Genomic DNA, 57,671 nt, shown 5'->3' with positions numbered 1-57,671 from the left:
GTGAATCTGGCGGAAGAAAAAGGACTGTTTCTGAGTGTTTACCAAAACAGAAGATTTGACCGCGATTTTCTGCAGGTTCATAAAATATTGAATGAGGGGAAATTAGGAAGTATCAAAGAAGCGGAAATACGTTTCGACAGGTTTCGTACAGCACCCAGCGGAAAACAGCATAAAGAGGATCCGCAGCAAACGGGTTCAGGTTCCCTGCATGATCTCGGTTCCCATCTTGTAGATCAGGCTGTCCAGTATTTTGGATACCCTGAAAAGCTTTTTGCCGATGTATTTGTTATGAAAGGAGACGAATATGCCAATGATTATTTTGAAATTCTGCTCTACTATAAAAACAATCTTAGAGTAAGGCTGAAATCATCCGTATTTACTAAAGAAGCTCATTATGCCTACGCTATCCATGGCGAAAAAGGAAGTTTCCTGCAGGAAAGAAGCGATAATCAGGAAAATGAACTGGTTGCAGGAGCCATACCGGTTTATGGCAAAGAATGGACAGAACCTTTAAAAGGAACAGATGGGATTTTGAATTTCATAAATGAAAACTTAGAAACCGAGAGGACGCTGACGGCCAGCGAAGCCGGTAACTATATGGACTATTACCAGCAGATTTATGAATATATTGTTTTCGGATATGCTCTGCCTTCTCAAGGAAGAGAAGTCGTGCAGAATATGAAGATTATAAATGCATCCCTGGAAAGTTCAAAAGAAGGGAAAATAGTACACCTGTAGGGTGAAGGAGTTTGAGAGTAGGAGTGTTTGAGTGTAAAAGTATTTGATATTAGAATTACCTTAACACTCAAACACTCCCACTCTCACACACTCTCACTTATTATATTTCCTGAAGCTCCAGCCATCTCATCTCATACTCTTCAAGCTTTTCAGAAATAGCTTCTAATTCGGCAGAAAGTTTGGCTACCTTTTCATAATCCGTTTCGTTATTTAACTGATCCATGATCTTGGTACGCTGCTGTTCAAGCTCAGGCATTTCTTTTTCTATTGTTTCCAGTTCCCGTTGCTCCTTAAAAGACATTTTTCTTTTTTGAGAAGCAGGTTGCTGAATTTCCGGTACTGCAACAATTTCTTTTACAGGCTCCGGTTTGGATGCTGTATTTTTTTCCAGTGCATCCTCGCGGCTTTTGGCTTCCCTGTATTCTGAAAAGTTTCCGATAAAATCTCTGATTTTTCCGTCACCTTCAAAAGCTAAAATATGATCAACAATTCTGTCCATAAAATATCTGTCGTGAGAGACAATGATCAGGCTTCCTTGAAAATTCAACAGGAAATTTTCCAGTACAGTTAAAGTGGGAAGATCTAAATCGTTGGTAGGCTCATCAAATATCAGAAAGTTAGGATTCTGATACAGAATATACATCAGATGCAGTCTTCTTTTTTCACCACCGGAAAGTTTCGAAATTGGTGAATATTGTGTCTGGTCATCAAATAAGAATAATCTCAAAAACTGTGATGCAGAGATTGTTCTTCCATTGGCTAAAGGAAAGTTTTCAGAAATTTCTTTGATAAAATCAATAACTCTTTCATCTTCTTTATAGGTAAGCCCTTTTTGCGAAAAATATCCGAATTTGATTGTTTCACCCGTTTCAATTTCCCCGGAGTCTTTAGGTTCAAGTCCCTGGATAATATTCAGTAGCGTAGATTTTCCGGCACCGTTTTTTCCTACAATTCCTACTTTTTCACCCCTTTGAAACTGATAACTGAAATCTTTTAATAATAATTTTTCACCATAACTTTTAGAAATATTTCTGAGCTCCAGAATCTTGTTTCCGAGCCTTTTCATTTCAAAATCAAGTTCCAGAGATTCTTTTCTGGTGTCGGTTTTAGCTATTTTTTCAGTTTCGTAAAAATCATCCTGTCTGGATTTTGATTTTGTAGTTCTGGCTTTGGGTTGTCTTCGCATCCATTCCAGTTCTTTTCTGTAAAGATTGTTGGCCTTGTCGATGGTTGCGTTCATATTATCCTCACGAATCATTCTGTTTTCAAGATAAGTTGCATAAGATCCATTGTGGAAATACAGGTTTTTATCTTCCATTTCCCAGATGATTCCGCAAACGGCGTCTAAGAAATATCTGTCGTGGGTTACCAGTATTAAGGTAATTTTCGCTTTACTTAAATAACTTTCGAGCCATTCTACCATTTCCACATCAAGGTGGTTGGTAGGCTCATCCATGATCAGAAGGGTATGACGGTGTTCCGCTCTTGTTTCAGTCAATAATTTTGCCAGAGCAACACGCTTGATCTGTCCTCCGGAAAGGGTTCCCATTTTGGCTTCCAGATCAGTGATTTTCAGTTGGGACAGAATTTGTTTCATATCATTCTCCAGATCCCATGCTTTATGAATTTCCATTTCAGCTAAAGCCTTTTCAATGAAATCATAATCTGTAGACAGCAGAGATTGGTGGTAGTTTTTCAGGGCCTGAATGGGCGCAGAATCAAGAGTCATCATAAACTCGTCAATCGTAAGATCAGAATCAAATTCAATCTCCTGGTCAAATAAAACCACCTGGATATCTTTATTAATATTTACAGTTCCGCTGTCTGCAATTTCTTTCCCCATTAATATTTTAAGAAGGGTAGATTTTCCGCTTCCGTTTTTGGCGACAATGGCTATTTTGTCCCCTTCATTCACATGGAAAGAGATATTTTCGAACAAAACTTTGACGCCATAAGATTTAGTAAGATTTTCTACAGAAACGTAATTCATTGGAATTTAATGGTTTGATTTAAAAATTCAATTGAGCCGCAAAAATACGAAAATGTAAACACTTAAAACTTACTAATACCATTATATAAAAATCTTTAAAACATAAATCATTTTTCATAATTAGAAATAAATTGCAGGGTGATATTAGGTTTTTAGTTGAGTTTATTCTATTTATTTTTTAATTTATAGTTAAAACGAATTATAATTTATGTAAAGTGTATTTTATATTGTATTTTGGTGTAGATTTGATATACATATTAAAATACAACATTATGATGGAAATTAACTTATTTGCTATTGCTGTAGCTGCATTGGTTCCACTTATTACGGGATTTATCTGGTATCATCCAAAAATGTTCGGAACTGTCTGGATGCAGGAATCGGGACTCACAGAAGAGAAAATGAAAGGATCAAACATGGGATTTGTCTTTGTCTTTTCATTTATCCTGTCTTTTCTGATCGCTTTTTTCCTGCAGATGATTACAATACATCAATTTGGAGCCTTAGGCATGGTTGGTGGAGACGAAATGAATGCCAAACCTTCATTTTTTGCTTTCATGAAAGATTACGGAATGGCCTACCGTTCTTTTGGTCACGGAGCTTTGCATTGTTGTATAGCCGGAGTATTTTTGATATTTCCCATCACTGCAATTAATGCAATGTTTGAAAGGAAATCATGGAAGTATACTTTCATTAATACTGCATACTGGACCCTAACGATCGCCATTATGGGTGGAATTGTCTGTGGCTGGTATTCGCCGGACGGCTTTAATTGGGTTACACAAAAATAAAATTCTAACGTTCCAAATGATAAGGCTACATTTGTGGCCTTTTTTATGTCATATACTCTAAAAATATACAACTGCGTTTCGGATTTACCTTTACAGTGGAATGCTGTGATCGGAGACCGGAATATTATGCTTTCCAAAGAATATTTTCATGTTTTGGAATCCTCTAGACCTGATAATATGGAATGCTATTATGCCGGATTCTTTTACAATGATGATTTGATTGGAGGTGTTGTATTTCAATATTTAAATTTTCAAAACCATGCGGCCTTTCAGAAAAATGAAGTTTGGTGCAATATCAGGAATTTCTTTGCCCGAAAATTCAGTAAAGATGTAATGATCCTGGGAAACAATATGCTGACAGGCCAGAACGGATTTTATTTTGATGCTGCCAAAATTACTTTTGAAAAGGTAGTTTCACTGTTGGACGAAGCGGTTCAGAAAATGCAGAAAGATATCAGAAAAACATCTTTGATTATTTATAAAGATTATCAGTTCAATTTTGTTAACTATTTCCAGGTCAAAAGCCATCAGTCTTATTTCAGATTTTCAGTTCAGCCCAATATGATATTGAAGGTGAAAGAAAGCTGGACTGTTTTTGAGGATTATTTAAACGATTTTTCTAAGAAATACAGGACAAGAGCCCGGTCTGCCCGAAAGAAATTGGAGAATGTAGAAAAGCATGAATTGGATTTGGATGAAATACAAAAATATCAGGATGAAATGAATATTCTCTATCAGAATGTAGCAGAAAATGCCCCGTTCAATACCTTTTTTCTTACTGAAAATCATTTTGAATGCATGAAGAAAAATATAAATGGAAATTTTAAAATATTTGGATATTTTTTAGATCAAAAACTGATAGGATTTTATACTTTAATTCTCAATAATAAAGATGTTGATACCTATTTTTTAGGCTATGATAAAGAGATTCAAAAAGAAAAGCAGCTGTATCTCAATATGCTTTTAGATATGGCAGAGTTTGCAATTAGCCATAGATTTAAAAGAATAATTTTCGGGAGAACAGCTCTGGAAATAAAGTCAACTATTGGTGCGGAGCCTGTTGAAATTTTCGGATTGATTAAACATAATAATAGTCTTTTAAACCAATTCATGGGGAAAATATTTTCATCACTTAATCCAAAAACCGAATGGGTACAGAGAAAACCTTTTAAGTAATTTTTACATTTTCTATCACAGGCTGGTGATATTTTAAAATAAGTTTAACTAAATACAGATCAAATTTAATAAGTCATTGTGAGTATTCAAGGGAGAAAATAAAGAATTTTGCATCAAACTTATACTATGAAAAAACTCAATGCTTTATTCTTCCTTTTAGCAGTCAATTTTTTTTACGCACAGGTAATTTCCGGAACTGTAATTTCCATAAATGAAAATCAGCCGGTTCCTTATGTGAAGATAGGAATAGAAAAGGAGAACGCCGGTACCGTTTCTGATGAGAAAGGAAATTTTGCTATTGATCTTTCGGGGTTTGATCCATCAAGAAAACTAAAAATAGAGGTTCCCGGCTATGAACCTTATGCTGAAACTGTACAGAATTTCAGAAAAAACGATAGGCAGCAGGTGTTTTTAAAAGAAAAAGTTAAAAACATAAAAGAAGTCAACATTAAAGTTAAAAAGCTGGTTGATAAAAACTGGGGCGTCAATACGAAAACAAAAAGTGTTTTGTATTCCGTGAATCCCCGGTTCAAAAAAGAAGATTTTCTTGGTGAAACAGCGTTAGAATTTAATGCCAGCAAAAGATCCAAGATCAAAAATATCAACCTGAATATCGCCAGCTATACTTCAGATAAGCCTGTGCTGATGAGATACAGCCTTTATACAGAGAAAAACGGTTTTCCCGACCAAAATATTCTGGATGAAGAAATCACAGTGGAGCTTACGGAAGATATGATTAAAGACGGAACCTATACACTGGATGTAAATGATCATAATATCTGGGTGCAGGGAAAATTCTTTATCGGAATTCAGTTTTTAAAAGAATTTGACGGCAAGGTAAATATTAGCGCGGCACTGTTCCGAACAGGATTTATAAGAAAATTTTATGGGGACTGGCAGAAAATGACCCTCGCCGCACCAGCTATTAACATCGATGTAAAAGTGGATAAAAGTGCAAAAAATATCAAAGATGAAACAGCTGCTTCCGGAGATGACCTTGAAGGGCTGATTTCAGATGTTTCCCGATATAATATGGAATCTAAGAACTCTGTGTACGGAAAAAATGGAACTTCGGGAAACTATCTTCAATTAAAAGATACTAAGCTTTATTACGAGGTTTACGGTGAAGGTGAGCCGCTTTTTCTTCTTCATGGAAATTCAGGAAGCATTCAGGATTTTTACCAGCAGATTCCGGTTCTTTCCAAACAATTTAAATTGATTGTTGCAGATACCAGAGGCCAGGGTAAGAGTATCGATACTTCTGAAAGAGATTTTACTTATACTCAATTCGCAGAAGATATAAAAGTGGTTGCAGACAAGCTGGGATTCCACAAAATTAATATTGCAGGATGGAGCGACGGTGGAATCACAGGATTGGAATTTGCTTTAAAATATCCGGAAACTCTTAACAAATTAATTGCGATCGGGGCCAATACTTTTCCTGAAGGTGTCGATGAAAGACTTATTTCCCATATGAAAAATCAGCTTCTGGTGCTGAATATAGAGAATAAGCCTGGAAAATTCAACGAACGCAGACTGGTAGAGATCATGTTGAATGAGCCTCATATCAGCAAAAAAGATCTGGCAAAAATACAAAGTCCGGTTCTGGTGATTGCAGGTGACAGAGATGTAATCAGGCAGGATCATACCGAAATGATAGCCAGTCAAATTCCCAATGCCCAGCTTAAGATCTATAAAAATGCGACCCACATGATTCCTTTCGAAAATGCAGATGAGCTGAATGCAGATATTTTAAAGTTTCTGGAAAAATAATCTTAGGATGGAAGAGGGAAGCTGAAAGATATTGCAGACGGTTGATTTCTCTCAATTATTTTAAGAAAAGCGACTCTTTCGGGATTAAGGAATTCCGGGCTCCTTCTTCCATTTCAATTAATCCAGTGTGAGTCTTTTTAACGACCAGGTGCTTCCATTGTAAATATCGAGATCTACTTTGGTGTTAATCCCGTGAACGATGCCATTTTCCGTAAACTGCCAGAAATCCCAATGATCATTAGGAGTAGGAGAGGGCACATCATTATAGTTCGCCAGCCAGAGCGGATAATCATCAAATTCTCCTTTCAGGAAATCTTTATAGTAATGATAATAGGTATAGATGATTGGTTTTTCACCATAAGTTTCCTCTATGATCTTGCACCATACTTTCAGGTCTTCTATCAGCTTTTTGTTCGTTTTTCTTTTCGGAATCTTTTCAATATCTAAAATAGGGGGAAGATCACCACTTTCCAGCTTTACATTGGCTAAAAAATTATTGGCCTGGATCACGGGATCCTCATCGGCTCTGTAAAAATGATAGGCTCCACGAATCAGATTATGCTTCTGGGCTTTCACCCAGAATTCATCAAAATGTTTGTCGGCATTTCGGTTTCCCATCGTAGCACGCATAACTACAAATTCCAGTGGAATTGTTTTGTTGCCAATGCTCAGGCTGTCCCATTTGATATCTTCCCTGTTCTGATAATGAGAAACATCAAAACCATAGGTTTTGTCGAGGTTAGCGGTAAGGATCTTCTGAATTCTTGCTGCTTCCACTTCATTGTTGCGCAGTTTTTTATGTCTGAATTTATTGAAGTACAGCGCATAGTAATAACTGACAGACTGTTTCAGGTAGAATCCTGTTCCTATTAAAGCAAGAATTAAAACAGCCAATATCACTTTTCTCCGGAAAAAATAATTCTTCCGACGGTTCTCATGCACTTTTTTGGCCGTCTTTTTGGTGTACTTTTTAGGTGTCATAAAGTTTTGCAAAACTAACTTATTTCACTACTAAATGCTAAATAAAATCAGTAAATTTGTGTATTATGGAAACACGCGAAAAGATCATCATCATAGGAGGGGGCTTTGCGGGACTGCAGCTTGCTAAAACACTGAACAACAGAAACAAAAAAGTAATTGTTCTGGACCGGGTGAATCATCATATGTTTCAGCCGCTTTTTTATCAGGTTGCATGCGGAAGGATAGAACCATCCAATATTTCTTTCCCTTTCCGGAAGATTTTTCAGCAATCCAGAAACACACAGTTTCGCCTTACCGAAGTTAAGGAGATTGATCCTGCCAACAATAAAGTGATCACGGATGAGGCTGAATTTACCTATGATAAGCTGGTGATCGCTACAGGATGCAAAACCAATTTCTTTGGAAACAAGGATATGGAATCGAGGGCTTTCGGGATGAAAAATACCCAGGAAGCGATAAGCATCAGGAATCATGTGCTGATGACCTTTGAAAAACTCATCCTTGAAAAAAGCAGAAGTGATGACGGTAACTGGAATATCGTTATTGTAGGAAGCGGACCTACCGGTGTAGAGTTAGCGGGAGCTTTTGCCGAGATGAAAAAAGAAATTCTTCCCAGAGATTATCCATACATGAATTTTGATCAGCTTAAGATTATCCTGGTAAGCTCTACAGAAAAGCCGCTTGCTGTAATGAGCAGTGAGGCACAGGAAAAATCTGAAAAATATCTTAAGGATCTCGGCGTTACATTTCTAAGCGGTGAAGTTGTTACAGATTATGATGGTAATAAGGTATACACAAAAAGCGGAAAAGATATCCCGTCCAATAATGTGATCTGGGCAGCGGGTGTTACAGGAAATGTGGTAGGCGGTTTTCCGGAAGAAAAATTAGTGAAAAACAGGTATATAGTAGATCGGTTTAATAAAATAAAAGGTTACGACAATATTTATGCAGTCGGGGATATTTCCTATATGGAAACACCAAAATATCCGAAGGGACATCCTCAGGTCGCAAACGTAGCCATTAATCAAGCAAAAAATTTAGGTAGAAACTTACTGAAGAAGAACCAAAATGATTGGGTGGAGTATGAATATAAGGATAAAGGCTCGCTTGCAACCATTGGAAAACACAGGGCTGTAGTAGATCTTCCGTTTATGAAGTTTCAGGGATTCCTGGCCTGGTATTTCTGGATGTTCCTTCACCTCATGCTCATCCTGAGCGTAAGAAATAAGATTGCAATCTTTTTCAACTGGATGTGGAGCTACTTCAATAAAGATTCTTCTTTAAGATTAATTATTTCACCTAATAAGAAAAACGATACATTACAATGAGAATTGATATAATAAGCGTGCTTCCCGAATTAATGGAAAGTCCGTTTCAGACTTCTATTTTAAGGAGGGCAATGGATAAAGGTTTGGTAGAAGTTCATTTCCATCATCTGAGGGATTGGGCCATCAATAAGCACAGACAGATTGACGATGAACCCTATGGAGGCGGAGCAGGAATGGTAATGATGATAGAACCGCTGGATAAATGTATTTCTGAACTTAAATCCCAGAGAGAATATGATGAAGTAATTTATCTTACGCCGGACGGTATCACTTTAAACCAGAAAATTGCAAACACCCTTTCTATAAAAAATAATCTGATCTTTCTTTGTGGCCACTACAAAGGCATTGATCAGAGGGTTCGTGACCTTCATATCACCAAAGAAATTTCAATTGGCGATTATGTACTTACTGGAGGTGAGCTGGCAGCATGTGTTCTTGCGGATTCCATTATAAGACTGGTTCCCGGAGTATTGAATGATGAGCAGAGTGCTCTTACAGACAGTTTTCAGGATGACCTTCTTTCGCCGCCTATTTATACAAGACCAGAGGTTTATAAAGGATTAGAGGTGCCGAAGGTGTTACTAAGCGGGAATTTTGCCCAGATAGAAGAATGGCGCCATGAGGAAGCTGTAAGGATCACACAGGAAAAACGTCCTGACCTGCTCTAAAAAAAATAACACAAAAACTGTTAAAAAAAAACATTTTTTTTTCATGCTTCTGAAATTTTACTTGTAAAATTAAATAAAAATTACCACAATATTGAAATTTGTTAAAATTATTCATCAAATTTCACAAATATTATATTTTTTTTCCTGTTAATTAGATAATTGTATGCTATTTTGATTTTATTTTTTGTGTTAATAGTTTTAAATGCTTGATAATTTGACTTTATAATAGTGTTTTTATTGATGATTTTCATTAAATATTTTATATTGCTTGCATAATATTAAGATGAAAATAGTATAAATAAATTAATGAAATTTGAAAAAAAATAATAAATTTACAACGGAAAAGAAATTGATAATTTTAAGATAGCAAATTTTGCAGATGGAGATGTTCTCTTTTTATAATGTTGAAAATTTATTTTTACCCGACCCGAAACCTCTTCACAGGTTAGACCCTACAAAATCGGGCTTGAGAGGTTGGGATGAAAAAAGATATAGAAATAAGCTTTTTAAAATTTCACACGTTTTTCAGTTAATGAAGGAGGAAAATGGTGCTCTCCCATTTTTAATTGGACTTTCTGAAGTTTCCGGAAGGAAAGTTTTAGAAGATCTGGTGGAAATGGAACCTTTTAATTCAGAATATGGAATTGTACATTACAATTCTATGGATGAGAGAAAGGTAGATGTAGCCATGTTATACCATAAAGACAAAGTAGAGATCATAGACTCAGAAACTATTACCTTCTTCTTTGAAATTATAAATAGAAAAAACACAGAGAATTACGACACAACCAGAGACGTACTGTTTTCTAAAATTAAGTATAAAGAAACTGTTATTAATGTTTTTATCGCCCACCTTCCCTCTAAGCGAGAAAAAGATATTAATAAGCCCAAAAGAGACTTTATTCTTAATGAGATCCATAACCGGATTCTGAAAATTGTAGGTAACGAAAAAGAACATGTAATATTGTGTGGTGATTTTAACGAAAACCCTGATGATGAAAATTTAGTAAAAATTCTCTACGACAACAAGCATGAGAAGGTCCTGGTAAACCCTTTTCAAGAATTGTTTAATACAAGAAATTATTCTACTTTTCATTATAAGTCTGGACTGTTGTATGATCAGATCATCATGTCAAAATCACTTTTTGATAATGATGTTTTGAACTTTCAGAGTGCCCATATTTTTAATTCTGAAAAAATAAGCAGCCAGGTGAAAAATTTTGAAGGACGTCCCTTCCGAACCTATGCCGGTACCCGGTATTTGGGCGGATACAGCGACCACTTCCCGGTTTTTGTAAAGTTTGGAGAAACAAAAACATAAATAATAAGTAGAAAATGAAAAATTCAAGTAACACAAGTTATCATTTAGACTCGATTGACAAGGAAATCATTTACATGCTGATGGATAATGCTAAAACATCCTTAGCCCACATTTCAAAAAATGTTGGAATTTCCACAACAGCTGTACATCAGAGAATTAAAAAACTCGAGCATGCGGGAGTTATTGAAAACTCCATTTCGTTTCTTAATCCTAAAAAAATTGGATATAAAGTAATTTCGTATATCGGAATGTTTCTGGACCAGCCCAGCCACTATCCTGAGGTTGTAAAATCTCTGAAAGAAGTGAATGAGGTAGTGGAAGCGCATTATACAACAGGAAATTACACCATATTCCTAAAAGTTCTTTGTAAAGACAATGACCATCTTATGCAGATTCTGAACAAACTTCAGAAGCTGAAAGGGGTGACAAGAACAGAAACTTTCATATCTTTGGAACAAGGTATTTACAGACAACTGAAAGTATAAAGATTATGAAGATTGCCCAATATTTGGATTCAACCTATTTGAAAACACCTGAACAGTCAGGCATTTCAAACGAAGAAACATTACAGATAGATAAAGAGCTTGCTCAGGAAGCCATAGACCATGGTATTTTTGCAGTAATGATCCGTCCGGATTATGTAGCCGATATCAAAAAGTATATTCAGGAGAGACATTCGGATGTTGTGGTAGGAACCGTAATAGGTTTTCATGAAGGAACCTATACTGTGGATGAGAAACTTGCTGAAGCGTCAAAAGCAATTGAAGACGGAGCAGATGAACTCGATTTTGTTATTAATTATAATGTTTATCTCAAAGGAGATCTTGCCCTGGTAAAAGACGAGTTCGTAAAATGTACAACACTTGCTCTGCAGAATCAGAAGATCGCAAAATGGATCATTGAAATTGCGGCATTAACGGATGCACAGATTGCGGATATCACTAAAAATATCTCAGACTGGTCGGTAGAAAACTTCTCTGAAAATGATCTGCCGAACATTTTTGTGAAATCTTCTACGGGCTTTTACCAGACAGAAGACGGAAAACCCAACGGAGCAACGTTTGAAGGCATAAAAATCATGCTGGATAACGCTGGGAAGCTTCCTGTAAAAGCAGCCGGAGGAGTGAGAACTCCCGAAGATGCCGAGAAAATGATCAGCATGGGAGTGAAAAGAATAGGAACCTCTTCAGCTTTGAATTTAATAAAAAACGAATCTTCATCAGGAGGATATTAAGACATAAAAAAAAACCATCAATCTGATGGTTTTTTTATTTTATACCTGTGCCTGATATTCTTCGTAGAACTGCTGCGTTTCTTTAATCAAAGCATCCATTTCCTCCAAAGTAAATACCTCAAGGAATTTTTTCCTGAATTCTTTGAAATGAGGAACACCACGGAAATAATTGCTGTAATGCTGTCTCATTTCAATAAGACCCAATTTTTCACCTTTCCATTCCGCACTCCATTCCGCGTGCTGGCGGACAGCAAGTAAACGATCTGCAATAACAGGTTCCGGAAGATGCTCTCCGGTTTTGAAAAAATGTTTGATCTCATTAAAAATCCATGGATATCCAATCGCTGCACGACCGATCATAATCCCGTCGCATGCATATTTTTGTTTGTATTCCAGAGCTTTTTCCGGAGAATCAATATCGCCGTTTCCGAAAATAGGAATCTCAATATTAGGATTTTGTTTTATTCTGGAAATATGTTCCCAGTCCGCTTCGCCCTTGTACATCTGTGCACGGGTTCTGGCATGTATCGTTAAAGCTTTGATGCCGGTTTCCTGTAAACGTTCGGCTACTTCATCTATATTGATGCTGGTGCTGTCCCATCCCAGACGGGTTTTAACCGTTACCGGCAGATGAGTAGAGCTTACAACAGCTTTGGTAAGACGTACCATAAGATCAATATCCTTAAGAACACCTGCTCCCGCTCCTTTACAGACTACTTTTTTTACAGGGCATCCGAAATTAATATCCACGAGATCAGGGTTTACCGTCTCTACAATCCTTGCAGACATTGCCATTGCCTCTTCATCGCCGCCGAAGATCTGAATACCAACCGGTCTTTCATAATCGAAAATATCCAGCTTCTTGCGGCTCTTCATCGCATCACGAATTAAGCCTTCAGAAGAAATGAATTCAGAATACATCAGATCTGCCCCGTGCATCTTGCACAGGCGTCTGAATGGAGGATCACTTACATCTTCCATCGGAGCCAGCAAAAGCGGAAATTCCGGCAGTTCTATATTGCCTATTTTTACCATGCGGCAAATTTACGAAATTATAAACATTTGGAAATATGATAATATCTATGACTGTAAATGTTGAGTATCTATTTGAAAAAAATTGAGCTGAATAGTGAATTTTGCGTGGCAAGTGAGTGGTGGATGGTAGAATCGAGAATCGAGAATCAAGAGTCAAGAGCCAAGGCCAAGATTTTAGACACTAGATATGAGACACCAGATCTCAGATGTTAGACGTCAGACTATGATTTTTTGGATTTAAAATATTATTAAGGTTGTGAATTGTGAATTTTTTTAGGCAAATGAGTGGGTGAATAGTGGCATATAGATGACAGATATCAGACGAATGGTTTTAGTAAATTTGATAAATGGCAACAAAAAACAGCCAACTGTAATCGGTAATTAACTTCATTCAATCTCTCATACCCCAAACTTTCCAACTCAATTAAAAACTTGCCTTCACCTGCATACTTCCGATGTGAATGGTTCTGTCTCCCGAATTTCTTCCCTCATAATTTAAATTGAGCTGAAGGAAAGAGTTGATCGCCTGCTGAATGAAGACACTCCATACCTGGTTTTTGCCGGGTTTAAGGCCGTCCAGCATCTGGTTTCCGACAATACTGAAATTGTTTCCGGTAAAATCATTATTAATAAAAGAGAAATTTCCCCTTATTGAAGTTTTTCTGCGTTCCCACTGAATGGTTCCTGTAACGTCAAAAGCTTTAAGGAGCTCTTCACCGTCTATTCTTTTTTTCTGACGGTAAGCAGAAGAAAGTTCCGCCTGGATAGCATCTGTAAATTTATAGGTAGCCTTCGGTTTTGTTTCAATATTATTCAAACGGTAATCCCTTGTGGCAAATAACTGAGATGAGTTTTTAAGATCATGGATTGAATTTTCCCAATCGACTCTGAATTCCTTATTAAACCAATATCCTATATTGATAAAATGAGAAACCTGCTCACGCTCTTCATTACTGAAATTGGCATTGATGAGGTTATCATTGGTAATAAAACGGTAGTTCCCGTTCCAGCCGGATTTCTCAGTTGGATTAAACTGGACAGAGGCCAGAATATTCTGATTTTTTAAGATCTGATCACTGTTCTTTTCAAAAGGATTCAGTACCAGAACCTTATCTTTTTTGTAGAAAGAGTTTTGTGAGTTCAGTGAAACATTAAAATTCCAGCGTTTTAAAAATGCATTTTCAGAATTGAAGACAATCGACGGATTAACGAATAATGCCAACTGGATCTTGTTTTTATTGGAAGGAATATAGCGCACGGAATTGGTATAAATCCTGATATACTGTGCTAAGTCAGAATATTCAGCAATTTCAAATTCATCGAGCTGCTGGATGCCGTCTCCGTTATAATCGGTCCATTTGTAAACACCCTGGCCATCTGTTACCTTAAGATACTGGAATTCTCTCTGTGCTTCCTGTCCGTTTCCAAGTTCATAAAATGCCTGCAGACGCATCCCGTTTCTGAACAATTGCTGATTATACAGAATGTTTCCGACCACGAAATCATTATTTCGGGTCATGTCTGCATCATCATTCTGATAAAAGAATTTTCTATAATGTATCAAAGCATTTAAAGTGGTTCTTTCGGTTTTGATAAGCTGGCTTTCCGCCATGATTCCCAGGATATTATTCATACTCTCCAGCCTGTTGTTTCGTACAGAGTCATTATCTCTCATGTATACTTTGGCAAGGAGCTTTGTGCGTGTACTGTCACCGATCTTTTTCTGAACAAAGATCTCTTTCCAGCTGAAACTGGTAACATCCATGAGCTGCGTATCATTATACTTCTTTTCATTATGTTCCATGCTTCCTCCAACAGCCCAGCTTCCTTTTTTGCCGGTAAATTCTGTAGAAACTCCACCCCGGATGAATTTAGTATCCTGTAGGGTAGCATTTGTATTAAGGTATGACAGATTTCCTTTTGTAAAGAACTTTCCGCTGATCCAGCTCAGATCAAGATCATTTTTTATCCCTTTGTAGGTATCCTGTTCATCCAGGTAGTTTACACGGTAATTCAGAGTAGATTTATTGTTCCATTTATTTAAAAAGCTGAATATAAATCTGTTTTGAGTCCTCTGGCTGAATTCCTGTACTAAGTTAAAATCTCTTGAGAATTCCACATCATTGATACGGTCTAAAATATGGAATTGCTTATCAATATATTGATATTCAAAGCTCGGAGTTCCTTTCCAGTTGTTTTTTGTAAAACTTTTATTTCCGAAAATACGCCATGCATATCCAATGTTTTGAGCAGCATCTTTTGAAGAAAATAAATTCAGGTCATAGTTGCTCAGTGAAAAATCAGCGCCAATTTTTCCCTCTTTTAAAAGATATTCGGAATTTACTGAATAAACCTGAGATTTCTGAGGAGAAGGAAGCTTTCTTACCGCTTTATAATCCCCCATATTATTCCCGACATACTCAAAAACACGGCCGTTATTCGTGGTCTGCGTAATTTTGTAATCACCCTGATTAATACCAAAGTAAGTAAAGGAAACCTGGTAAAGTGTTTCATTCTGATCTGTCGAAAATTCGTAGAAATTTCCGGCCGGATTTAAACGATACAGGATTTTATTAACATCATATGGAGTAACTACGCCTGATGGGGCATACATCATATTGGGATCATTACCGGCATCGGCAAGGATTTGTTCATCTTCCTTGGAAAGATTTAAAGAAAGGGGAGCATTTTTGTTGTCATTTTCCATGAACCAGTTGAGTCCTACTTTGAACTTTTCTCTCTGATGTTCTACTTTTCCGGTAAATAAATATCGGGAATAATTCCTGTTCGTATAGTTATAGGAAATAGTGATAAAGTTCTGCTGGAAAATCGGACGGAAACTGGTAAAGGTAACCTCTCCGGTATTATAATTAATGACGTAATCCTGGTTTTCTCCACGCTTCATTAAAATACCATCAATAAATACCTGCTCAGAGCCGGAAATAAGGGTAATAAACTGCTCGCCATTCTTCCCGGTTAAACGGTAAGGACCCTGGTTGCCTTCCACACCCTGGAAACGAACCCTGTGAAATTCACTTCGGGCAACGCCCATAGAAACATCAACAAAAGTTTTGTTATCCTTTCCGAATTCAGTCTGAAACTCAAGCCCCATACTTCGTCTCTGGAATTTTGCAAAATAATTTTTGGATTCCACAAGATCAAGATGTCCTGCTCTGAGGATGGATTTATCCTTAATGTTCAGCTGCATATAAATCTTGTCAAACTCTTCCAGAGTTTGTGTATAACCATCAGCCTGAATAGGAAGGTTATGGTCCGAAATACTCGCTAAAATAGTTACATCCTTGGAAAGTCTTCCGGAAATCTGAAGGTCCATAGAACTCTGTACAGACTGTCCCTGGTTATTACCGAATGTGATTCCACGGATGATAGAACCTTTAGAGTTCAGCTCTCCTAAAAATCTTTTTTTGTCGTTTTTAACAAGTACCGCTTCATCTACGATTATTTTGTTGTTGGTTTTAACAAAATCTAAAGTGTCTTTTGCAAAAATATCCTGTTCAAAACGGGCTGCAAGGATGCTGTCTTTTTTAATGCTGTCTTCCGGAATATTCGGATTTTTCCACGAAAATATTTGTGCATGGGCCGAAAATATGCCCATGAAAAACAAACCGATCAGAAGAAAAAGATTACGCAAGCCTTTCAAAATAGTTCGTAAAAATAACTAAAAAATGTTAATGGAAATGGGTTAATCATTATTAACAGAAATTTAATCTAATTTATTGTAAATCCCTGAAAATTACAGGTGATTTTATTATGTAGATTATTAATAATCAAATTCTGCAATCATTAATTTTTTATTCATTTGTTCAATCTATATTAATTACCGAAAATGTAACTTCAAATGTAATAGATCTTTGACAAGAGATTTATTTATAACAGGAAATGTAATGTTAGTAAGGTTTCCCGAAAGATTGTTAAAAAAGTAACTTTAATTAATTGTTAATTATATGATGTCACTTTTATATAGTGATGGTTTTTTGTACTTTTATCTCATAAAATTTAAAAACTTTTTATAATGAAAAAAATCTTTACTATTTTGGGATTAATCTCAGCAGCAGCATCTATGAACGCTCAAATTGTGATTAATGAAATTTATGGAGCTGGTGGAGGCAGCAACGCAGCTATATTGTATAAATATGATTTTGTAGAATTAAAAAATATAGGTTCTGCTCCAGTTACCTTAACAGGTGCTTATTTACAGTACGCTTCCGCTACAGGGACCTTCAATGGAGGAAACAGTAACCATGCTTTGCCAAATATAACTTTAGCTCCGGGACAAACTTATCTATTACAGGAAGGAAGTGTAGGAAGTGCAGGAGGAGATTTGCCAACACCTGATGCTACGGGAACAATTAATTTATCTGGAAGCGCGGGGAAAATTGCTTTAACTACTAATAGTACAGCGCCAACATCTCCAACAGCCTCAAATGTAATTGATTACCTAGGGTATGGCAGTACTGCAAATGCTTTTGAAGGAACAGCTGCTGCTCCGGCACCATCAAATACAACTTCAATTGCAAGAGTAGCAGGAGATACTAACAATAATGCTACGGATTTTGTAGCAGTAGCTCCAACTCCTCAGAATTCAACTTCAGGAACACTGGCTGTTTCTGATATCAAAAACGCAAAAGCTGGAAACTTTGTAAAAAACACTTTCGTGAAAAGTGATGAGATTACTTTCGGAGCTGATGTGAAAAATGTAAAAGTTTACAATATGTTCGGACAGGTTGTTAAATCTGCTTCTGTAAAAGAAAATAGTAGTGTAAACGTTGCTGAACTGGCAAAAGGAAACTATATCGTTACAGGAACAATCAATAATGAGCCGGTATCTCAGAAGATTTTAAAAGACTAATTTTTAGTTTCTTTATTAATATAAGCTCCGGCCATTTCGTAGAAATGGCCGGAGTTTTTTATCATCATATTCGATCTGGAATTTTATTTACTCTTTAAAGATAAATATTGTATATTTTTTTGAATATTTTAATTTTTGTGGTACTGTATTTGATGTATACGAATAGAGAAAAGAAAAAATTCATTTAAGGAACACTTTAGATGAAATTTAATCCGAAAAGCAAAAGTTAGTTTTCAATATAACATGTTAAAAGAAGCAGCTGTTTTTACAGTTGCTTTTTTCTTTTAATACCATCCCCTTCTCGCTGCATTGATAACGGCACCGAGATTTAGTACTAAAGTATATCTGATGCGTTTTGCGTAATCCTTGAAAGAAGGTTCAAAGCCTAAAGACGACTGTATCGGAAAATATATTTCAAGGAAATCCGGGATAAGCTTTACTTTAATACCACTGTCCCAGATAAACTCTGCTGGGCGGTTTTTATTTTTATAGATTCCTGCATCCGCATACACATGAAATATCTTCCAAACACTGGAATCTACATTAAACGAAGTAATCCACTGATTAACAGATCCCGGGATAAAGGATTTAAAACCTCCGTCAGCCAGGATAAACTGTTGTGACAGAAGGCCGCTGTTAGCACTTTCTCCCAACAGATTGTAAGAGAAAGAATAGTTTGAAACCCTTGATATTCCATAGTTGAATGTATTATTTCGGGTCTCATTTCTTATAAAATAACCGGCAAACAACCTGACACTCAACTTTTGCTTCGGAGCAAATTCCCATCTGTAAAATCCTTCCGCAGTTATTTTATTGAAGTCCTCCATACCCTGAGTGCTTAAGCTTAAGCTTTTTTCATGGATCATCTGGCTGTCGCTATACCCATAGCCTGCACTCCAGAGATTATACTTGTCATAATCCTTATTAGCGATCATTTTAGGACTGAGGTCTCTCTCCAAATAATTGTAAGAAAATCCTAAGCTTCTGCTTACTGTACTTCGTGGATTTTTCCTGAAGTTGAAATTGGAAAAGATCGAACCTTTCCTGTAAGCCAGTCCGTAGTCATAATGGAAATAAGAACCTGATACTCCAAAAGTAATACTTCTGAAAATACTTTCAGCCGGAAGGAAAGAGTAGGAGATAGCGCCTGATCCGGTCAGTTTTCCGGTTCCCGTACTGTAAGTAGGTGTAAATGAATACAGGAACTTCTGATCGAAGAAAGACTGGTTTTTTAAGTTGACCCCCAGAAGAAATTTATCATACGTATTATTAAAACGCACTCTTGGGCTGACGTATATTTCGTTATATTCAGGATTTGGAATATCCTTAATAAGTTTAAATTTTATTTTTTTTGTATTCGAAAACAGACCTTTTGCATATAAAAAATTGTCCCGGTATTTGGATTCCGGAAAAATATAATCTGAGTTTAGAGTTACTTTGTGGATATCTTCAGAAACAGGCAACGCAAAATTGGTGACTCTTTCGTTTTCTTTTGTTTCTATCCAATAGGATTTCACCTCACCTTCGCTGGTCTGTGTCTCAAGCCGTACAGGAATAGAAGAGTCCGTATTTTTACCAATTTTAATATTTAAAGAATCATCTTCCTTCTTAATATTCTTCAGTTTGAAGTTAACTCTGTTCTTTTGCTTTAAAAAATTGGTGAGATATCCTGATGTTTTGTCTTTTTCAGTGAGTTCTTTAAGAAATTCCTCCGGCGCAATTTTCTTGTCTGTATTTTTGGAAATATACTCTTTCAGAATACTATTGAACTGATCATACCCCATTTTTTCGGCAGTATAATTAAAAAGGCTTCCCGTTTCAAAACTGCTGACCGCCATATCATTAAAATTACTCAAAACCGTGAAGTTCTCGCTGATTTTCTGGTCGAGATTCTGGGACATGATGTATTGATAAGCCAGTCCGTAACGGTCGATCAATTTTACTTTAGAAGCATGGAATAGCTTTAATGGTTTTACTCCAAAAATACGGGTCTCCGGCAAATTACCCAATAACCTGGTGTCTTTATAGAACTTTTGAAGATACTGGATTTCAAGATAAGATTTCAAACCGTTTTTGAACCAGTGATCCTTCTGTTTATCTGCAATAATGCTTTCGTCAAGTATTTTTTTTGCAATAATCCCGAAATAATCAAGATCTGTTTTTTCAGATTCGGTGAACAGCTGAAATCTGAATTTCCAGAAAGAGATATCATTATTCCCGAAAAAATCCTCCAAAGCTCTGAACTTATCCGAAATAAAAATATTTTTTGGAAGAAAACCTATTTTCTCTTTAATGAATTTCAAATGCAAAGGCAGATAAAATTCAAGATTCTGTTTTTCTTCCGGTTTCAGATTATAGCCGAACTTGATCTCAGTATCAGCGCCATCCACATTTACTTTTATAGAAGGAAGCCCGCTCTGCGAGATTACAAATTCAGGATCAGAATCAAGGTAACCCTTGAATGCATTCATCTGGATCTGTGGCAGGTTACTTTCTATAAAACTGTTAGGAGGGAGGTCAAAATTGACGGTCCAGAAAGTATTGAAGCTTACCGATTCCTCAATATCGTGATAGTTTCTTTTGGAAATATTGTCCGGATCAAAATGATCCGGAACAATAAAGAAATATTTTAATGCAGTGACTTTATCTGAAGTACCGTAACCTGTAAATTTCTTGTCAGGTAGGTGCATGCTGTACTGAAGCTGTAATTTGATGCTTTCTCCGGGCTTCAAAGCCTCTTTCAGAGGAAGAAAAAGATTCTCATCCGATGTGGAATTTACTGAAACAGGCTGTGCTGAATTTTTAATTTGCAGATCCAGAAGTGTACCCAGTTGATCATTTTTTGCAAAATGAAGATCACTGTTCCTGTCTTCCAGTTTCCTGTATACCAGCGATGTTCCTTTTTTGTTATAAGCAGAAACCCAATTGAGAAGCTTTACCGACTGCAGGTCTTTATCAGTATGATTGTAATACACAATTTCCTGGTTGACGTCCAGTGTTTTTCTGTCGGCAGATAATTTAGCTTCAATATATATGCTGTCTTTTTGCCCGGAAACCTGTACAATTCCCCAAAACAAAACAAGGCAAGTCGTAATCTTTTTCAAAATCCTGTGATAAAGCCCAAATATAAACTTATTTTGAATATATCCAGCAGGATTTTAGTCCTGAAACGCGTTTTTTTGCAAAGAATTAATATAAGCATTCCAACCCTCATTCTTATAGGTAATGGCAGCAGTTTCAGGATCTTCAGATTTATAAATTCCCCTTCCTACAATGATGAAATCCGAGTGAAGCATTTTGAAAACATGTTCAGGAGTATTGTACTGCTGTCCTTTTCCGTCGCCTGAGTCTGCAAGATTAACACCCGGAGTGAAAAGCAAAAGCTCTTCAGGAATCGGATTCTGTGATACTCCTCCGATGACATTGGGATGTGATAATGCTACTTTCAGAGCTTCTTCACGATAGCTTGCCGTAGTCAGCGCTCCCTTGGAAGACATTCCTACAATCGCAACTACGCCTACATTTTTAAAGCAGTCCAGAGATTCAAATCCCCCGATCACCTGTGAAGTAACGAAATCTGCCCAGTCTGTAATTTTAAATACACCGCTGGTGAACTGCAGTTCCTGTGTGTTGCCGATATCTGCAAACTTTCTGTCCTCCATCAGTAAGAACTGATGTTTTTCAGCTAATGCTTTTAAAGGAAGAATTGTTTTTTCATAGTCAAAGTCTGAAATGATATCAATATGTGTTTTTAACGCAATCACGTGAGGTCCTACTTTTTCAGCAAGATCAAGCAGTTCCCGGGTTGTAGTAACATCAGCAGAGGCAATAAGGTTTGATTTTTTTGCCAAAGCTGTTTCCAGCAGTTTTTTAGAAACTGAATGCTGTGCATGTTCTAATTTCTGCTCGTAAGAATTTCTCGTCTTTTCTTCAAACTGAATATGGTTTCCCTGAAGGAAATCCTGGATTCTTTTTACTTCTTCGTTAGACAATTCTCCGTTTTCCTGAAGAATAGCGCAAACTTCTGAAATATTGAAAAGGGTGTGAACTCTGTAGCCTTTACTTTCCAGCAACTGTTTTCCGCCCTGTTCTCTGTCAAGGACCACAACGATATCGGCTACTTTAAGATCTTCCTGTTCTACCTCTGCAATGGTTTCTACAAGAGATTTTCCGGAAGTAATCACGTCCTCTACCAAAAGACAGTTCTGGCCTTTCTGGTAAATTCCTTCGATCAGTTTCTTAGTTCCGTAGCTTTTGGCTTCCTTTCTTTTAATAATTAATGGAATATAACTTTCCAAAGACATCGCAGTAGCCATCGGAAGTGCTGCATAAGGCACTCCGCAGATTAAATCAAAATTATCAAGTGGAAGCATTTCCAATAAATAATTAGCCAGATTTTTTAAGATTTTCGGGTCCGAGGCCAAAGGTCTCAGGTCTACATAGAACGGACTTTCAATGCCGCTTTTTAAGGTAAACCTTCCGAATTTGATGATGCCCAGCTTGTAACACTCTAAGAAAAATTCTTTTTTACTTTCCATTATTTTTTATTAGATACTGCAAATTTAATGATTTGAAACAAGGCTTAAAAATTTATCAACCATTTGTCAATAAAAAACCATCCTGAAACGTTTCAGGATGGTTTAAAAATATTTCTGTAATTATTATTTTATAATTTCTGCATCGATAACTTTGGTGCCGTTCAGCCTTTGTTCTGCTTCCCACAGCAAAAATTTGTCCACTTCCTTAATCAATTTTGGAATCGTCAGTGACAATACTGCCAAGTCATCCATAACTCCTAAAACAGGTACGGCAAATTCAGGAAGTATGTCAATAGGAGAAATTACATATAAAAGCCCCAGGAGTGGTAAGATGATATCGATGGATCTCATCGGGTATTCTCCTTTTCTCCATAATTTGACCATCCTGAAAATGTCAGGAATTTTTTTGACAAAGCCTTTATGGCTGATCGCTTCTTTTGCAAGATTCAATTTTGAATATTTCATTTTGTGTTTAGTTTTAATAAATTTTTCAACGTAATAAATTTCGCAAATACTATACCAATAAAATATAAAATTTAGTTAAAATAATTACTTGATGATATTGTCAATGAACTGATGCACAGTTTCTGTGTTCCAATCTCTGGAGGCATCTTCTTTAATGATGATTCTTCCGTGCTTATCAATAAGAAAAGTGGTAGGGAATACTTTGGGAAGAATTTTTTCAGAAATAGGGCTTTGTGCAATATAGACAGGAACGGAATAATTATTTTCTTTTAAAAACTTTTTTACATCCTCTTCCTTATCGTTCATGGCAATAAGAATAAAATCTACATTTCCTTTTCTGGAATCATATAATTTTTGAATGCTTGGCCATTCTTTTCTGCACGGCGGACACCAGGTTCCCCAGAAATTAAGGAAAACAGGTTTATTCTTAAACGTTTTAAGATTGGTACTTGGTACATTGATCCCTTTCAGCTCAATGTCATAATCTTCTTCACTTACATGTACGGCATTTTCAATGGTAGCAATCGGGAAGAACTGGTCTCTCAGGTATTCTTTTACTCCCGGAACAAAAGCTATGACACCGATAATGATGATAAGGACAAGGTATATGATATTCTTTTTCATGCGATGATCTTTACTGTTAATTTTTGCCTTATGGGATTCAGTTTTATATTATAGCAATTCTAAAATCTCCTGAACGGCATCTTTGCCTCTGTTTTTTGCATAATACAGCTGCAGGTCGTTATAGAAGTTATCTTTCGGGTAAGCTTCAGGATCTGCTTTGTGCTTCATTAATAATTCATATCCGTATTTCGGACGTGGTCCCCAGGAATTCTTTACATTAAAATCTTTATCCAGAATAAGTACTTTTGGGATAGATTCTGTACCATTGGTCAGATATTGACTGATCAGGCTTTTGTCACCATCTCTCAGGAAAATTTTGACGTCATTGTGTCCTTTGAAAAAGGTAACAAGAGCAGGAACCGTAGCGCTGGCATCGCCGCACCATGCTTCTGAAATAATCAGGATTTTCCCATCAAAATTTTTAGAAGCCAACTCTTTTAACTGTTCTTCATCCGGAATATATTTTTTAAGTGTTCTGTCCATTCTCTGAAGCCCTAATTCGTAGTATTGCCTGTACTCGATTTCCTGTTGGCTGGAAGGATTTTCCAATCTTTCTTTTCCGATACGGACATACTCTTCAAAAGAAATTCCCTGATCCCAGTATTTTTTCATGACCAAAAATATTTATATTAAAAATTATTGATGTTTCTTGTTTTGTTAATTAAAAACAGGTCCGCCAGTACAAATGCAGCTAAGCTTTCCACAACAGGAACTGCTCTTGGCACTACACATGGATCGTGGCGTCCTTTTCCTTCCACTACTACTGGATTTCCATATTTATCTACGCTGTCCTGAGGTCTCAGAATAGTCGCTACAGGTTTGAATGCAGCACGAAAATAAATATCCATTCCATTGGAAATTCCTCCCTGGATTCCTCCTGAAAGATTAGATTTTGTACTGAAATCTGTATTGAACGCATCATTGTGCTCTTTCCCTGTCATTTTAGCTCCGCAGAAACCGCTTCCGTATTCAAATCCTTTGCAGGCATTGATATTCAGCATGGCTTTGCCCAATTCAGCCTGAAGTTTGGAAAATATAGGCTCTCCAATTCCTACAGGAACGTTTTTGATCACGCATGTAACCGTACCGCCGATGGTATTGCCTTCTTTTTTGATCTCTTTAATTCGTTCGATCATTTTTTCAGCAGTTTCAGCATCCGGGCAACGTACATCATTACTTTCCGTTTTTGAAAAGTCTAAAGCCTGATAAGGTTTTTCACAGAAAATATCGCCTACCGAAGAAACATAAGCATTGATCTCAATGCCGGATAAAAGCTGCTTGGCCAAAGCTCCTGCAACGACCCAGTTGATGGTTTCCCTTGCTGAAGATTTTCCTCCGCCGCGATAGTCTCTGATACCAAATTTCTGGTCATACGTGAAATCCGCATGACTCGGACGGTATGAATCTGCAATATGATCATAGTCCTTAGACTTCTGATTTTCATTTTCTATAATAAAACCAATTGGGGTACCTGTCGTTTTTCCTTCAAAGATCCCTGAAAGAAACTTTACCGTATCACTTTCTTTTCTTTGAGTGACAATCGCAGACTGGCCGGGTTTTCTACGATCCAATTCATATTGAATTTTATCGAAATCGACCGTTAAACCTGCCGGGAAATTATTGATTATACCGCCGTAAGCCACGCCGTGACTTTCTCCAAATGTTGTAAGACTAAGAAGATTACCTAATGTATTGAACATGTTACAAAATTACCTATTTTTCTTCAGATAATAAAGTTTCTGGATTTGTTCTATTTATCAGTGTTTTTGATAGTATGGATAATGTCCTGTATTTCCTTTTTTTTGTCCGGTGTGAGTTTTTTCCAGATAAATCCTTTTTTGATGTTTTTTTCATCAATGTACTGAGGGAAGATTCCTGCTTTTGCATCATCAAAAATATAACTTTCAGATATTGCAGGAATAGGAGTGTCAAAATTAAAAGGATAATCCTTTGATACATTAAATTTTAAATTTCCCGTTTTGAAAGTTTCAGATTTGTTGTAATGATAAGTTGAGGGCTGATACAGCTGTTCTTTTTTCAATCCGGCCATAAAGTTCCCCAGTCTGAAACTCGGAATATACTGACGGATGAAATTGGGAAAACTTAAGATCCCAATCACCAATACACTTGAGGTGAAGAAAAAAGCAAGTGATTTTTTTTTACTGAAATGAATAAACAGGATAAAAGCGATCACGAAAAACACATCAAGAAAAAAACGGTATTGTGCCGAGAAAGCTAATACCAGTATACTTTTTATCAATAAGGAAATGCAGACAAGGCTAATGATTTTTTTCTTTTTAATGAAGGCAAAAACAGAAAAGATAACCAGGCTTAAAATGAAGAACAGGTTGATTTTCGATTTAATTCCTTCCAAGGTAAACCAATTTCTGACCGCATCATAAAAAGAGAATTTTTGAATTTCTTCGTAGCTGTACTGCATATCATATGTCTTCTGAATAGCATATTGCGATGAAATTTTTAAGACTTCCGGATTGGGTTTCCAGGTAAATCCAAAATCACCTATGGCAACAGGAAATACAGGATGTCCGAATGTCCATATATTCTTGATAAAGAACAGAATAAGGATTCCGGTTCCTAAAACCCAGCTTTTATAATTGGGTTTAAAAATAAATACAGAACAGAAAAACACCAGTAATGGGAGCCACATCATGGTAGGCTTTATAGAAAAAACAAAAACGGCATAAGCAAAAAGAATACTGATATTTTTGTTTCCTGTCATGATTTCATTTAAAACAATCAATGATAAAGTAATAACAGGAAGGTCAGGGCTTGGTGACTGTGAGAAAAGTAAGAGTACCGGAATGAAGCAAAGCTGTACCCAACTCCTCTTCTCAAAAATATAAAAAGTATAAGCGATCAGAAGAATGGCATTGATTCTTAAAAAAGGATCTGAAAACCCGGAGAATCCTGCCTGAAAAATATGCCATACCGACATTTGCCCTAATGTTAAATCCAAATTGGAAATCCCTTTTACAAGGCCGTATTCCGTGATCCATTTGATGGTAGGAACATAATATCCGAAATGATCCAGTATATAAGGATAAAACGAGCTACTGTAAACAATGAGCAATGAAATACCGCCAATTAAAAGAATGTCTTTCTTTGAAAACGAATTAATTTTCTGATATAATTGCTTTTTGAAGAAGAAAAAAACTCCGGATAATATAAAAGGAATTTCTACATATATATTGATAGGGATAAAAAACGCAAAAACTGTCCAAATAAGGCTGAGTCCTAATATTCCGGTTAAAATATTACCTGAAACACCTCCGGTTAAAGTGCCAAAGAAGCTTTCCATGACTTTCCCCCAGCCTGCGAGGACTGAAAGAATAAGAAACGAAGAAAGTAAAAGTAAAATCATAAAAAAAGATTGCCTAAAAATAAGCAATCTTTAAATGTTATCGTAAAAATATTAATTAACGTGGTTGAACCCTTCCGTCTTTTCTGTCTCCAGCCCTACCGATTGTATAACCGGTTGCACCACCAACTACACCACCAATCACGGCTCCAAGACCTCTGTTTTTCTTAGCAACAATGGCTCCTACTGCGGCACCACCTACGGCACCAATAGCAGTTCCTTTGGCCGCTTTACTCCATCCTTTCTTTTGAGTAGCAGTGGTTCCCTGAGAGGAATTGCTTCCATTGTCTGCATAGGTTCCGCCTCCTGAATTAGAGTTTGATCCTCTGTCTCTATATACTGTTCTTGTTTCTCTTATGATCTTAGGCTTTGAATTGTTGGCAGCTGCAGCCTGAGATTTTTTACTTTCAGCAATGCTGTCTGCTTTTTTCTGTGCTTCGTATACTATTTTTTCTTTCTCGATAGCCAGCTTTTGCTTTTCTATTTCAAGCTGTCTTGCCTGAAATTCAAGTTTCTGCTCTTCCAGAGATTTTTCAGCTGTTCTTTCGTCTTTTTTGCAGGCTGTCAGTAAAAAGACTGATAAAAATCCTGCTACTATTATCTTTCTCATAATTCAAATTTTAATAAGTAGTTTTTTGCCAGACGGCAGCAACTTCCTATTTATTTTCAATTATGAAGCCAAATTTAGTTAAGAAATGTTAAAGTGGTAATTTTTTCTGATAAAACTATAATGTTTCCAGATGTTTTTACATGTAAAACAGCGCATGGATGTAATTTTAAGTTCATTGAAAGTTTTTATTCAATTCATATGAATTGGTTACTTTTGAAATACCAAAATTACTTAATATGAAAATATCAATTTTTAAGGCTATGGCTTTTACGTTATTGTCAGCCGTTGCCGTTTCGTGCTCTTCGAATGATGATCTCATGACAGATGCTAAGTCTCAGGCTCATTCTGAAACCTCTAAAGAAGCTTCAAAAACGAAAACCTATAAGGTAAGATTCGGTCTGATATCCCTGAACGGAACAAAAACGCTTTCGGGAAGTTACGATGTAGGAAGTTTCATTGCTGAAAATACAGTTACCGGTGAGGTTTATGACACGTATTACGGTGGAGGCTTTCAGACATTGCCTGGATATTATGAAGGCATTCCGGCGGGAACTTATACTTTCTCTGCGATGCAGGGGCAGGGAGGCTGGGCCGGTTACGGATCGGTAACAGGAACTGTATCAGATGCTCAGGTAGATGCTGACGGGTACGTTACTGTATATATTCCTGTGACCTGGGAAGAGTAAAATGTAGTTAAATTATCTTTAAATCCTCAAAAGGATTTTATTATTTATGTTTTTAAGCCTCCTGAATGAGGCTTTTTTTATTTAATCAAATTGAACATGAATAAATAACAAGATCGCATCGTTGAGAAGCCCTCATTATATATTTAAAGTTACTTTTACTTTATTGATAAGCCTGTGAAGTTTGGAAGTCTGGTAGTTCAGGAGTTCATAGATTTCCTGTGAAGTGGTATATGTTTCCGGGACAGTTTTATTGTTGATTGTTTTGATTTCCCTTCTTTTCATGGTGTCATGAATGACTCTGGCAAAAGATTCTTTTGCTCCCTGTTTGAAGCTCTGCTGAGAAATGCCGTTTGAGTGCAGGCGGTAAAGATAAAGGGGTTTCTTAATGTATTTTACGCTGCCATGCTCCAGAATTTTCAGGTATAAATCCTGGTCTACAGCGCTTTTCAGGTTGGGGTTGATGCCGGAAGTTTTCAGGTAAACTTCTTTTTTAAAAATGAAGAAATGGGTAAGCTGAATAGGGCAGTTAAAAAAATATCTGCTGTTGTGGATTTGTTTTGCCCCTCCAAATATTTTGTCAGGAATAAGATTTTCATTACAGAACATCATTTGGGAATAAGCTGCTATGATATCATCTTTAGAAAATTCCTGCATGGTTTTTTCTAAGGTGTCTGTGTATAGGGCATCATCAGGGTCCAGATAGGCGCATAATTCCCCTGTTGCATATTTCATGCATTTTCTCTTGGTGTATCCACATCCCCGATTGGATATATTGCGATGGATACTGAAGCGAGGATCATGTTTGATAATAGCTTCAATTATTTCTACGGAATCATCTGTAGAAGCATCATCAACAATTATCACTTCCCAGTTTTCATAGGTTTGGTTAATCAACGAATCATAGCAGTCTCTAAAGTACTTACCATTATTATAATTGGCTATAAGTATAGAGAATTTTATCACAATATAAAGAGTTAAATTTTTTGTAAAAGTAATAAAATATTTTTTTGAAAATATATCTTAAACTATATTGAATTTATTTTTATTGGTTTATATCGGATTGATTTTTTCTAATGATTTTGAGTACTTATGGAAAGAAATAAATCAAAAGAATCTTTGAAAAGCAATTATGACTGAACTCATAAAATAGGAAAGGAGAAGGTATTACCTTAGAGTATAGAATTAAATAATAATTTTCTTAATTAAATTATAAAAATTTTTTCATCATTTGTGTTTTTGAGGCCTCCATCAGGAGGCTTTTTATTTTATTATTGTTTGCAGAATTAGATAACTAAACATGATATTAATCATAAATATTCTCATTTTGAATTTATTTTATATGCCTCTTTTGTTGTTGTAAACCCTTATGTTTAGACGATTTTTTATATTTCGTTTATCTAAAATAGTATGGACTAATCATTATTATGTCTAAAAAAATATTTTAAAAAATATTACAACTTTGGCACGATTTTTCAATATATCAAGCAACTCATGTTTAATTTGAGTTTTCATGGTTATTAGTTTTTATCCCCGAAGCAATTCGGGGATTTTTTTTGTTTTGTACTTCTTACTGTTTAAGATTAAATTGTATATTAAAAGATCTTAGTTAAAATCAGATTAGGAAATTTTTCTTTCTGATACTCCAGAATGTGGCTGATTGCATATTCACCTTAAACGCATAATAGATTGAAATATAATTTATTTTAAAGTCTGTGTTTGAGAAAGAAATAATAATACATTGCAAGCAAACAATACAAATCAAATGATATAACAATAAAGGAATAGATAACAATACCTTCTCCTTAACCAAATTTTGATTTTAATTTTAGAAAATAGCTTTCAAAATACTTATAAGACAAATGAGAGATAATAAAGGTAATTCCTAATGTTATAGGATAGATTATAATTTCGGTTTTAAAATATACTGCAGTTTTTATAGCTATTATAATCCCAATTCCGTGATACATATAAATTCCGTATGAAATTGAACCCAGATAGTTAGTGATTTTATTTTCTAAAAGATTAGAATACTTGTTATTACATGCTAAGTTGGCAATAATTACCGCAAATAAAATTGAATATATATCATCGTGAAAATACTTGAATTCAATACCAAATAACATCAGTGTTACGGTAATAATTGAAAAGGCCAATAAAACATATTTTTTAAAAATGAACTGTATGGCAACTGAGTTTTTATATATCAAAATAGCAAAGACTCCTCCTATTGCCATGCAGTTTATTTTAAACTGAAAAAGAAATCCACGTAATGCATTTTGAAAAAAGGAAGAAAATAATTTGATGTCAGTATGATTCAAAATAAATGTTAATACCCAATATAATATCAGGATAAAAAGAACATATTTACTGTACTTTCTGGTAAGGAAAAGAAAAGGCCAGATCAGATAAAACTGCTCTTCTGTTGCGATGGACCAGGTTTGAGATGTATAAGCGATTTCACCATACAGGACAACTCCCAGATTTGCAAAGATTGTTAAATAATAAAATATACTTGAATTGCGATGTGAAAAGACATTTGTAAAAATATCACCTGGTATATGGAAAAAAGAAAGATATGGAAAAACAAAAAAACCGAGAAAAATTATTAAGTAATATAGCGGCCAAATCCTAAGAATTCTTCTTACAAAGAAATTTTTAATATTGATGTTTCCTTTGATTTCTTTTTCATGTAGAAGTAGTGATGTGATTAAAAATCCGCTTAAAACAAAAAACAGATTAACACCTAATTTTCCCATGATATGAAAAAAATTAAAAGAAAGTAAATTCTCTAATCCAAACAACGATTTAAATAATTCAACATGGCTAATAATAACAAGTGTAGCGGCTATGAATCTAAGGGAATTTAGATTAGGATAAATTTTTTTCATTCACCAAAAATAATGAAAAATGAGGAGCTTAACTCCATATAGTAACAGAAATACAATTTAAATTTAATTAAAATAGGAAAAATGGGTAATTGTAATAATCCTGTAGAATAAGCAATTTAACTCAAGGACATAAAGTGAGTGTATTTAGAAAAGAAACTCATCAATATTGTCAAGTCTTTTATAGATCTTTAAGTTCTTGCTTTTTTATCTTTTTCATATTAATATTTTGTGATTTGGTGCCCCGTTGTTGTCATTACGTAGTGTGGCTTTTAATTTAGGGAAGATGGTATAATAAGGTAATACATACAAAATAAAAAGCCTTTCTATAATTGACTGAAATTCAGTTTTTATATAGAAAGGCTTGGAGGTACCTAGCGGATTCGAACCGCTGTAGATGGTGTTGCAGACCACTGCCTAGCCGCTCGGCCAAAGTACCATTTTTACCATTTTTGAGGTGTGCAAATATAGCAAAAATTTTTAATGAACAAAAATTTTTAAATCATTTCTTTCGCTCCGATGCTGCTTATTTCTTCTTTTAATTGTCTTTCAGCAACATAGTTTTTACCATTGATCACCCGGGTATCACTCCAGTTGTCATGCCAGCCGTTATTCCCTAAAAAAGAAAGGGAGTCAAAAGGTACAGCGCGGGAAAATGTACGGGCAATAATCTGTTGAGATGTTGGTTTATTGCCATCGATGCTGATAACTTCTGTTCCTGTAATATACTTGGCGATGGTCTTACCCAGATAATATTCCATAAAAAAGAAATAGGAAAAAGACAAAACGAGATAAATAAGAAGTGCAATCAGACTAAAAGTAAAGCTCTGGTCCTCATTTTCAGCGGAAAATCCCTCTCCATACACTATCGAGTACCCTATTCCAAATATAAAAAAGAAGGCATAATAAATAGCCTGTATAAAAAGCCTGTCTAAAAAGAAATTAAGAAAGCGTTTGCCGGATGTGGCCTTATGTCTGTCGACAACTGCCAGATATTTTCTCATGATATTGTATTAGTTTTATTAATTTAAATTCCGTTTAGTATTAGTTTTAAAGTGGCGTTCGTTTCAATGATTGCAGTGATGCCGGATTGATTTACTAGGACGCTGCCGGGTTTCAGATTGAAAACCTTTCCGTTCATTTTTAAGCCCTTATAATATTCTTTGTTAAATGCCTCTTCTATACTTTTCTTTGAGGCGAGTTCCAGATCCTGCGTAGGAATTCCGTATTCTTCTTCGATCATCTTTACAATTTTTCCTTTAAAAAGCAGGGTAGCGGTTTTCTGCAGAACATTGGCAGTCCTTAGATTGAATTTTGTATTGGAAAGCACAATTTTCTTTTTCATCTCATCATATACAGGGATCCCGGAAATAATAGCTTTCCCGTTCACGTAACCTTCTGTTTCTGCTTCAATGATCACTCTTCCTTCGGTGCCATAAACCCGGATGTCCTTGATTTTTACCTTAGAGCCTCTGACATCGTATTCCTTGTTCATGAACATATTTCTGGCGATATTTGTCGCTTCAGAAAAAGGGACATTAGCAGTGGTCTGCAGAAGGAATTTATCTGCCAAAACAGGAACTGCAATGAAATTTCCGGCTGATTTTACTACTGGTGATGCAGCAGGTTTGCTTCCTGTAAACGTTTCCGAATAAATATCCATTCCTATATTCGTGGTGATTTCGTTTCCATAGAATTTCAGCGGGGTGATATTCACGCCAACCGGGCTTATTTTCAGCCAGGTATTATACTCCTCAGAGATATTAAAAGGTTGCGAAAAAACATTCCACGCCATTACTGCATACTGCTGGAAATTCAGCTGGGTAGCCATCTGCTGATCAATGGTCTTGGCAAATTTCGCCTGTTGTTCTTTCAGGCTTTTTTCTACCAGTGAAGTGATAGGGATCTGTATTTTCCCATAATCCAGAACAGGCTTTGTTACCCATCTGAAACCATTGGGCTGCGTATTGGTAGAAATTGTCCAGTTATTGTTAAAATTAATTGTGGTATTGAAAGACATAACCGTTTCAAAAGTCGTATTCTGATATGAATATACTCCCAAAGTGCCAATTCCTTTTTCGGCCCATATTTTTAAAGGGACCTCGATCAGCAGGTTTTGGCTTGTTCCGCCCACCAGACGGATAGGACGGGTCTTCCACACCTTTACCTTGAACTGGTCATTGTTATTATCCGTATAAGAATCATCCTGAAATACCAGCTCTTTTACCGAAGAATTGATCATATTGCTGATTTCAGAAAGTGGAATGGTTACCGGCATGGTAATGCTGGATTTTATTTTCGGAAAATTATAAACAGCAGACTGATTATCAATAGCAGTCTGGCCAAAAACCATGGCGAAACTTAATATAAATAATAATTTGATGGATTTCAATTCAGTATATTTTTTGTGTAGGTAAATTTAAAAATCATCAGGGATGAAACTTCTTTCCAGCTCAATACTTGCCCCTTTCATTTCACCCTGCATCGGAGGGGAGGTTTTTGTAATCTTCAGTTTAACGTAGGAAATCTGGGGGAAATTTTCATGAATCTTCATGATAATTCTTCCTGCCACATGTTCCAGCAGCTTGGATTTAATGGACATTTCCTGATGAATAATCCCGTTGATGTCTGCATAGCTTATTGTATCATTCAGATCATCCGTTTCTGAAGCTTTCCAAAGATCCGTATGCAGTTCTGCATTTAAAATGTAATAGGTCCCGATGATATTTTCTTCGGGAAGCACGCCGTGATATGCATATATTTTTACATCTTCAAGAAAGATCTTGCTCATTGTTCCTGGTTTATTTTCAGCAAAAATCGTTTTAATTCTTCAAAATCTGCATTTATTTCTACAGTTTTTTTCTCCTTTTTCATAAGATCATTCAGTGATTCGGGGATGTCAATTGTAATATGGGCTGCTTTTTCTACTGCTTCAGGGAATTTCACAGGATGTGCCGTTCCTAATATAAATCCTTTTTTGCCTGGGTTATCATTCAGATACTGTTCCATAGCAGCAAATGCAACTGCACTGTGAGGGTCGAGGATATACTCATATTTTTCGTATACCTCTTTTATGGTTTTCAGTGTGGATTCATCATCTATTGAATATCCCGAAATCATATTTTTCAGATGATCAAACTGATGTCCGAAAAGTTCGAGGATTCTGGTGAAGTTGCTGGGATCTCCAACATCCATGGCATTGGATAAGGTGGCGACAGCTTTTTTAGGACGATACTGATGATTTTTCAGATAATCTGGAACTACATCATTTTCATTGCATGCAGCGATAAAATGTTCTGCAGGAAGCCCGCGGAAATAAGCAAGAAGTCCCGCACAGATATTTCCGAAATTTCCACTCGGGACACCAATTACCGGATCCTGATTTTCGTGCTGTTTCCATTGTTTTAAAGCTAATAAATAATAAATCTGCTGAGGAAGCCATCTCGCAACATTAATAGAATTAGCCGAGGTTAAAAACAACGCTGAGTTGATACTTTCATCTGAAAAAGCCTGCTTGACAAGATTCTGACAGTCATCAAAATTTCCGTTGACTTCCAGTGCAGAAATATTTCCTCCCAGTGCAGTAAGCTGCTTTTCCTGAACATCACTCACCCTGTTTTTGGGGTAAAGTATAACCACCCTGATTCCCGGGACATTGTAGAATCCATTGGCAACAGCTCCCCCCGTATCACCGGAAGTGGCCACAAGAACCGTTACTTTCTTATCCTGGTCTTTTAGAAAATAGGATAGGCAGCGGCTCATAAACCGTGCACCCACATCTTTGAATGCCAAAGTTGGTCCATGGAAAAGCTCAAGAATGGATATCCGTTCATTGATTTTTTTCAAAGGAATCTCAAAGCTTACCGTTTCCGCAGTAATTGTCTTTAATATTTCCGGAGGAATTTCGTCTCCGATAAGATCTTTCATACATCTGAAAGCAATTTCTTCATCGGAATACAGATGCAGATTCCGGATAAATTCTTCATTAAACTGAGGGATTTCTTCTGGGAAAAACAATCCTTTTTGTCTGCCCTGACTTTTTATGGCAGCTGTTTTAAAATTAACGGTTTCTTGTTTATCTTTTAAATTATAATATTTCATTGTTTTCAATTTATAGGTTCATCATAGCTCTTCTTCAATAATCTCAATCCCTGCAGGATTTATTTTCGATACATAGACGAAATTCTCGATTTCAATTTCATCATACACAGACTTCATTAGCCGGGCAATCTTTTCTGCCGTTTCTTTTTTTTCTGCCAGCATGAAAATGGAAGGGCCGGAACCGGAAATTCCGCCTCCAAGTGCGCCGGCTTCCAAACTTTTTGCTTTAATCTCATCGAATTTCGGAATCAGAATGCTCCTGACGGGTTCTATAATCACATCATTCAGACTTCTCCCGATGAGAGGAATATCATTTTTAAGAATTCCGGTCACCAGCCCTGCAATATTTCCCCACTGTTCTACAGCATCTTTCAGAAGAATATTTTTCTTTAAGATTTGCCGTGCATCAGAAGTTTTTACTTCGACTTGCGGATGTACTGCAGCCACAAAAAGGTTGGGAGTACTCAACGGAATAATATCAATAGGAGAGGAGGATTTTACCAAAGTGATTCCTCCATAAATGCACGGGGCAATATTATCTGCGTGGCGGACTCCGGAAGCAAGTTCTTCACCAAACATGGCAAAGTGAATCATTTCTTCACAGGATAAAATGTTTCCTAATAAGGCATTGGCCCCGAAAGCGGCTCCGGCGGCGCTAGCCGCGCTGGAGCCGAGCCCGCTGCCCGGCTTTATATGTTTACGGATCGTGACTTCAAAACCTTTCGCCAGTTTCAGATGTTCCATGATATTTTGAAGGACAACGCCCGCTACATTTTTTGACGGCTCTTCCGGAAGTCCGAAATGATCCTCATGTCTGATGATGATCTCAGGACGGTCCAGTAATTTCAGTTCCATTTCGTCATAAGGCTCATGAATAGCCATTCCAAGGATATCAAATCCGCAAACGAGATTGGCTACCGTAGCAGGAACTTTTATTTTTATTTTTTTCATATTATTTATTTTAAACTGATCGGATAATATCTGCAAAAACGCCACTGGCAGTTACTTCAGCCCCTGCACCGGCTCCTTTTACAACAAGTGGCTGTTCGGAGTATCTTAAAGTTTTGAAGATAACAATATTGTCTTTGCCATACAGATGATACAGATCACTGTCTGGAGCAACATGCTGAAGGCCAACTTTGGCTTTACCGTTTTTAAACTCTGCAGTGTATTTTAAGATCTTGCCGTTTTTGTGTGCCTCATTGACTAAGTTTTTAAAATGATTTTCGTATTCAGTAAGCTTTTCATAGAAATTTTCTACGCTTCCGTGAAGACATTCCTCAGGCAGAAAGCTTTCATTGTCTATATCTTCAAACTGAAGAGGATATCCGGCTTCTCTGGCCAGAATTAAGATCTTGCGGGCCACATCAGTTCCAGTCAGGTCCAGCCGTGGATCCGGTTCGGTAAAACCTTCTTTCTGTGCCTGGGCAACAACTTCTGAAAATGTTTTGCTGCCATCATAATTGTTAAAGACGAAATTCAAAGTTCCACTTAATACAGCCTGAATTGACGTGATTTTATCGCCGCTTTTCATAAGATCGTTAATGGTTCCGATAACTGGAAGTCCGGCTCCTACATTGGTTTCAAAGTAGAAGTTGCAGTTGTGGTTTCGGGCAGTATTTTTTAAGTTTTTATACACTTCAAAATCTGAGGAAGCTGCAATTTTATTGCAGGCCACAACATTGATGCTTCTTTTTAATAAATCTTCATAGATTTCCGGTACTGATGAGCTGGCAGTTACATCAACAAATACTGAATTCCTAAGGTTGCGAAAAATGATCTCCTCTGCAAAGCTATGGATAGATGCTTCGTCAGCTTTTTCACTCCAATTGCTGTATCCGGTTTCAGAAATTCCCCGATCGGAAAAAAACATTTTCCGGCTGTTGGAAATCCCTGCAATTCTCAGGTTAATTAAATTATTTTCCCGAAGATATTCATTTTGCTCAAAAATCTGTTCTACCAGTTTCGAACCTACATTTCCGACTCCACACAGATAAAGGTGTACCTGCTTGATTTCGGATTCAAAAAATTCTTCATGAAGAACGTTAACCGCTTTTTTAGTATCTTTTTCTGAAATAACAATACTGATATTCCTCTCCGAAGATCCCTGTGCAATAGCTCTGATATTAATTCCGTTATTACCCAGGCATCCAAACATTTTCGCACTGATTCCGCTTCTGTTCTTCATGTTTTCTCCTACCAGCGCCACAATTGAAAGCCCGGTTTCTATTTTTACAGGAGCCACCCTCTGCAGTTTTATATCATCTTCGAAAGAAGAATTCACAACATTTTCCGCATGAAATACATCTTTTTCATTGACGGCAATGGTAATAGAATGTTCAGAGGAGCCCTGGGTAATAAGAATAACATTAATCTTTTCAAGACTGAGACACTGAAATAGTTTTGCTGAGGTTCCGGGAATTCCTACCATTCCGCTACCTTCCAGGGTAAGAAGGGCAATATGACTCATATTGGAAACTCCTGCAGCGATCTGTTGTTTTTCAACAGCTGATTTGTTTAATTTATGGGAAACTAATGTTCCCTGTGCCTCCGGATCAAAAGTATTTTTAATTTTAAGGTCAATATTTTTTGCCATCACAGGCTGTAGGGATGGCGGATAAAGAACCTTAGCTCCAAAATGGGAAAGTTCCATCGCTTCATGATAGGAAATTTCAGAAATAGGTTTAGCATTGGAAGCCAATCTTGGATCTGCAGTCATCAGCCCGTTTACATCGCTCCAGATCTGAAGTTCTTCAGCTAATACCGCTGCTGCAATAATGGCCGCCGTATAATCGGATCCGCCTCTGCCTAATGTAGTAGCATTTCCGTTTTGGTCTTTGGCTATAAAACCGGGTGCGACAATAATCTGGTTTTTATGATCGGCTGCAAAATTCTTTATATTTTCTTCAGTGATTTCAAAATCTACTTTCGCATTGGCAAAGCTGCTGTCGGTTCTTATGTGGTCAGCTGAATTCATCCATATACAGTCTAAGCCATCATACTGAAGCCTAGCTGCGATAAGGTTTGATGACAGGAATTCTCCATATGAAGTAATCCTGTCCCGGATCTTATCTGTAAATTCACCTAATACAAATATGCCGCTGTAGATATCTTCCATATCATTAAAATGCTTTTTGACAAAGCTTAGCCAGGAACTTTGTGATAAAACAGGAATCAGTTCTTTAACAAGTTCCAGATGCTTTTCTTCCAGGTTTTTAATGATGGGAATATACTTTTCATCTTTAAGAGAAGCATATTCAGCTGCTTTTATCAGGGTGTCAGTAACACTGCCAAGAGCTGAAACTACAACAATCACTCTGCTCTGTAAAGATTCTTTTTTTATAATATTTTCTGCCAGAAGGATATTTCCGGCATTGGCGACGGAAGTTCCGCCGAATTTTAAGACTTTCATCCAATAAATATTTTAGGTTAGGTAAAACGAAATGATTACTCTTTAAAAAAAGAGTACGGGTGCAGGAAATGATATGTGAAAATGTACCCCGCTAAGGGGTAGTTGTTGTAGTTGTGAATGTAGAAACAGAAGATAGTCCCGAAATAAGTGATTCCGGTGCAGAAATATCTGATATGTTTCTTAGAAAATTCATTCTTTACTAAACAAATGTACAAATTATTTGGAGATATCAAAATATTTTGTCAAAAATGATATTGACAGGAATCTTCCGAACTGTATCACTTACTTAATATTCAGCTACACTTGTTAATTCTGGTTTTGTTTTGATGTTTTTGAGTTACATCTTTGTTAAGCATATCAACAACGTGTGAAAATCTAGTTATAATCGAAATGTAAATTCAAAATATTATGAGAAAAATTAAAAAACTTTCAAGAGAAGAAAAAAGTAAAATCAATGGTGGATTTACTGACTTTCAGATTGAAACATGTGGCGGTGCTGCGTATGTATGTTTTCGTAGTGGCGGCGCCTGGGGCTGCTGGAGAACTCCGGGAGGTACGTGCTATGCTCCGATGGTGTAATTAATTTAGAGCCTCTCTTATTTATTAACGTTTTCATAGATGAGGTTTAAAATGTTATATTTAGAAACCAAAACAAATCAATATGAAAAATCTTAAAAAATTAGGAAGAGAGAATCTGAAATCTATTAACGGAGGAAATACCTGTTTTGAGTATTGTCCTCCGGGGCCTTATGGAGTAGGTCCGGATTATCCGAAATCATGTGAAGACTTTAATGCTTTGCCTGAATGTTGTAAATTAAGGGTGAGAGTAGATTATCTCTGCTTCGGGCCTATATAAAAAGTAAAGCACTGTTTCATAACAGTGCTTTTAATTACTACAATTGATTTATTCATCAACTTTTAAGAAGTGGCTAAACATTTTGGCGGGCTGCCACATACTCCCGGAATGCATACTTCATCGGGTTTACAATAAGTGTCACATTCCCTTGATGTTCCGCCATTGATGCTTTTTAGACATGCTTTGTCTAATTTTTTTAAATTTTTCATATGTAAAGATTTTGGTTTGAATCTTAAATATATAAAAATTATTTCACACTTTTCGAGAGATCCAGCATTGCCTCAATAGGTTTCAGAGCTTTTAAACGAAGCTCTTCGTCGATAAGGATTTCCGGAAGCTCGTATTTCATACACAGATATAATTTTTCCATGGTATTGCGTTTCATATAGAAACATTCTGAACAGTTGCAGCTTTCGTCAAAAACCAGTGCAGGAATCAGTTCCTTGTGCGGAGCACGTTTTTTCATTTCGTGAAGAATTCCTTCTTCAGTGGCAATAATGAATTTCTGACAGTCATCTTTCTCTACAAAATTCAACAGGGCAGAAGTAGAACCGATGAAATGAGCCAGCTTTAAAACGGCTTCCTCACTCTCAGGATGTGCAATAAGTTTAGCATCAGGATTGTCTGCCATCTGCTGGGCAATTCTTTCCATAGAAAATGCTTCGTGTACGATGCAGCTTCCGTCCCAGAGAATCATATCACGGCCGGTTTTCTTAGATAAATATCTTCCTAAATTTTTATCCGGAGCAAAAATGATAGGTCTGTCTTTTGGCAGGGCTTCAATCACAGTTTCAGCATTTGAGCTGGTTACGATGATGTCACTTTCTGCTTTAGTTTCCGCGTTGCAGTTGATGTAAGTGGCAACCAGAGCATTAGGATGCTGTTCGCGCATCTTTCTCAGTCCTTCTCCTGAACATCCGTCTGCCAGAGAACATCCGGCCATAGTGTCGGGAAGAACTACCTTTTTAGTCGGATTAAGAATTTTAGCGGCTTCTGCCATGAAGTGTACTCCACAGAATACAATCATGTCTGCGTTGGTATCTTTGGCCTGTCTTGCCAGCTGTAGGGAATCTCCCAGGAAATCAGCGATATCCTGAATTTCTCCCGGCTGGTAATAATGGGCAAGGATTACCGCATTTTTTTCTTCTTTAAGTTTCAGAATAGCTTTCACTAATTCTTCTCCTTGAGGGATCGCTATGTCTTTTATATCCAGGAATCCTCTTACAGGAATCGCAGATTTGGCTTTTTCTAATGTTTCGGTACTCATATCCACCTTAATGTTTTTTTGATTTTAGAAGTTAGAGGTTAGAAATTAGAAGTTAGAATGTTGTAGTTTGAATTGTAATTACTCTTTCAAACTTTCATCATCCGACTTCCATCATCCATCTCTTAATTCCCAATAAATTTTTTTATTAAACTTTCTATTTCTTTTTTTGCTACATCAAGATCGGTATTAATGACGATCCTGTCAAACTCTTTCGCAAAGGTCATTTCTTCTCCTGCCTTTGCTACACGTGTTTTGATGGTTTCTGCATCATCCGTGTTTCTGGAGATCAATCTTCTTTCCAATTCTTCTATGGAAGGCGGTTCAATGAAAATAGACAGGGCTTTCTCTCCAAAATATTTTTTTAAAGATATTCCTCCTTTTACATCTACATCAAAAATAACTACTTTTCCCTGATTCCAGATTTTTTCCACTTCAGACTTTAAAGTACCGTAATATTTGTCAGTATACACTTCTTCATATTCTACAAAAGCATCTTCTGCTATTTTCTGTCTGAATTCATCCGGACTCAGAAAATGGTAATCCACTGCATGGGCTTCATTTCCTCTCGGCTGTCTTGTAGTGCAAGAGATAGAAAATGCCAGTTCAGGAAATGTTTTCAGAGAATGCTTTACTAATGTAGTTTTTCCGCTCCCCGACGGTGCTGAAAATATGATAACTTTATTCATTTAGATTAGAGATTTTTAGATTAGAGATACAAGAATAAACTCTCTAATCTCTTGTCTATAGGTCTATGGTCTATAATACGTTTAACGTCTGTTCTTTAATCTTTTCCAAATCATCCTTCATCATGACCACCAGCTTCTGGATTTCTGCATGATTGGCCTTTGAACCCAAAGTATTGATCTCCCTTCCGATCTCCTGAGAGATAAAACCAAGTTTTTTCCCGTTGAAGTCTTCAGTATCCATTACTTCTTTGTAGTATTTCAAATGCTGGGTCAGCCTTACTTTTTCTTCTGCAATATCCAGTTTCTCTGTGAAATAGGCCATTTCCTGATAGAAACGTGTTTCATCCACATTCTCGAATTCTTTTAAAGATTTCTGATAACGCTCTTTTACGGAAATGATTCTTTCTTCTTCAAAAGGAACTACTTCAGAAAGATATTTATCAATATTCTGGATGTTTCTTTCGAGCTCTTCATGTAAAATAGTTCCTTCTGTCTTTCTGAATTCCATAAAACGATCCACAGCTGCATGAACAATCTTTGCCAAAGCTTCCCATTCACCTTCCGTAAGTTCGTCAGGTCTTGAAGTAATGGCATCCGGAAGTCTTACTGCCATTTTCAGGTATTCAAAGTCTGGACCGTCCGAAGCAATGTTTCGAAGTTCGTTCATATAGGAGTCAATTAAGCTCCTGTTGATCTTCACATCATTTGTCTCTTCAAGGTTCTCCAAATTAATGTAGCAATCTACCTTTCCACGGATAATTCTGTCGTTAAGGATTTTTCTGATCTCAAATTCTTTCTCTTTATAGCGTAAAGGGACTTTAATATTCAAATCAAAGCTTTTGCTGTTCAGAGATTTAATGTCTATTGAAATCTTTTTTCCTTCAAAAACACCTTCGGCTCTGCCGAATCCCGTCATTGATAAAATCATAGTTTTTTATTGTTGTACAAAGATAAACATTTAAATTAGCACTGTGAAATCGCAGTGATTGGGAAACCACAATTAATGATGAAGATTTTAGATTCCATATGACCTTTAAAAAACAAATAGATACACTACACATGAAAAATTTGATTTCTGTTGTAGGACCCACTGGAATAGGCAAAACGAGACTCGCAATTGATCTGGCAAAGCACTTCAATACAGAAATTGTTTCCTGTGATTCCCGTCAGTTTTTTAAAGAGATGAAAATAGGAACAGCATCCCCTTCGGAAGAGGAACTGGCGGAAGCTCCCCACCATTTTATAGGGAACCTTTCAGTTCAGGACTATTATTCTATCGGTCAGTATGAAGAAGATGCTTTAAAAAAACTCAACGAACTTTTTGTAAATCATAATACCGTTATTTTGGTCGGTGGAAGTATGATGTATGAAAAAGCAGTTATTGAAGGACTGAATGATCTGCCTGAGGCTGATGAAAACAATCAGAAAAAATTACAGGAAATCCTTGATACGGAAGGAATCGAAAAACTTCAGCACATCCTGAAAGAACTTGATCCCGAGTATTTCGAAGTGGTGGATTTTCACAATCACAGAAGACTTTTACGGGCTATTGACGTGATCTGGCAGACGGGTAAAAAGTATTCCGAACAAATTGCTGTTTCCCAGGATTCCAGAGATTTCAATGTAATTCGCATCGGAATTGAAGCTCCAAGGGAAGATTTGTATGACAGAATCAACAGAAGGGTAGATATCATGATGGAGAAAGGTCTTCTGGCAGAAGCAGAAGGTCTGGAGAAATTTAAAGATCTTACTGCTTTGAAAACTGTTGGATATGCAGAATTATTCAAATATTTTGACGGAGAATGGGATCTGGAATTTGCTGTTTCTGAAATTAAAAAGAACAGCCGCAGATATGCCAAGCGTCAGCTGACATGGTACAGAAAGGCAGATGATATTTACTATTTGCCATTGGGTTATTCAAAAGAGGATTTTGATGGGTTGATTGGTTATATTAAAGAGCAAACTCTGAAATAACTGTTGGAAAAATGCAAAGGCGCAAAGAAATAATATTTTAAAATGCTTAAGACGCAAGGATTTTATCTTTGATAAAATGTGTAGTGTTGAATTTTGCTAAAAATCTTTTATTTTCTTGCACCTTAAAGCAGTCTGCTATTATAAATCTTTGTGTTTCCCAACAAGAATAAAACAAAAAATGCGATCCCTAAAGACCGCACTCCAAACAATATAATTAAATTTACTACTTCCAACCGCCGCCAAGAGCTCTGTAAAGATCTACAATGCTGCTCAGTCTCTGTCTTTTTACGGACGCAAGATTCAGTTCAGCCTGTAAAGAATTTCCCTGAGCTGTTATCACTTCTAAGTAATTGGCCATACCGCCTTTGTAAAGCATTTCGGCACTTTTTATTCCGTTTTTCAACGTTGATACCTGTTCTGCTGCTTTCTGTTCCTGAACTTTTAAACTTTCATTGGAAACCAAAGCATCGGAAACTTCGCCCACAGCATTTAAAACAGATTGACGAAAAGCCAAAACGTTTTTCTCTCTTTGAATTTTAGCTACATTCAGATCGGTTTTTAACTGTCTTTTCTGGAAAATAGGCTGGGTAATTCCTCCCAATACAGATCCAAACAGAGAGGCCGGAATCTGGAACCAGTTATCAATTTTAAATGAGTTGACACCTCCGCTTGCTGTGATTTTCAAGGCAGGGTACATATTAGCCTGGGCAATTCCCACCATTGAATTGGATTCCAACAAAACCAGTTCCTGCTGACGGACATCCGGACGTCGGCTCACCATTGCTGCCGGAAGTCCTGCCGAAATATCTTGTGGAAGAGAAGTGTCCGACATTTCAATTGTTCTGTTGATTTTAGTTGGATTTTCACCTACAAGAATACTCAAAGCATTTTCCTGGATCGCAATATTTTGCTCCAATTGGGTAATCAGGAGTTCCGTTGACTGCTTTTGTGCTGTAGCCTGTTGAACGCCTAAAGAAGTGGTATCACCGCTCTGCCACATTTTTTCAGTAATCGAAAGGGTATTGGTGCTCAATTCCAGATTTGATTTTGCAATATTTAATTGCTTGTCAAGCATCAATAAATTATAGTATCCCTGGGCAATCGCTGCAACCACCTGGGTCTGGATTGCTTTTGTAGCTTCATACGTCTGCAGATACTGCATTCTTGAAACTTCCTGCTGATTTTTAATCTTACCCCAGATATCAGCTTCCCAGGAAAGATTGAATGCTGCATTATAATCTTCAACATGATTCTGACCTAAAAATGAATTCAGGCTTTTCCCGTTCATACTGTTTTCCGAAGGTTTTGAAATCTGCGCCGAAACACCGAAACCTACATCAGGATATTGAAGATATTTTGCCTGTTTCAGTTTTTCCTGTGAAGAAGCCACCTGTTTTAGGGCAATCTGAAGATCATAGTTATTTTTAATTCCTTTTTCAATCAGTCCCTGTAAAATAGGATCGCTGAAAAATTGTTTCCATTCCAGATTGGCGATACTTGCTGTATCAGCAGTAGCCGTGTACTGAAATTTTTCCGGAAGCTGAAGGTCCGGCTCCGTATATGCCAGTTTGGACACACACGAAACCGCGCCTAAAGCCAATATAAGTGTCAGAATAAAATTCTTAATTCTTTTCATAGTTTTAAATAGACTTTTATTTGAAAACAAAACTTTGAGAGGATTTAGTTGATGCAAAGAGGTCTTTAGTAGGAGAATACTTTGCTTTATTTTAACCACAGATGACACAGATTTTCACGGATGTTCATGTATTTATTCTACATAAGAATCTCTGATTCTTTAAAAACTTATGTGAGCTTCTTTTCATTCCAATAGTAAACTTCAAGTAGCTTAAGTGTTTAACAATTTTTGTGACTTTTGTGGTTTAAAATGTTCTCAAAGTTTTGTAAATCATATGTATTAATTTGCAGTGGCCAGAAGTTCTTCCTCCAATTTTTGTCTTTGAAGTCTTCTCTTTTTTCTGCTTGGCATTTTTTCATGCAGGTACTGGAAGATCACATACATTACAGGAATAATGAAAATCCCGAATACCACTCCTGTAAACATTCCTCCTACGGTACTGATACCGATAGAGTGGTTACCCTTTGCAGCAGCTCCCTGCGTCCAAACCAGTGGAAGCATACCGATAATAAAGGCAAATGAGGTCATCAGAATAGGTCTCAAACGTAATCTTGAAGCCTGAAGGGCTGATTCAATCAGTGTTTTTCCTGCTTTTCTTCTCTGAACGGCAAATTCTACAATCAGGATCGCATTCTTTGCTAACAATCCGACCAGCATGATCAGTCCTACCTGAACGTATATATTATTGTCAATTCCCGCTAATCCTGTGAAAGCAAATACTCCGAAAATCCCGGTAGGAACTGTAAGAATTACAGCAAACGGAAGGATATAACTTTCATACTGGGCAGCCAGTAAGAAATACACAAATAGTATACTTAACATGAATACAAATGCGGTCTGACCACCTGTTTTGATTTCCTCACGGGTAATTCCTGTCCATTCATATCCGAAACCTCTCGGAAGCGATTTCTGAGCCACTTCTTCTACAGCTTTAATAGCATCTCCGGTACTGTAACCAGGTTTTGGAGTTCCGTTAATGGTTACAGCGTTGAAAAGGTTATTTCTGGTCACCGTTTCCGGCCCGAAAGTTCTTTTCAACGTGACCAAAGTCTTTACAGGAACCATTTCACCTAAATTATTTTTAACATAAATTCCTTCCAGAGAGTTCGCATCCGTACGGTAAGGGATATCTGCCTGGGCCATTACTCTGTAATATTTCCCGAACCTGTTGAAATCTGAAACAAAGCTACTTCCGTAATAGATCTGCATAGTCTGCATCAATTCTGTTATAGAAACACCTAGCTGATTGGCTTTATCCGAATCTACATCAATGGTGTACTGTGGATTTCCGGCAGCATAGGTGGTGAATGCAAACGCAATTTCCGGACGTTTCATCAGTTCCCCGATGAAGGCCTGAGTGGTTGTTCCCAACTGTTCAAAAGAACCGTTCGTTTTATCCTGAAGCATAAATTCAAACCCGGAAACGTTACCAAATCCCTGTACTGTCGGGAAATTGAAGAAGAACGCGTTAGCATCTTTTACCTGCGCAACTTTTCCTGTCAAGGTTGCTGCAATCTGATCCGGATCTTTCATTTCCCCACGGTCTTTATAGTCTTTAAGCTTAATGAAACCTGCAGAATAAGGAGAGGCATTGGCATTACTGATAAAGTTCATCCCATCGGCTACCCAAAGGTGATTCATGGCTTTTTCAGCATTTACAATTTTATCAATCTGTTCAGTTGCTCTGTTCGTTCTGTCCAGTGAACTTCCCGGAGGCGTATTCACGGCATACAGAACAAATCCCTGGTCTTCTGTCGGAATAAATCCTGTAGGCGCTTTATTAATCAGGAAAATACTTGAGGCAATGATAAGAGCAAGACCTCCAACTGCAACCCACTTGTTTTTAATTAAAAACTTAAGGCTGTAAATATATTTTCTGGTCATATTGTTAAAGGCTACATTGAATGCATTGAAGAATTTCGCTCCAAAACCTTTTTTCTGACCGTGTTCGCCATGTTCTCCCTGAGGATCATTCAGGAATAAGGCACATAAAGCCGGGCTTAATGTCAATGCATTTACTGCTGAGATCATGATTGCAATGACCAAAGTAAAGGCAAACTGTCGGTAGAAAACCCCTGCTGGACCCTGCATAAAACCAACCGGAATAAATACGGCACACATGACCAACGTAATGGAAATAATGGCACCGGAAATTTCACTCATGGAATTTGTAGTGGCTTGCTCAACAGGCATTCCTGTCTGTTCCATTTTGGAATGGACGGCTTCTACCACCACGATGGCATCATCCACCACAATACCGATGGCGAGTACCAATGCAAACAGGGTCAGCATATTGATGCTGAATCCGAACAGCTGCAGGAAGAAGAAGGTACCGATAATGGCTACAGGAACTGCAATCGCAGGAATCAATGTAGATCTGAAATCCTGAAGGAAAATATACACCACAATAAATACCAGTATAAATGCAATTACCAAAGTTTCAACTACCTGATGAATAGAAGCATCAAGGAAGTCTTTGGAGTTGTACATAATGATCGGCTTTACCCCTTTTGGAAGGGTAGTGGAGAACTGATCTACCTGTTTTTCAATTTCAGTCAGAATTTCATTCGCATTGGAACCTGCAGTCTGAAGAATAGCAAAACCTGCTACAGGTTTACCATCCACTCTGTTGGCTGCCGTATAAGTATAGGAACCGAATTCTACTCTTGCTACGTCTTTTAATCTTAAAAATGAACCGTCATTATTGGCTTTAATAGCAATGTTTTCGTAGTCTTCGTTTTTGTTTAATTTACCTTTATACTTTAGAATATATTCGTACGTTTCCTTACTTCCCTGGCCAAGACGTCCCGGAGCAGCTTCAAGGTTATGATCTTTGATGGCCGCCATTACTTCCTGTGGAGAAAGATTATTGGCTGCTAATCTGTCTGGCTTTAACCAGATTCTCATCGAGTAATCCCTCGTTCCGAAAACCTGGGCCTGGGCAACACCCGGAATACGCTGTATCTGAGGAATGACATTGATCTTAAGATAGTTTTGAAGAAACAGCTCGTCATACTGCTTAGGATCATCACTTGACAGTCCCATGAACATGATCATACTGTTCTGTACTTTCTGTGTAGATATTCCGGCCTGAACGACTTCCTGAGGAAGCTGGCTCATGGCTTTAGATACACGGTTCTGAACATTGACTGCAGCATTATCTGCATCTGAGCCCTGTTTGAAGAACACGCTCAGGGTCATGGTACCGTCATTACTTGAGTTGGAGGTCATGTAGGTCATATTCTCAACCCCGTTTACTGCTTCTTCAATAGGAACGGCAACGGAACGGGCTACAACCTCCGCATTGGCACCCGGATAAAATGCGGTTACCTGAACGCTTGGAGGTGCAATATCCGGAAACAGCGTGATCGGCAGGTTGAAAACCGAAAGTGCTCCCAGCAACAGCAGTATGATGGAGATGACCGTTGATAATACCGGTCTTTCTATAAATTGTTTTAACATAAGAAGTTTATTTTTTTAAGTCTTCTGTATATGGAATAGATTATAAAGGTTTAGCTCTCAATAAGCTGTCAGATGAAATAGCTTTCGGCTTGATAGAAGCTCCGTCCTTCAGGTTTCCGATTCCGGTGTATACGATTTTCTCTCCAGGAGAAAGTCCTTCAGAAATAAAATAATAGCTTTCGGTTTTTCCTGAGATTTTTACCGGTTTGCTGGTTACTTTGTTGTCTTTGCCTAAGATATAAACATAGGTTTTATCCTGAATTTCAAAAGTGGATTCCTGCGGAATAACAACAGCATTGGAAAGCATCTGAGGCATACGCACTCTTCCTGTATTTCCGGTTCTTAAAGAGCCTTTTGCATTAGGGAAAACTGCACGGACGGTGATAGCTCCGGTGGTTTTATCAAACTGTCCGTCTACAATACTCATTTTACCTTTTTCAGGGTAAGTACTGTTGTCTGCAATTACCAGGTCTACCATTGGCATATTCTTCAGCTTTTCATCTAAAGTCGCTCCGGGATATTTATTCTGAAACGCAATGAAATCCAGTTCACTTAAAGAGAAATAGGCATAAATTTCACTGATATCCGATAATAACGTCAACGGGCTGGGATCTGTTCTTGAAATCAGGCTTCCTTTTTTGTAAGGAATTCTCCCGATATATCCGCTTACCGGTGCTGTAATGGTGGTAAATCCTACATTGATCTTAGCGCCTCCTACAGATGCTTTTGCCTGTGATGCGGCTGCTACGGCTGCTGCATAATTAGCTTTGGCGGTTTTCATCTGTACATCGGAAACAACTTTTGCTTCTACCAGTGGCTGAAGTCTGTCAACTTCCACTTTGGCCTTCTGGATATTGGCATTGGCCACCTGCAAATTGGCCTGAGCCATATTCATTTGCTCGCCATACGCTCTTGAATCTATTTTAAATAAAGGCTGTCCGGCTCTTACATACGAGCCTTCTTCCACGTAGATCCTGTCCAGATACCCATCTACCTGAGATCTGATCTCTACGTTGTTTTTACCCTCCAGTGCGGTAGGAAATTCCTGATATGTTGTAGCTGGAGAGGTGATCACGGTGTAAACCGGAAGCTCCGGAGCAGGCGGTGCTGCATTGGAACCTTCTGCTGCTTGGGTACAGTTCTGCAAAAGGATAATACTTGATATAAGTACGATAAACCTTATTTTTCCAGGTATTTTCATTGTTGGTTTAATTTTTTTAATGAAGTGTTAGATTTAAGTAATAATGTTCTTTAAATAAATTCTGTTATTTTTTCTAACGGTGTTAATGATTAGTTCAAAAAAATTCCAAAATTTTAAGGAGTCAGGTCGTCATTTTCATAATAGCGGCTGTTTTTAATGTTGAATTTATATAGAAGTGAGGTGTATTAAGTATGTGTTAATTTATCTAACAGTGTTAACTGAATGTGAAAGATGTTCTGAAATTTGAATGATAGTTTCCATGATGAATTTTTAGTTTTTAAGCGAATATTTATTGATATTCAAATGTTATATTTCCTAACGGTGTTAATTTTCAGTTCAAAAAAAATTTACAAAGACTTAACGAAAGCAGATACTGTTTCGTCCAAAGTCGTTTTATTCATTGTAGAAGGGATATCCGTATTTCTCATCATCATAATGGAGATCAGTCCATGCACCGCTGAAAATAAGGCGTGTGACATATGGCAGGCATTGTCAGGATTGGATCCGTTCTTCTTAATAATGTTGTAGGTACATTCATAAATAAGATCCTGGAATGATGAAAACTCTTCTTTCATCTGACCCTTTCCGCTGCACTGCATTCCCAAACCGAACATCAGCTGATAGTATTCCTTATTTTTAAAAGCAAAATTCCAGTAGGCGTCTACTATGGCAATAAGCTGCTCTTCAGGAGTATCAAATTTTCTCTGTGCTTTTAAAAGCTCTATGTGAAGGCAGTGAAAGCCGTTCAGAGAAATTTCATACAAAATTGCTTCCTTGTTTTCAAAATAGTCATAGACTACAGGAGCACTGTACTCAATAGCATCTGCAATCTTACGCATTGATAGTGAAGCCCAGCCCTCTGTTTTAGCCAAACCGAAAGCTGCCTGCAAAATATTTGCACGGATGGATTCTTTCTCTCTTTGACGACGTTCATGTAGGCCCATGATTTTTATTTACTAACAGTGTTAGCAAAACTACAAACTTTTTAATATATCTTCCAAATAATATTTGATAATTAACATTTAACGTAAGTTTATAAATTCCCGAATTGGCTTTATATTAAAAGAAACTTTATCTTTGCGGATAAAGAAAATAAAGGATATGAATACTCCCTCTAATATGCTGGCTTTAGGAACCAAGGCTCCGTTTTTTGAGCTTCCGAACCCTTCAAAGACCAACGAGATCCAATCTCTGGAAGACCTGAAAGGTGAAAAAGGAACACTGGTGATCTTTATGTGCAACCATTGCCCGTTTGTTCTTCACGTAATCGACAAGATCAACGAGCTGTATGAAGATTATAATGAAAAAGGGATTGAGTTCATTGCGATCAATGCCAATGATGTAGAAAAGTATCCGGCCGATGCTCCGGAAAAAATGATAGAATTCCAGATCGAGAGAAATTTTGATTTTCCTTATCTGTACGACGAAAGTCAGGCTGTTGCCAAAGCTTACGATGCTGCATGCACGCCGGACTTCTATTTTTTTGATGATAAACTGGATCTGATCTACAGAGGGCAAATGGATGATTCAAGACCTGGAAACAATAAAGATGTAACCGGGGAAGATCTGATCATCGCTTTTGAAAATCTTTTGCTGGGGGAACCTCAGGAAGAGATCCAGAGACCGAGCATGGGCTGTAATATCAAATGGAAGTAATACAATGAATGGTTGAATATTTTAACCGTCATATATAAGTATAAAGCTGTTCTTTTTTAAGAGCAGCTTTTTTTATCCTTGGCAAGGTTCAAAACCTTGCCAAGGATAATAGTATTTTTAAAAGCTAGCTTTTAATTTAACCTCATTCTCAACCTTCAAATCTACACTCACCTTATTATGAGAATAGTTTTTAATAAATTCCGAAGGTGTCTTTTCGGTATATTTTTTAAACATCCTGTTAAAATAAGTTACATTATTAAATCCACAGCTGTAGCTGCACTCTGAGATGCTCTTATCCTGAGCCATCAGCAGACAGGCCTTATTAATACGGTACCGGTTTACAAATTCCGTAAAAGTGATCTGGGTAGCCTTTTTGAAAAAGTTGCAGAAGGCCGGAAGCGTAAGGTTGGCGAGTTTTGCTACTTCTTCAATGTTGATTTCCTGATCATAATTATGTTCTACATAAGTAAAGATGTTTTCCAGTCTTGTTTTGTTTTTTGAGATAATGGTGTACGGCATAATTTCTTTGTTCAGAAGATCATAATCCTTACATTTTGAAAGCTCGAATAAAATTTCCAGAAGGAGCAGATATCTTTTATAACCTTCAGATTCCAGCATGAGTTTCAGCTTGGGAAGCATTACTTTTTTAGTTTTATGATGAAATTGGATTCCATATTTAGAAAGTTCCAGAAGATTTTTAATAGACCGGGCTTCCACTTCCTGCTGGGGAAACTGAAGAATCTCTTCTCTGAACTGCAGGACAATTTCTTCATGTGGGTCTGTAGAATTTAATCCAAAACCTGAATGTGGAATATTGGAGCCGATCAAAACCAGGTCCCCGTTTGTATAGTTGCTTTTATGATACCCAACGTGACGGGTCCCGTTCCCGGAAACAATACATACAAGCTCAATTTCGGGATGGTAATGGTATTCCCATTTGAATTCTGAGATCGGCGAATTATTGTGCAGGGTACGGAAGGAGCTCTTTTCGTCCGGAGTTATTCTTTCGAAACTGACTTTCATTTAATTAATCGTATTTATCCAATAAAAATACTAATTATATTAATATAGTTCAAATATTGATTTATTGTGTTAAATTAATGTTAACCGAAATGCTTCTATCTTAGCCGACAAGAAATGATCTCCATGAAAAATTTCAATATTAAAGCTGTATTATTTTTGAATTATTTTGTTTTCGCGATTCTTTTGAATTCCGTGGGAACAGTTATTCTGCAGGTGCAGCAGAATTTCGGGATCTCAAAATCTTCAGCCAGTATTCTGGAAGGATTTAAGGATCTGCCGATTGCCATATGCTCATTTATCCTGGCTTCATTTTTGCCTAAAATAGGGATTAAAAATTCGATGCTGATTGCCCTTTTCATGGTAAGCTGCATGTGTTTTGTGATGCCTTTTGCGAATGATTTCTGGTTTTTCAAATTATTATTTACCATTGTAGGAATTTCATTTGCTTTAATAAAGATCTCTGTTTTTACTTCTATTGGTCTTGTTACCGATACCGATAAAGAACATTCGAGCTTTATGGGCTTTCTGGAAGGGTTTTTTATGATTGGTGTATTGGCAGGAAATGTCCTGTTCAGTTTATTCATTGATGATCACAATCCAAAATCTACCCAGTGGCTGAACGTATATTGGGTATTGGGGACGCTTTCTGCATTGTCATTTTTGTTTTTATTCTTTTCAAAATTAAATGAAAGCGAAGCCAGGAGCGAGAAAACCGATTTACTGGGAGATCTTAAAAACAGTATAAGTCTGTTCAGTTATAAGAAAGTATTATTTTTCCTCTTGTGTGCCTTTTTATTTGTATTGGTAGAACAGAGTTTCCAGACATGGACTCCTACTTTTTATAAAGAAATTTTAAAACTTCCGACTTCAATGAGTATCCAGGCCGGGGCAGTTTTGGCCGGAGCTTTTGCACTGGGAAGATTTTTATCGGGCTTTTTCTCTAAGAAATTCAGCTGGATCTATGTGGTGTCTTTCTGTGTGATCGGTTTTGCAATCAGTATCATTCTGGTTCTGCCATTAACTCATAATATTAAGATTGATGAAGGAACAGGCTGGTTTAATGCTCCGCTTGTAGTGTATGTATTTCCTTTAATGGGAGGTTTGCTGGCACCGATTTATCCGAGTATCAATTCTGTGATCCTGGCCTCCATTCCAAAATATTTACACAGTGCAATGTCCGGCCTGATCGTAGTTTTTTCTGCCATTGGAGGTACAATTGGTTCCATGATCACAGGTTTTGTTTTTCAGGAATTCAGTGGACAAGAGGCATTTTATCTTTCGCTTATTCCGCTTTCACTGCTGATCATTTCGGCTATTATCATGAATAAATTAAAAATAAATCCTAAGAAATAATAATGAATAAACAGCTTTACATAAAGGAAATCCAGGCTCTTTTTGATGATGTACAGAGAGCTCAGATCTTTGAGGACCAGAAGATGATGACAGATGCTGTTCCAATGTTTCCTGTTTCGGAGATCAATGCGGACTATGCAAAGAAAAAGGGAGATGAAGGATTTAGCCTGAAAGATTTTGTGATGGCCAATTTTGATTTTCTGGGAGCAAAAATATCAATCCAGAGGGAAGATCAGCTACCTATTGGGCAACATATTGAAAAGCTTTGGGATGAACTGACCCGGACTGCTTACGAAGAAAAAGGAACATTATTAAAACTTCCGAAGCCGTATATTGTCCCGGGAGGCCGTTTCAATGAATTCTTCTATTGGGACAGCTATTTCATTATGCTTGGGCTGCAGGTTTCCGGGAGAACAGAAATGATGGAAAATATTGTAGAGAACTGTTCCTATTTAATTCAAAATGTAGGATTTGTTCCCAATGCGAGCAGAACTCATTTCCTGAGCCGTTCACAGCCGCCATATTTTTCGCTGATGCTGGATCTTCTTTTTGAAACAAGCAATGACGAGAAAATTTACACCCAATATCATGATACTTTAGAAAAAGAATATGCTTTCTGGATGAACGGGGAAGAGTGGCTTGACAATGATTCCAGTGTAAAAAGAGTGGTAAAAACGAAGAACGGAGATATCCTGAACCGTTATTATGATGCAGAAAATGCACCCCGCCCTGAAAGTTATCTGATCGATATTGAAGACAGCGAAAATGCCGGAGCGGAATTTTACAGAAATATAAGAAGTGCCTGCGAATCCGGCTGGGATTTTTCCAGCAGATGGTTTGCAGACGGAGAACATATACAGACTATAGAAACACTGAATATTGCAGAAGTAGATCTGAACAGCCTTTTATGGCATTTGGAGAAAACACTGGCAAAATCTTCAGCGCTTTTGAACCTGGCAGATAAAGAAAATTATTTTACTGAAAGAGCAGCAGGACGCAGACAGATGATCAATACCTACTTTTGGGATGAAAATACTGAATGTTATAAAGATTATCATTTAAAAAAACACAAAAACACACCGTCTGAACATATTGCTGCTCTTTACCCTTTATTTCTCGGACTGGCAGACCAGGCACAGGCAGAATCCGTTGCTAAACATATTGCTGAAAAATTTCTTTATCAGGGAGGTCTTGTAACCACCACAAAGAAAACCGGCCAGCAATGGGATCTTCCGAATGCATGGGCTCCGTATCAGTGGTTAGGCTTTAAAGCCATGAAAAACTACGGCTTTGATGAACTGGCTGAGAAGATAAAAAACAACTGGTGCGGGAATGTTGAAAGGGTATACAGCAACACCGGAAAATTAATGGAAAAATACAACGCGCTAGACACTGAAACCATTGCGGGAGGCGGAGAATATCCGAATCAGGATGGATTCGGATGGACAAACGGGGTCTATCTCAAATTAAAACAAAACTAACTATATAAAAATCATGCTATGAAAAAAAGATCGATATTTTTAATGGCTGCCACCGCTACGCTTTACTTTAACAATGCGTATGCCCAGGAAACCCCTCAGGATTCAGTCAAAACGTCTTCTATAGACCAGATTGTTATTACCGGGAACTCCGGCCCGAAAAAGAAAATAGAATCCAGTACGGCTATTTCTACCTTTACGGCAAAAGAGATCCAGAAACAAAATCCTATCAGTGCTGCTGCATTACTGCAGAGAGTTCCGGGGTTTGCCGTGGAAACGTCAGGTGGTGAAGTAGGAAATAACCTTTTTGCGAGAGGTATTCCTTCCGCAGGAGCTTATGAATTTGTACAGGTTCAGGAAGACGGACTACCGGTTTTTGAGGACGGAGCACTTCAGTTTGCGAATGCTGATAACTTTTTCCGTGTGGATAATACGGTAAGCCGCCTGGAAGCCCTGAGAGGAGGATCCGGTTCTATCTATGCAAACAACTCGCCGGGAGGTTTGATTAACTTTATTACTAAAGAAGGAAGCAATGACTTTAAAGGGACGGCTAAACTTGAAACCAGTACCTATGGACTGATGCGTACAGATGTGAATGTAGGCGGCGCATTGGTTCAGGATAAGCTTTTCTTTAACGTTGGCGGATTCTACAGAACAGATAATGGAATCAGAAAGACAGGGTTCAGAGCCAACAACGGCGGACAGATCAGAATGAATCTTAAGTATGTCTTTGATAAAGGCTATGCTAAAATCTATTATAAAAAATTAGACGATAGAAATACTTTCTTCCTTCCGATCCCTTTAACTCAAAATGGAAATGATCTGAAGGAATTTTCCGGCTTTGATGCCAATTACGGAACATACAGCTACAGAGCTATCAGCCAGCTAAATATTCCACAGGCCGGAGGTGGTTTTTTCAGTAGAAATCTGGAAGATGGAATTCATCCGAAGGTTGATGTCTTAGGTGCTGAGTTCAAATATGATCTTGGAAATAATTTCTCTGTTTTAAACAAAACGAGGTATACCAATATCAATATGAATTATACAGGGATTTTCCCTGCAGGAGGTCCCGCAACAGCGGCTAAATTTGCGAGCGATAACGGAATTACAGGAAACAATTATCAATATTCTGCAGTAGGTAGCGGAGCGGTAGTCAATCCCGCTTTTGTTCAGGAACTGGGATTCTGGGCTATTGATAAGCAGATGAATAATTTTGTGAACGATTTGCAGTTCAATTATAAATTTGACAAAGGAAATGTAACGGCAGGTTTCTACAAATCAAACTGGAAATCTCATCAGTATTGGAACTGGAGTAATGTTTTGGCAACAGCAACAGATAAACCGGTACTTCTTAATTTGGTAGATACTTCTCTCACTCCAAATTCTGTAGGCTATTCTAAAACGTATAATGGAGTTACAGACATGTCTTTTTTGTTAAGAGATTCTCAGGTTCAGGGAAGTTTGAATGATCTGTATGCAAATTTTGATTATAACGTTACAGATAATTTGAGTATTAATGCAGGGCTTCGTTATAGCAGGGATTTCTACAAGGGATATTCGGTTAATACAACAACTGCAAATCTGAATAATTCTGGTTTAACTACTGATGGAACCCATAGTTTCGCTACAACAACTGCAGATGATAATATGAGTGTTTTAGGAAATAAATACAACTACTGGAGTTATGATATTGATAAGGTTTCTTATACATTGGCCACAAACTATAAAATTAACAAGGAAAATGCTGTTTATGCTCGTTTCTCTCACGGATTCAGATCACCAAATGAAGAAGCTTACTACAATTACTTCACCACTCCTAATCCGGATCAGCCTTTAAAACCGGTATTGACTAATCAGGTGGAAGTAGGTTACAAATATTATTCACGTACATTCGATGTTGCAGTAATTCCTTTTTATTCAACACTTAAAAACCTGTCATTTACAGATGTATTTTCCAATGGAACGTCAGAAAATACTTTTGCCAATACCAAAAACTATGGAGTTGAGCTGGAAGGATATGCAAGATTGTTTAATAATATGTTAGAGCTTACTTTCAACGGAACTATTCAAAATCCAAAATACAGCGGGTTAGAAGAAGGAAGTCTTTTGGAGGGAAATGTGGTAAGAAGAATGCCAAAGATCTATTTTAATATTTCACCAGCTGTAAATATTACAAAACAGTGGAGAACATATGTAAGCTATAACTACTATGGAAAACGTTTTCAGGATCAGCTGAATGTTCAGACTTTACCGTCATTCAGTGAATTTGGAGCCGGAACTTCTTATCAGTTGGGAAAAATCCGTTTTGCAGTAGATGGAACTAATATCTTTAATACAATTGGTATTACAGAAGGGGATCCAAGAGCAGGTTCTCCAACCGGAGACGGAACTATTATGGCAAGACCTATTATGGGAGCAGCTGTGAGAGCGTCCATCACACTAGATTTCTAAACTTATATTTTCTTCATAAAAAA

The 57,671-nt window shown here is 37.1% G+C and carries 46 protein-coding genes and 1 tRNA gene (1 of these 47 only partly in view); 18 read left to right on the top strand and 29 right to left on the bottom strand.

Features of this window, described 5'->3' with window-relative positions; all coding sequences use genetic code 11:
• Positions 1–738: the 3' portion of a Gfo/Idh/MocA family oxidoreductase gene (locus tag AC4IFE_RS17750; RefSeq protein WP_490758472.1), read on the top strand. 318 nt of this gene lie to the left of the window's left edge; 738 of the gene's 1,056 nt are visible here — the last part of the coding sequence; the start codon falls outside the window, past its left edge; its stop codon occupies positions 736–738.
• A 100-nt stretch (positions 739–838) separates the two neighbouring features.
• Here the strand turns inward: AC4IFE_RS17750 and AC4IFE_RS17745 are convergent, their stop codons facing one another.
• Complete coding sequence (locus tag AC4IFE_RS17745; protein ID WP_490758471.1) at positions 839–2,728, bottom strand: ABC-F family ATP-binding cassette domain-containing protein; 1,890 nt, start codon at positions 2,726–2,728, stop codon at positions 839–841.
• Positions 2,729–3,000: 272 nt separating this feature from the next.
• Between AC4IFE_RS17745 and AC4IFE_RS17740 the strand changes: the two genes are divergently transcribed.
• From AC4IFE_RS17740 to AC4IFE_RS17730, 3 genes are all read left to right on the top strand, one after another.
• Positions 3,001–3,519 (top strand): DUF1761 domain-containing protein, encoded by a 519-nt coding sequence (locus tag AC4IFE_RS17740; RefSeq protein ID WP_490758470.1) that lies wholly within the window; start codon positions 3,001–3,003, stop codon positions 3,517–3,519.
• Positions 3,520–3,564: 45 nt separating this feature from the next.
• Positions 3,565–4,695: a GNAT family N-acetyltransferase gene (locus tag AC4IFE_RS17735; RefSeq protein ID WP_490758469.1), complete on the top strand. Its 1,131-nt coding sequence runs from the start codon at positions 3,565–3,567 to the stop codon at positions 4,693–4,695.
• Positions 4,696–4,821: 126 nt separating this feature from the next.
• Positions 4,822–6,468, top strand: coding sequence for an alpha/beta fold hydrolase (locus AC4IFE_RS17730; protein ID WP_490758468.1), 1,647 nt, complete (start codon positions 4,822–4,824; stop codon positions 6,466–6,468).
• Between the two features lie 117 nt (positions 6,469–6,585).
• Here AC4IFE_RS17730 and AC4IFE_RS17725 read toward each other — a convergent pair whose 3' ends face one another.
• Complete coding sequence (locus AC4IFE_RS17725) at positions 6,586–7,449, bottom strand: glycoside hydrolase family 25 protein (RefSeq protein WP_490758467.1); 864 nt, start codon at positions 7,447–7,449, stop codon at positions 6,586–6,588.
• 65 nt (positions 7,450–7,514) lie between these two features.
• On the opposite strand from AC4IFE_RS17725, the gene AC4IFE_RS17720 reads away from it, so the two are divergent.
• The 5 genes from AC4IFE_RS17720 (at position 7,515) to deoC (ending at position 12,000) form a co-directional block, all read left to right on the top strand.
• Positions 7,515–8,777, top strand: coding sequence for an NAD(P)/FAD-dependent oxidoreductase (locus AC4IFE_RS17720; RefSeq protein ID WP_490758466.1), 1,263 nt, complete (start codon positions 7,515–7,517; stop codon positions 8,775–8,777).
• On the top strand, positions 8,774–9,445 hold the full coding sequence (gene trmD / locus AC4IFE_RS17715) for a tRNA (guanosine(37)-N1)-methyltransferase TrmD (RefSeq protein WP_490758465.1): 672 nt from the start codon (positions 8,774–8,776) through the stop codon (positions 9,443–9,445). Before AC4IFE_RS17720 ends, trmD begins: the two co-directional genes overlap by 4 nt.
• A gap of 379 nt (positions 9,446–9,824) precedes the next feature.
• Positions 9,825–10,766 carry an endonuclease/exonuclease/phosphatase family protein gene (locus AC4IFE_RS17710; protein WP_490758464.1) on the top strand — a complete coding sequence of 314 codons (942 nt, stop codon included), beginning with the start codon at positions 9,825–9,827 and terminating at the stop codon, positions 10,764–10,766.
• 14 nt (positions 10,767–10,780) lie between these two features.
• On the top strand, positions 10,781–11,251 hold the full coding sequence (locus AC4IFE_RS17705; protein WP_116012708.1) for an Lrp/AsnC ligand binding domain-containing protein: 471 nt from the start codon (positions 10,781–10,783) through the stop codon (positions 11,249–11,251).
• Between the two features lie 2 nt (positions 11,252–11,253).
• Positions 11,254–12,000 (top strand): deoxyribose-phosphate aldolase, encoded by a 747-nt coding sequence (gene deoC, locus AC4IFE_RS17700; protein WP_490758495.1) that lies wholly within the window; start codon positions 11,254–11,256, stop codon positions 11,998–12,000.
• A 39-nt stretch (positions 12,001–12,039) separates the two neighbouring features.
• On the opposite strand, the gene dusB is transcribed toward deoC, so the two are convergent.
• A complete protein-coding gene (dusB, locus tag AC4IFE_RS17695; protein WP_426046382.1) occupies positions 12,040–13,035 on the bottom strand; it encodes a tRNA dihydrouridine synthase DusB in 996 nt (331 codons plus the stop codon).
• A 424-nt stretch (positions 13,036–13,459) separates the two neighbouring features.
• A complete protein-coding gene (locus tag AC4IFE_RS17690; RefSeq protein ID WP_490758463.1) occupies positions 13,460–16,651 on the bottom strand; it encodes a DUF8818 domain-containing protein in 3,192 nt (1,063 codons plus the stop codon).
• Between the two features lie 417 nt (positions 16,652–17,068).
• Between AC4IFE_RS17690 and AC4IFE_RS17685 the strand changes: the two genes are divergently transcribed.
• Positions 17,069–17,905: a lamin tail domain-containing protein gene (locus AC4IFE_RS17685; RefSeq protein ID WP_490758462.1), complete on the top strand. Its 837-nt coding sequence runs from the start codon at positions 17,069–17,071 to the stop codon at positions 17,903–17,905.
• 284 nt (positions 17,906–18,189) lie between these two features.
• On the opposite strand, the gene AC4IFE_RS17680 is transcribed toward AC4IFE_RS17685, so the two are convergent.
• The 8 genes from AC4IFE_RS17680 to AC4IFE_RS17645 form a co-directional block, all read right to left on the bottom strand.
• The gene (locus AC4IFE_RS17680; RefSeq protein WP_490758461.1) at positions 18,190–21,009 is read right to left on the bottom strand and encodes an aminopeptidase; all 2,820 of its coding nucleotides are present in this window, start codon (positions 21,007–21,009) and stop codon (positions 18,190–18,192) included.
• Positions 21,010–21,063: 54 nt separating this feature from the next.
• Complete coding sequence (gene pyrF, locus AC4IFE_RS17675; protein ID WP_490758460.1) at positions 21,064–22,443, bottom strand: orotidine-5'-phosphate decarboxylase; 1,380 nt, start codon at positions 22,441–22,443, stop codon at positions 21,064–21,066.
• A 123-nt stretch (positions 22,444–22,566) separates the two neighbouring features.
• Positions 22,567–22,908: a YkvA family protein gene (locus tag AC4IFE_RS17670; protein WP_490758459.1), complete on the bottom strand. Its 342-nt coding sequence runs from the start codon at positions 22,906–22,908 to the stop codon at positions 22,567–22,569.
• A gap of 84 nt (positions 22,909–22,992) precedes the next feature.
• On the bottom strand, positions 22,993–23,532 hold the full coding sequence (locus tag AC4IFE_RS17665) for a TlpA family protein disulfide reductase (protein ID WP_490758458.1): 540 nt from the start codon (positions 23,530–23,532) through the stop codon (positions 22,993–22,995).
• 48 nt (positions 23,533–23,580) lie between these two features.
• Complete coding sequence (locus AC4IFE_RS17660; RefSeq protein WP_490758457.1) at positions 23,581–24,144, bottom strand: thioredoxin family protein; 564 nt, start codon at positions 24,142–24,144, stop codon at positions 23,581–23,583.
• A gap of 17 nt (positions 24,145–24,161) precedes the next feature.
• On the bottom strand, positions 24,162–25,232 hold the full coding sequence (gene aroC / locus AC4IFE_RS17655; protein ID WP_490758456.1) for a chorismate synthase: 1,071 nt from the start codon (positions 25,230–25,232) through the stop codon (positions 24,162–24,164).
• A 50-nt stretch (positions 25,233–25,282) separates the two neighbouring features.
• Positions 25,283–26,914, bottom strand: coding sequence for an LIC_10190 family membrane protein (locus AC4IFE_RS17650; RefSeq protein ID WP_490758455.1), 1,632 nt, complete (start codon positions 26,912–26,914; stop codon positions 25,283–25,285).
• Positions 26,915–26,969: 55 nt separating this feature from the next.
• Positions 26,970–27,521 (bottom strand): YMGG-like glycine zipper-containing protein, encoded by a 552-nt coding sequence (locus AC4IFE_RS17645; protein WP_490758454.1) that lies wholly within the window; start codon positions 27,519–27,521, stop codon positions 26,970–26,972.
• 236 nt (positions 27,522–27,757) lie between these two features.
• Here AC4IFE_RS17645 and AC4IFE_RS17640 point away from each other — a divergent pair, with 236 nt between their 5' ends.
• Entirely contained in the window at positions 27,758–28,207 is a 450-nt protein-coding gene (locus tag AC4IFE_RS17640; protein WP_490758453.1) for a hypothetical protein, read from the top strand.
• A 135-nt stretch (positions 28,208–28,342) separates the two neighbouring features.
• Here AC4IFE_RS17640 and AC4IFE_RS17635 read toward each other — a convergent pair whose 3' ends face one another.
• The 9 genes from AC4IFE_RS17635 to thrA form a co-directional block, all read right to left on the bottom strand.
• A complete protein-coding gene (locus tag AC4IFE_RS17635) occupies positions 28,343–29,170 on the bottom strand; it encodes a glycosyltransferase family 2 protein (RefSeq protein WP_490758452.1) in 828 nt (275 codons plus the stop codon).
• An 839-nt stretch (positions 29,171–30,009) separates the two neighbouring features.
• Positions 30,010–31,095 (bottom strand): acyltransferase family protein, encoded by a 1,086-nt coding sequence (locus AC4IFE_RS17630; RefSeq protein WP_490758451.1) that lies wholly within the window; start codon positions 31,093–31,095, stop codon positions 30,010–30,012.
• A gap of 362 nt (positions 31,096–31,457) precedes the next feature.
• Positions 31,458–31,531, bottom strand: a tRNA-Cys gene (locus AC4IFE_RS17625).
• 58 nt (positions 31,532–31,589) lie between these two features.
• Complete coding sequence (locus AC4IFE_RS17620; protein WP_490758450.1) at positions 31,590–32,096, bottom strand: RDD family protein; 507 nt, start codon at positions 32,094–32,096, stop codon at positions 31,590–31,592.
• 23 nt (positions 32,097–32,119) lie between these two features.
• Complete coding sequence (locus tag AC4IFE_RS17615) at positions 32,120–33,484, bottom strand: DUF4403 family protein (protein WP_490758449.1); 1,365 nt, start codon at positions 33,482–33,484, stop codon at positions 32,120–32,122.
• Positions 33,485–33,511: 27 nt separating this feature from the next.
• Positions 33,512–33,883, bottom strand: a complete 372-nt coding sequence (folB, locus tag AC4IFE_RS17610; RefSeq protein ID WP_490758448.1) for a dihydroneopterin aldolase — start codon at positions 33,881–33,883, stop codon at positions 33,512–33,514.
• The gene (thrC, locus tag AC4IFE_RS17605; RefSeq protein WP_490758447.1) at positions 33,880–35,193 is read right to left on the bottom strand and encodes a threonine synthase; all 1,314 of its coding nucleotides are present in this window, start codon (positions 35,191–35,193) and stop codon (positions 33,880–33,882) included. The genes folB and thrC overlap by 4 nt, the downstream gene beginning before the upstream one ends.
• 21 nt (positions 35,194–35,214) lie before the next feature.
• Positions 35,215–36,144 carry a homoserine kinase gene (locus AC4IFE_RS17600; protein ID WP_490758446.1) on the bottom strand — a complete coding sequence of 310 codons (930 nt, stop codon included), beginning with the start codon at positions 36,142–36,144 and terminating at the stop codon, positions 35,215–35,217.
• Positions 36,145–36,154: 10 nt separating this feature from the next.
• Complete coding sequence (thrA, locus tag AC4IFE_RS17595) at positions 36,155–38,605, bottom strand: bifunctional aspartate kinase/homoserine dehydrogenase I (protein ID WP_490758445.1); 2,451 nt, start codon at positions 38,603–38,605, stop codon at positions 36,155–36,157.
• 408 nt (positions 38,606–39,013) lie between these two features.
• Between thrA and AC4IFE_RS17590 the strand changes: the two genes are divergently transcribed.
• Together AC4IFE_RS17590 and AC4IFE_RS17585 are read left to right on the top strand one after the other, a co-directional pair.
• On the top strand, positions 39,014–39,184 hold the full coding sequence (locus AC4IFE_RS17590; RefSeq protein ID WP_490758444.1) for a hypothetical protein: 171 nt from the start codon (positions 39,014–39,016) through the stop codon (positions 39,182–39,184).
• Between the two features lie 82 nt (positions 39,185–39,266).
• Complete coding sequence (locus AC4IFE_RS17585; RefSeq protein ID WP_490758443.1) at positions 39,267–39,461, top strand: bacteriocin-like protein; 195 nt, start codon at positions 39,267–39,269, stop codon at positions 39,459–39,461.
• A 247-nt stretch (positions 39,462–39,708) separates the two neighbouring features.
• Here AC4IFE_RS17585 and nadA read toward each other — a convergent pair whose 3' ends face one another.
• The 3 genes from nadA to AC4IFE_RS17570 form a co-directional block, all read right to left on the bottom strand.
• Positions 39,709–40,728: a quinolinate synthase NadA gene (gene nadA, locus AC4IFE_RS17580; protein ID WP_490758442.1), complete on the bottom strand. Its 1,020-nt coding sequence runs from the start codon at positions 40,726–40,728 to the stop codon at positions 39,709–39,711.
• 122 nt (positions 40,729–40,850) lie between these two features.
• The gene (gene gmk / locus AC4IFE_RS17575) at positions 40,851–41,414 is read right to left on the bottom strand and encodes a guanylate kinase (protein WP_490758441.1); all 564 of its coding nucleotides are present in this window, start codon (positions 41,412–41,414) and stop codon (positions 40,851–40,853) included.
• A gap of 70 nt (positions 41,415–41,484) precedes the next feature.
• Positions 41,485–42,342, bottom strand: a complete 858-nt coding sequence (locus AC4IFE_RS17570; protein WP_490758440.1) for a YicC family protein — start codon at positions 42,340–42,342, stop codon at positions 41,485–41,487.
• Between the two features lie 131 nt (positions 42,343–42,473).
• On the opposite strand from AC4IFE_RS17570, the gene miaA reads away from it, so the two are divergent.
• Complete coding sequence (miaA, locus tag AC4IFE_RS17565; RefSeq protein ID WP_490758439.1) at positions 42,474–43,388, top strand: tRNA (adenosine(37)-N6)-dimethylallyltransferase MiaA; 915 nt, start codon at positions 42,474–42,476, stop codon at positions 43,386–43,388.
• 223 nt (positions 43,389–43,611) lie between these two features.
• Here miaA and AC4IFE_RS17560 read toward each other — a convergent pair whose 3' ends face one another.
• From AC4IFE_RS17560 to AC4IFE_RS17545, 4 genes are all read right to left on the bottom strand, one after another.
• The gene (locus tag AC4IFE_RS17560) at positions 43,612–45,024 is read right to left on the bottom strand and encodes an efflux transporter outer membrane subunit (RefSeq protein WP_490758438.1); all 1,413 of its coding nucleotides are present in this window, start codon (positions 45,022–45,024) and stop codon (positions 43,612–43,614) included.
• Positions 45,025–45,303: 279 nt separating this feature from the next.
• Positions 45,304–48,486: an efflux RND transporter permease subunit gene (locus AC4IFE_RS17555; RefSeq protein ID WP_490758437.1), complete on the bottom strand. Its 3,183-nt coding sequence runs from the start codon at positions 48,484–48,486 to the stop codon at positions 45,304–45,306.
• A gap of 40 nt (positions 48,487–48,526) precedes the next feature.
• Positions 48,527–49,687 (bottom strand): efflux RND transporter periplasmic adaptor subunit, encoded by a 1,161-nt coding sequence (locus AC4IFE_RS17550; RefSeq protein WP_490758436.1) that lies wholly within the window; start codon positions 49,685–49,687, stop codon positions 48,527–48,529.
• A gap of 347 nt (positions 49,688–50,034) precedes the next feature.
• Positions 50,035–50,631 (bottom strand): TetR/AcrR family transcriptional regulator, encoded by a 597-nt coding sequence (locus AC4IFE_RS17545; RefSeq protein WP_111960491.1) that lies wholly within the window; start codon positions 50,629–50,631, stop codon positions 50,035–50,037.
• A gap of 157 nt (positions 50,632–50,788) precedes the next feature.
• Between AC4IFE_RS17545 and AC4IFE_RS17540 the strand changes: the two genes are divergently transcribed.
• The gene (locus AC4IFE_RS17540; protein WP_490758435.1) at positions 50,789–51,343 is read left to right on the top strand and encodes a thioredoxin family protein; all 555 of its coding nucleotides are present in this window, start codon (positions 50,789–50,791) and stop codon (positions 51,341–51,343) included.
• Between the two features lie 117 nt (positions 51,344–51,460).
• Here AC4IFE_RS17540 and AC4IFE_RS17535 read toward each other — a convergent pair whose 3' ends face one another.
• Complete coding sequence (locus tag AC4IFE_RS17535) at positions 51,461–52,366, bottom strand: AraC family transcriptional regulator (protein ID WP_490758434.1); 906 nt, start codon at positions 52,364–52,366, stop codon at positions 51,461–51,463.
• Between the two features lie 123 nt (positions 52,367–52,489).
• Between AC4IFE_RS17535 and AC4IFE_RS17530 the strand changes: the two genes are divergently transcribed.
• The 3 genes from AC4IFE_RS17530 to AC4IFE_RS17520 are packed head-to-tail and all read left to right on the top strand — an operon-like array spanning position 52,490 to position 57,648.
• Entirely contained in the window at positions 52,490–53,719 is a 1,230-nt protein-coding gene (locus AC4IFE_RS17530; protein WP_490758433.1) for an MFS transporter, read from the top strand.
• Between the two features lie 2 nt (positions 53,720–53,721).
• Entirely contained in the window at positions 53,722–55,200 is a 1,479-nt protein-coding gene (locus AC4IFE_RS17525; protein ID WP_490758432.1) for a trehalase family glycosidase, read from the top strand.
• Positions 55,201–55,218: 18 nt separating this feature from the next.
• The gene (locus tag AC4IFE_RS17520) at positions 55,219–57,648 is read left to right on the top strand and encodes a TonB-dependent receptor (RefSeq protein ID WP_490758431.1); all 2,430 of its coding nucleotides are present in this window, start codon (positions 55,219–55,221) and stop codon (positions 57,646–57,648) included.
• Positions 57,649–57,671: the final 23 nt, after the last annotated feature.

Source organism: Chryseobacterium sp. UF-81 (genome assembly GCF_058245105.1).
The sequence above is the reverse complement of the archived record's forward strand: the minus strand, read 5'-3'. Positions and strand labels throughout refer to the sequence as shown.

Bases quoted from the DNA above. Each gene is read 5' to 3' on its own strand.
- AC4IFE_RS17745 (WP_490758471.1), bottom strand. From the start codon at position 2,728: ATGAATTACGTTTCTGTAGAAAATCTTACTAAATCTTATGGCGTCAAA.
- AC4IFE_RS17740 (WP_490758470.1), top strand. From the start codon at position 3,001: ATGATGGAAATTAACTTATTTGCTATTGCTGTAGCTGCATTGGTTCCA.
- AC4IFE_RS17735 (WP_490758469.1), top strand. From the start codon at position 3,565: ATGTCATATACTCTAAAAATATACAACTGCGTTTCGGATTTACCTTTA.
- AC4IFE_RS17730 (WP_490758468.1), top strand. From the start codon at position 4,822: ATGAAAAAACTCAATGCTTTATTCTTCCTTTTAGCAGTCAATTTTTTT.
- AC4IFE_RS17725 (WP_490758467.1), bottom strand. From the start codon at position 7,449: ATGACACCTAAAAAGTACACCAAAAAGACGGCCAAAAAAGTGCATGAG.
- AC4IFE_RS17720 (WP_490758466.1), top strand. From the start codon at position 7,515: ATGGAAACACGCGAAAAGATCATCATCATAGGAGGGGGCTTTGCGGGA.
- trmD (WP_490758465.1), top strand. From the start codon at position 8,774: ATGAGAATTGATATAATAAGCGTGCTTCCCGAATTAATGGAAAGTCCG.
- AC4IFE_RS17710 (WP_490758464.1), top strand. From the start codon at position 9,825: ATGGAGATGTTCTCTTTTTATAATGTTGAAAATTTATTTTTACCCGAC.
- AC4IFE_RS17705 (WP_116012708.1), top strand. From the start codon at position 10,781: ATGAAAAATTCAAGTAACACAAGTTATCATTTAGACTCGATTGACAAG.
- dusB (WP_426046382.1), bottom strand. From the start codon at position 13,035: ATGGTAAAAATAGGCAATATAGAACTGCCGGAATTTCCGCTTTTGCTG.
- AC4IFE_RS17690 (WP_490758463.1), bottom strand. From the start codon at position 16,651: ATGGGCATATTTTCGGCCCATGCACAAATATTTTCGTGGAAAAATCCG.
- AC4IFE_RS17685 (WP_490758462.1), top strand. From the start codon at position 17,069: ATGAAAAAAATCTTTACTATTTTGGGATTAATCTCAGCAGCAGCATCT.
- pyrF (WP_490758460.1), bottom strand. From the start codon at position 22,443: ATGGAAAGTAAAAAAGAATTTTTCTTAGAGTGTTACAAGCTGGGCATC.
- AC4IFE_RS17670 (WP_490758459.1), bottom strand. From the start codon at position 22,908: ATGAAATATTCAAAATTGAATCTTGCAAAAGAAGCGATCAGCCATAAA.
- AC4IFE_RS17665 (WP_490758458.1), bottom strand. From the start codon at position 23,532: ATGAAAAAGAATATCATATACCTTGTCCTTATCATCATTATCGGTGTC.
- AC4IFE_RS17660 (WP_490758457.1), bottom strand. From the start codon at position 24,144: ATGAAAAAATACTGGGATCAGGGAATTTCTTTTGAAGAGTATGTCCGT.
- aroC (WP_490758456.1), bottom strand. From the start codon at position 25,232: ATGTTCAATACATTAGGTAATCTTCTTAGTCTTACAACATTTGGAGAA.
- AC4IFE_RS17650 (WP_490758455.1), bottom strand. From the start codon at position 26,914: ATGATTTTACTTTTACTTTCTTCGTTTCTTATTCTTTCAGTCCTCGCA.
- AC4IFE_RS17645 (WP_490758454.1), bottom strand. From the start codon at position 27,521: ATGAGAAAGATAATAGTAGCAGGATTTTTATCAGTCTTTTTACTGACA.
- AC4IFE_RS17640 (WP_490758453.1), top strand. From the start codon at position 27,758: ATGAAAATATCAATTTTTAAGGCTATGGCTTTTACGTTATTGTCAGCC.
- AC4IFE_RS17630 (WP_490758451.1), bottom strand. From the start codon at position 31,095: ATGAAAAAAATTTATCCTAATCTAAATTCCCTTAGATTCATAGCCGCT.
- AC4IFE_RS17620 (WP_490758450.1), bottom strand. From the start codon at position 32,096: ATGAGAAAATATCTGGCAGTTGTCGACAGACATAAGGCCACATCCGGC.
- folB (WP_490758448.1), bottom strand. From the start codon at position 33,883: ATGAGCAAGATCTTTCTTGAAGATGTAAAAATATATGCATATCACGGC.
- thrC (WP_490758447.1), bottom strand. From the start codon at position 35,193: ATGAAATATTATAATTTAAAAGATAAACAAGAAACCGTTAATTTTAAA.
- AC4IFE_RS17600 (WP_490758446.1), bottom strand. From the start codon at position 36,144: ATGAAAAAAATAAAAATAAAAGTTCCTGCTACGGTAGCCAATCTCGTT.
- thrA (WP_490758445.1), bottom strand. From the start codon at position 38,605: ATGAAAGTCTTAAAATTCGGCGGAACTTCCGTCGCCAATGCCGGAAAT.
- AC4IFE_RS17590 (WP_490758444.1), top strand. From the start codon at position 39,014: ATGAGAAAAATTAAAAAACTTTCAAGAGAAGAAAAAAGTAAAATCAAT.
- AC4IFE_RS17585 (WP_490758443.1), top strand. From the start codon at position 39,267: ATGAAAAATCTTAAAAAATTAGGAAGAGAGAATCTGAAATCTATTAAC.
- nadA (WP_490758442.1), bottom strand. From the start codon at position 40,728: ATGAGTACCGAAACATTAGAAAAAGCCAAATCTGCGATTCCTGTAAGA.
- gmk (WP_490758441.1), bottom strand. From the start codon at position 41,414: ATGAATAAAGTTATCATATTTTCAGCACCGTCGGGGAGCGGAAAAACT.
- AC4IFE_RS17570 (WP_490758440.1), bottom strand. From the start codon at position 42,342: ATGATTTTATCAATGACGGGATTCGGCAGAGCCGAAGGTGTTTTTGAA.
- miaA (WP_490758439.1), top strand. From the start codon at position 42,474: ATGAAAAATTTGATTTCTGTTGTAGGACCCACTGGAATAGGCAAAACG.
- AC4IFE_RS17560 (WP_490758438.1), bottom strand. From the start codon at position 45,024: ATGAAAAGAATTAAGAATTTTATTCTGACACTTATATTGGCTTTAGGC.
- AC4IFE_RS17555 (WP_490758437.1), bottom strand. From the start codon at position 48,486: ATGTTAAAACAATTTATAGAAAGACCGGTATTATCAACGGTCATCTCC.
- AC4IFE_RS17550 (WP_490758436.1), bottom strand. From the start codon at position 49,687: ATGAAAATACCTGGAAAAATAAGGTTTATCGTACTTATATCAAGTATT.
- AC4IFE_RS17545 (WP_111960491.1), bottom strand. From the start codon at position 50,631: ATGGGCCTACATGAACGTCGTCAAAGAGAGAAAGAATCCATCCGTGCA.
- AC4IFE_RS17540 (WP_490758435.1), top strand. From the start codon at position 50,789: ATGAATACTCCCTCTAATATGCTGGCTTTAGGAACCAAGGCTCCGTTT.
- AC4IFE_RS17535 (WP_490758434.1), bottom strand. From the start codon at position 52,366: ATGAAAGTCAGTTTCGAAAGAATAACTCCGGACGAAAAGAGCTCCTTC.
- AC4IFE_RS17530 (WP_490758433.1), top strand. From the start codon at position 52,490: ATGAAAAATTTCAATATTAAAGCTGTATTATTTTTGAATTATTTTGTT.
- AC4IFE_RS17525 (WP_490758432.1), top strand. From the start codon at position 53,722: ATGAATAAACAGCTTTACATAAAGGAAATCCAGGCTCTTTTTGATGAT.
- AC4IFE_RS17520 (WP_490758431.1), top strand. From the start codon at position 55,219: ATGAAAAAAAGATCGATATTTTTAATGGCTGCCACCGCTACGCTTTAC.